Origin of the sequence: Vibrio gangliei, from assembly GCF_026001925.1 — a bacterium.
Classification (GTDB): domain Bacteria; phylum Pseudomonadota; class Gammaproteobacteria; order Enterobacterales; family Vibrionaceae; genus Vibrio; species Vibrio gangliei.
In genome coordinates this window covers 173,015-230,685 of sequence record NZ_AP021869.1, presented here as the reverse complement: position 1 = coordinate 230,685, position 57,671 = coordinate 173,015, and the positions used below count along the sequence as shown (strand labels likewise).

53 protein-coding genes and 1 pseudogene (2 of these 54 running past the window's edge) are annotated in these 57,671 nt (G+C 45.1%); 23 read left to right on the top strand and 31 right to left on the bottom strand.

The window, feature by feature from the left end:
* Nucleotides 1-645, top strand: partial view of a lipid IV(A) 3-deoxy-D-manno-octulosonic acid transferase gene (waaA, locus tag Vgang_RS01070; RefSeq protein WP_105902623.1) — the 3' portion only. The gene continues 627 nt to the left of window position 1, outside the view; the window shows 645 of its 1,272 coding nt (coding positions 628-1,272); its start codon lies beyond the left edge, outside the window; the stop codon is at nucleotides 643-645.
* A gap of 11 nt (nucleotides 646-656) precedes the next feature.
* Here the strand turns inward: waaA and Vgang_RS01065 are convergent, their stop codons facing one another.
* Entirely contained in the window at nucleotides 657-1,385 is a 729-nt protein-coding gene (locus Vgang_RS01065; RefSeq protein ID WP_105902624.1) for a 3-deoxy-D-manno-octulosonic acid kinase, read from the bottom strand.
* 197 nt (nucleotides 1,386-1,582) lie between these two features.
* On the opposite strand from Vgang_RS01065, the gene Vgang_RS01060 reads away from it, so the two are divergent.
* Both Vgang_RS01060 and Vgang_RS01055 read left to right on the top strand, forming a co-directional pair.
* A complete protein-coding gene (locus Vgang_RS01060; protein ID WP_105902625.1) occupies nucleotides 1,583-2,635 on the top strand; it encodes a glycosyltransferase family 9 protein in 1,053 nt (350 codons plus the stop codon).
* Nucleotides 2,636-2,641: 6 nt separating this feature from the next.
* The gene (locus Vgang_RS01055; protein WP_105902626.1) at nucleotides 2,642-3,415 is read left to right on the top strand and encodes a glycosyltransferase family 2 protein; all 774 of its coding nucleotides are present in this window, start codon (nucleotides 2,642-2,644) and stop codon (nucleotides 3,413-3,415) included.
* A gap of 65 nt (nucleotides 3,416-3,480) precedes the next feature.
* Here the strand turns inward: Vgang_RS01055 and Vgang_RS01050 are convergent, their stop codons facing one another.
* Nucleotides 3,481-4,485: an NAD-dependent epimerase gene (locus tag Vgang_RS01050; protein ID WP_105902627.1), complete on the bottom strand. Its 1,005-nt coding sequence runs from the start codon at nucleotides 4,483-4,485 to the stop codon at nucleotides 3,481-3,483.
* Between the two features lie 165 nt (nucleotides 4,486-4,650).
* On the opposite strand from Vgang_RS01050, the gene Vgang_RS01045 reads away from it, so the two are divergent.
* Both Vgang_RS01045 and coaD read left to right on the top strand, forming a co-directional pair.
* Complete coding sequence (locus tag Vgang_RS01045; protein WP_105902628.1) at nucleotides 4,651-5,691, top strand: glycosyltransferase family 4 protein; 1,041 nt, start codon at nucleotides 4,651-4,653, stop codon at nucleotides 5,689-5,691.
* Complete coding sequence (coaD, locus tag Vgang_RS01040) at nucleotides 5,688-6,200, top strand: pantetheine-phosphate adenylyltransferase (RefSeq protein ID WP_105902629.1); 513 nt, start codon at nucleotides 5,688-5,690, stop codon at nucleotides 6,198-6,200. The genes Vgang_RS01045 and coaD overlap by 4 nt, the downstream gene beginning before the upstream one ends.
* Nucleotides 6,201-6,468: 268 nt before the next feature.
* Here coaD and mutM read toward each other — a convergent pair whose 3' ends face one another.
* From mutM to radC, 5 genes are all read right to left on the bottom strand, one after another.
* The gene (gene mutM / locus Vgang_RS01035) at nucleotides 6,469-7,278 is read right to left on the bottom strand and encodes a bifunctional DNA-formamidopyrimidine glycosylase/DNA-(apurinic or apyrimidinic site) lyase (RefSeq protein WP_105902630.1); all 810 of its coding nucleotides are present in this window, start codon (nucleotides 7,276-7,278) and stop codon (nucleotides 6,469-6,471) included.
* A 404-nt stretch (nucleotides 7,279-7,682) separates the two neighbouring features.
* On the bottom strand, nucleotides 7,683-7,850 hold the full coding sequence (gene rpmG, locus Vgang_RS01030; RefSeq protein WP_002535344.1) for a 50S ribosomal protein L33: 168 nt from the start codon (nucleotides 7,848-7,850) through the stop codon (nucleotides 7,683-7,685).
* A 14-nt stretch (nucleotides 7,851-7,864) separates the two neighbouring features.
* Nucleotides 7,865-8,101 carry a 50S ribosomal protein L28 gene (rpmB, locus tag Vgang_RS01025; RefSeq protein WP_004728407.1) on the bottom strand — a complete coding sequence of 79 codons (237 nt, stop codon included), beginning with the start codon at nucleotides 8,099-8,101 and terminating at the stop codon, nucleotides 7,865-7,867.
* Nucleotides 8,102-8,478: 377 nt separating this feature from the next.
* Nucleotides 8,479-8,832: a four helix bundle protein gene (locus tag Vgang_RS01020; protein WP_105902632.1), complete on the bottom strand. Its 354-nt coding sequence runs from the start codon at nucleotides 8,830-8,832 to the stop codon at nucleotides 8,479-8,481.
* Nucleotides 8,833-8,935: 103 nt separating this feature from the next.
* Complete coding sequence (gene radC, locus Vgang_RS01015) at nucleotides 8,936-9,610, bottom strand: RadC family protein (RefSeq protein ID WP_105902633.1); 675 nt, start codon at nucleotides 9,608-9,610, stop codon at nucleotides 8,936-8,938.
* 283 nt (nucleotides 9,611-9,893) lie between these two features.
* Between radC and coaBC the strand changes: the two genes are divergently transcribed.
* From coaBC to Vgang_RS00985, 6 genes are all read left to right on the top strand, one after another.
* The gene (coaBC, locus tag Vgang_RS01010) at nucleotides 9,894-11,111 is read left to right on the top strand and encodes a bifunctional phosphopantothenoylcysteine decarboxylase/phosphopantothenate--cysteine ligase CoaBC (RefSeq protein WP_245879945.1); all 1,218 of its coding nucleotides are present in this window, start codon (nucleotides 9,894-9,896) and stop codon (nucleotides 11,109-11,111) included.
* A gap of 89 nt (nucleotides 11,112-11,200) precedes the next feature.
* Nucleotides 11,201-11,659, top strand: a complete 459-nt coding sequence (gene dut, locus Vgang_RS01005) for a dUTP diphosphatase (RefSeq protein ID WP_105902635.1) — start codon at nucleotides 11,201-11,203, stop codon at nucleotides 11,657-11,659.
* A gap of 153 nt (nucleotides 11,660-11,812) precedes the next feature.
* Nucleotides 11,813-12,403: a nucleoid occlusion factor SlmA gene (gene slmA, locus Vgang_RS01000; RefSeq protein WP_105902636.1), complete on the top strand. Its 591-nt coding sequence runs from the start codon at nucleotides 11,813-11,815 to the stop codon at nucleotides 12,401-12,403.
* A gap of 160 nt (nucleotides 12,404-12,563) precedes the next feature.
* Nucleotides 12,564-13,538, top strand: a complete 975-nt coding sequence (gene lpxL / locus Vgang_RS00995) for an LpxL/LpxP family Kdo(2)-lipid IV(A) lauroyl/palmitoleoyl acyltransferase (RefSeq protein WP_105902637.1) — start codon at nucleotides 12,564-12,566, stop codon at nucleotides 13,536-13,538.
* Nucleotides 13,539-14,000: 462 nt separating this feature from the next.
* Entirely contained in the window at nucleotides 14,001-16,082 is a 2,082-nt protein-coding gene (gene recG, locus Vgang_RS00990) for an ATP-dependent DNA helicase RecG (protein WP_105902639.1), read from the top strand.
* Nucleotides 16,083-16,480: 398 nt separating this feature from the next.
* The gene (locus tag Vgang_RS00985) at nucleotides 16,481-17,845 is read left to right on the top strand and encodes a uracil-xanthine permease family protein (protein ID WP_105902640.1); all 1,365 of its coding nucleotides are present in this window, start codon (nucleotides 16,481-16,483) and stop codon (nucleotides 17,843-17,845) included.
* A gap of 412 nt (nucleotides 17,846-18,257) precedes the next feature.
* Here the strand turns inward: Vgang_RS00985 and envZ are convergent, their stop codons facing one another.
* From envZ to greB, 3 genes are all read right to left on the bottom strand, one after another.
* Nucleotides 18,258-19,586: a two-component system sensor histidine kinase EnvZ gene (gene envZ, locus Vgang_RS00980; protein ID WP_105902641.1), complete on the bottom strand. Its 1,329-nt coding sequence runs from the start codon at nucleotides 19,584-19,586 to the stop codon at nucleotides 18,258-18,260.
* A 164-nt stretch (nucleotides 19,587-19,750) separates the two neighbouring features.
* Nucleotides 19,751-20,473, bottom strand: a complete 723-nt coding sequence (ompR, locus tag Vgang_RS00975; protein WP_105902642.1) for an osmolarity response regulator transcription factor OmpR — start codon at nucleotides 20,471-20,473, stop codon at nucleotides 19,751-19,753.
* 175 nt (nucleotides 20,474-20,648) lie between these two features.
* Nucleotides 20,649-21,128 carry a transcription elongation factor GreB gene (gene greB / locus Vgang_RS00970; RefSeq protein WP_105902643.1) on the bottom strand — a complete coding sequence of 160 codons (480 nt, stop codon included), beginning with the start codon at nucleotides 21,126-21,128 and terminating at the stop codon, nucleotides 20,649-20,651.
* Nucleotides 21,129-21,326: 198 nt separating this feature from the next.
* Here greB and Vgang_RS00965 point away from each other — a divergent pair, with 198 nt between their 5' ends.
* Nucleotides 21,327-23,648 (top strand): Tex family protein, encoded by a 2,322-nt coding sequence (locus tag Vgang_RS00965; RefSeq protein ID WP_105902644.1) that lies wholly within the window; start codon nucleotides 21,327-21,329, stop codon nucleotides 23,646-23,648.
* 354 nt (nucleotides 23,649-24,002) lie between these two features.
* Complete coding sequence (locus tag Vgang_RS00960; RefSeq protein WP_105902645.1) at nucleotides 24,003-24,947, top strand: DUF4382 domain-containing protein; 945 nt, start codon at nucleotides 24,003-24,005, stop codon at nucleotides 24,945-24,947.
* A gap of 658 nt (nucleotides 24,948-25,605) precedes the next feature.
* Here Vgang_RS00960 and glpK read toward each other — a convergent pair.
* Nucleotides 25,606-27,105, bottom strand: coding sequence for a glycerol kinase GlpK (glpK, locus tag Vgang_RS00955; RefSeq protein WP_105902646.1), 1,500 nt, complete (start codon nucleotides 27,103-27,105; stop codon nucleotides 25,606-25,608).
* A 29-nt stretch (nucleotides 27,106-27,134) separates the two neighbouring features.
* Nucleotides 27,135-27,986: an MIP/aquaporin family protein gene (locus tag Vgang_RS00950; RefSeq protein ID WP_157946031.1), complete on the bottom strand. Its 852-nt coding sequence runs from the start codon at nucleotides 27,984-27,986 to the stop codon at nucleotides 27,135-27,137.
* 276 nt (nucleotides 27,987-28,262) lie between these two features.
* Here Vgang_RS00950 and glpD point away from each other — a divergent pair, with 276 nt between their 5' ends.
* The gene (glpD, locus tag Vgang_RS00945; protein WP_105902647.1) at nucleotides 28,263-29,825 is read left to right on the top strand and encodes a glycerol-3-phosphate dehydrogenase; all 1,563 of its coding nucleotides are present in this window, start codon (nucleotides 28,263-28,265) and stop codon (nucleotides 29,823-29,825) included.
* A 108-nt stretch (nucleotides 29,826-29,933) separates the two neighbouring features.
* Nucleotides 29,934-30,695 (top strand): DeoR/GlpR family transcriptional regulator, encoded by a 762-nt coding sequence (locus Vgang_RS00940; RefSeq protein WP_105902648.1) that lies wholly within the window; start codon nucleotides 29,934-29,936, stop codon nucleotides 30,693-30,695.
* A gap of 184 nt (nucleotides 30,696-30,879) precedes the next feature.
* On the opposite strand, the gene bioH is transcribed toward Vgang_RS00940, so the two are convergent.
* Nucleotides 30,880-31,674, bottom strand: a complete 795-nt coding sequence (bioH, locus tag Vgang_RS00935; protein ID WP_245879946.1) for a pimeloyl-ACP methyl ester esterase BioH — start codon at nucleotides 31,672-31,674, stop codon at nucleotides 30,880-30,882.
* Nucleotides 31,675-31,757: 83 nt separating this feature from the next.
* Between bioH and Vgang_RS00930 the strand changes: the two genes are divergently transcribed.
* Together Vgang_RS00930 and nfuA are read left to right on the top strand one after the other, a co-directional pair.
* Nucleotides 31,758-32,468 carry a ComF family protein gene (locus Vgang_RS00930; protein ID WP_105902650.1) on the top strand — a complete coding sequence of 237 codons (711 nt, stop codon included), beginning with the start codon at nucleotides 31,758-31,760 and terminating at the stop codon, nucleotides 32,466-32,468.
* An 85-nt stretch (nucleotides 32,469-32,553) separates the two neighbouring features.
* Nucleotides 32,554-33,141, top strand: a complete 588-nt coding sequence (gene nfuA, locus Vgang_RS00925) for a Fe-S biogenesis protein NfuA (protein ID WP_105902651.1) — start codon at nucleotides 32,554-32,556, stop codon at nucleotides 33,139-33,141.
* Between the two features lie 147 nt (nucleotides 33,142-33,288).
* On the opposite strand, the gene cysQ is transcribed toward nfuA, so the two are convergent.
* The 14 genes from cysQ to gspC form a co-directional block, all read right to left on the bottom strand.
* Nucleotides 33,289-34,116, bottom strand: coding sequence for a 3'(2'),5'-bisphosphate nucleotidase CysQ (gene cysQ, locus Vgang_RS00920; RefSeq protein ID WP_105902652.1), 828 nt, complete (start codon nucleotides 34,114-34,116; stop codon nucleotides 33,289-33,291).
* Between the two features lie 3 nt (nucleotides 34,117-34,119).
* Entirely contained in the window at nucleotides 34,120-34,689 is a 570-nt protein-coding gene (gene nudE / locus Vgang_RS00915) for an ADP compounds hydrolase NudE (RefSeq protein ID WP_105902653.1), read from the bottom strand.
* A 69-nt stretch (nucleotides 34,690-34,758) separates the two neighbouring features.
* Entirely contained in the window at nucleotides 34,759-35,517 is a 759-nt protein-coding gene (locus Vgang_RS00910; RefSeq protein ID WP_157946032.1) for a type II secretion system protein N, read from the bottom strand.
* 11 nt (nucleotides 35,518-35,528) lie between these two features.
* Nucleotides 35,529-36,038 carry a type II secretion system protein M gene (locus Vgang_RS00905; RefSeq protein ID WP_105902654.1) on the bottom strand — a complete coding sequence of 170 codons (510 nt, stop codon included), beginning with the start codon at nucleotides 36,036-36,038 and terminating at the stop codon, nucleotides 35,529-35,531.
* Nucleotides 36,039-36,040: 2 nt separating this feature from the next.
* Nucleotides 36,041-37,480 carry a type II secretion system protein GspL gene (gene gspL, locus Vgang_RS00900; RefSeq protein ID WP_105902655.1) on the bottom strand — a complete coding sequence of 480 codons (1,440 nt, stop codon included), beginning with the start codon at nucleotides 37,478-37,480 and terminating at the stop codon, nucleotides 36,041-36,043.
* Complete coding sequence (gene gspK, locus Vgang_RS00895; protein ID WP_105902656.1) at nucleotides 37,446-38,582, bottom strand: type II secretion system minor pseudopilin GspK; 1,137 nt, start codon at nucleotides 38,580-38,582, stop codon at nucleotides 37,446-37,448. Before gspK ends, gspL begins: the two co-directional genes overlap by 35 nt.
* Nucleotides 38,579-39,307 carry a type II secretion system minor pseudopilin GspJ gene (gspJ, locus tag Vgang_RS00890; protein WP_105902657.1) on the bottom strand — a complete coding sequence of 243 codons (729 nt, stop codon included), beginning with the start codon at nucleotides 39,305-39,307 and terminating at the stop codon, nucleotides 38,579-38,581. The genes gspK and gspJ overlap by 4 nt, the downstream gene beginning before the upstream one ends.
* On the bottom strand, nucleotides 39,294-39,659 hold the full coding sequence (gene gspI / locus Vgang_RS00885) for a type II secretion system minor pseudopilin GspI (protein ID WP_105902658.1): 366 nt from the start codon (nucleotides 39,657-39,659) through the stop codon (nucleotides 39,294-39,296). Before gspI ends, gspJ begins: the two co-directional genes overlap by 14 nt.
* Nucleotides 39,646-40,224, bottom strand: coding sequence for a type II secretion system minor pseudopilin GspH (gene gspH / locus Vgang_RS00880; protein ID WP_105902659.1), 579 nt, complete (start codon nucleotides 40,222-40,224; stop codon nucleotides 39,646-39,648). Before gspH ends, gspI begins: the two co-directional genes overlap by 14 nt.
* Before the next feature lie 199 nt (nucleotides 40,225-40,423).
* Complete coding sequence (gene gspG, locus Vgang_RS00875) at nucleotides 40,424-40,885, bottom strand: type II secretion system major pseudopilin GspG (RefSeq protein ID WP_105902660.1); 462 nt, start codon at nucleotides 40,883-40,885, stop codon at nucleotides 40,424-40,426.
* Between the two features lie 220 nt (nucleotides 40,886-41,105).
* The gene (gene gspF, locus Vgang_RS00870; RefSeq protein ID WP_105902661.1) at nucleotides 41,106-42,326 is read right to left on the bottom strand and encodes a type II secretion system inner membrane protein GspF; all 1,221 of its coding nucleotides are present in this window, start codon (nucleotides 42,324-42,326) and stop codon (nucleotides 41,106-41,108) included.
* 3 nt (nucleotides 42,327-42,329) lie between these two features.
* Nucleotides 42,330-43,844 (bottom strand): type II secretion system ATPase GspE, encoded by a 1,515-nt coding sequence (gspE, locus tag Vgang_RS00865; protein ID WP_105902679.1) that lies wholly within the window; start codon nucleotides 43,842-43,844, stop codon nucleotides 42,330-42,332.
* Complete coding sequence (gene gspD / locus Vgang_RS00860) at nucleotides 43,844-45,841, bottom strand: type II secretion system secretin GspD (RefSeq protein ID WP_406708298.1); 1,998 nt, start codon at nucleotides 45,839-45,841, stop codon at nucleotides 43,844-43,846. Before gspD ends, gspE begins: the two co-directional genes overlap by 1 nt.
* Nucleotides 45,842-45,949: 108 nt before the next feature.
* Entirely contained in the window at nucleotides 45,950-46,864 is a 915-nt protein-coding gene (gene gspC, locus Vgang_RS00855; protein WP_105902663.1) for a type II secretion system protein GspC, read from the bottom strand.
* A 379-nt stretch (nucleotides 46,865-47,243) separates the two neighbouring features.
* Between gspC and hslR the strand changes: the two genes are divergently transcribed.
* The 6 genes and pseudogenes from hslR (at nucleotide 47,244) to Vgang_RS00825 (ending at nucleotide 54,099) form a co-directional block, all read left to right on the top strand.
* On the top strand, nucleotides 47,244-47,633 hold the full coding sequence (gene hslR / locus Vgang_RS00850) for a ribosome-associated heat shock protein Hsp15 (protein WP_105902664.1): 390 nt from the start codon (nucleotides 47,244-47,246) through the stop codon (nucleotides 47,631-47,633).
* 21 nt (nucleotides 47,634-47,654) lie between these two features.
* Nucleotides 47,655-48,521 carry an Hsp33 family molecular chaperone HslO gene (gene hslO, locus Vgang_RS00845; protein ID WP_105902665.1) on the top strand — a complete coding sequence of 289 codons (867 nt, stop codon included), beginning with the start codon at nucleotides 47,655-47,657 and terminating at the stop codon, nucleotides 48,519-48,521.
* Between the two features lie 95 nt (nucleotides 48,522-48,616).
* On the top strand, nucleotides 48,617-49,126 hold the full coding sequence (locus Vgang_RS00840) for a helix-turn-helix domain-containing protein (protein WP_105903797.1): 510 nt from the start codon (nucleotides 48,617-48,619) through the stop codon (nucleotides 49,124-49,126).
* Nucleotides 49,114-49,965: pseudogene (locus Vgang_RS00835) on the top strand (IS3 family transposase); the annotation flags it as partial. The gene Vgang_RS00840 and the pseudogene Vgang_RS00835, both read left to right, overlap by 13 nt.
* 268 nt (nucleotides 49,966-50,233) lie before the next feature.
* Nucleotides 50,234-51,868: a phosphoenolpyruvate carboxykinase (ATP) gene (gene pckA, locus Vgang_RS00830; RefSeq protein WP_105903644.1), complete on the top strand. Its 1,635-nt coding sequence runs from the start codon at nucleotides 50,234-50,236 to the stop codon at nucleotides 51,866-51,868.
* Nucleotides 51,869-52,080: 212 nt separating this feature from the next.
* The gene (locus Vgang_RS00825; RefSeq protein ID WP_105903645.1) at nucleotides 52,081-54,099 is read left to right on the top strand and encodes an AsmA family protein; all 2,019 of its coding nucleotides are present in this window, start codon (nucleotides 52,081-52,083) and stop codon (nucleotides 54,097-54,099) included.
* A gap of 121 nt (nucleotides 54,100-54,220) precedes the next feature.
* Here the strand turns inward: Vgang_RS00825 and Vgang_RS00820 are convergent, their stop codons facing one another.
* The 4 genes from Vgang_RS00820 to typA form a co-directional block, all read right to left on the bottom strand.
* Complete coding sequence (locus Vgang_RS00820) at nucleotides 54,221-55,144, bottom strand: bifunctional GNAT family N-acetyltransferase/hotdog fold thioesterase (RefSeq protein WP_105903646.1); 924 nt, start codon at nucleotides 55,142-55,144, stop codon at nucleotides 54,221-54,223.
* A 24-nt stretch (nucleotides 55,145-55,168) separates the two neighbouring features.
* Complete coding sequence (dtd, locus tag Vgang_RS00815) at nucleotides 55,169-55,606, bottom strand: D-aminoacyl-tRNA deacylase (RefSeq protein ID WP_105903647.1); 438 nt, start codon at nucleotides 55,604-55,606, stop codon at nucleotides 55,169-55,171.
* On the bottom strand, nucleotides 55,603-56,478 hold the full coding sequence (locus tag Vgang_RS00810; protein WP_406708297.1) for a virulence factor BrkB family protein: 876 nt from the start codon (nucleotides 56,476-56,478) through the stop codon (nucleotides 55,603-55,605). Before Vgang_RS00810 ends, dtd begins: the two co-directional genes overlap by 4 nt.
* Before the next feature lie 195 nt (nucleotides 56,479-56,673).
* On the bottom strand, nucleotides 56,674-57,671 hold the 3' portion of the coding sequence (typA, locus tag Vgang_RS00805) for a translational GTPase TypA (protein ID WP_105903649.1). It continues 832 nt past the right edge of the window; 998 of the gene's 1,830 nt are visible here — the last part of the coding sequence; the start codon falls outside the window, past its right edge; its stop codon occupies nucleotides 56,674-56,676.

Here is a 57,671-nt window from a genome sequence, read left to right as displayed (position 1 = left end):
TTTGATATATCTGTCTCTGAAGAATCACTAAAATCTGGTGAACAATTACGCTCACAATTAGGTAAAAAACGTCCTGTATGGATTGCAGCAAGCACTCATCAAGGCGAAGATGAACAAGTACTTAATGCACATAAATTACTATTAGAAAAATATCCCGATGCCTTGCTGCTCTTAGTTCCTCGCCACCCAGAACGATTCGATGATGTATACCTACTTTGCGAACAGCAAGGCTTTAATGCTCATCGTCGAACATCCACCATTCAGACACTGTCTATTTTAACTCAAGTTTATCTTGCTGATACCATGGGAGAAATGATGTTACTCCTAGCGGCTAGTGATGTGTGTTTCATGGGAGGAAGCTTACTTGGAGATAAAGTTGGGGGACATAATCTATTAGAACCAGCAGCGGTTGGGCTGCCTTGCTTAATCGGCCCCTCTTATTACAATTTTACTGATATAACGAATCAGTTAACCAACGCTAAGGCCGCTTTTATTTGCAAAAATACAGATGAGATGACAGCGCACTTAACATCACTTTTTTCCTCTGAAGAACAGCGACTTACTTGCAAAAAAAATGCATTCACCGTTATTCAGCGTAATCAAGGGGCAGTACAAAAAACAGTATCAAATATCCAGCTATTATGATGCTCAAACAATTAAGCGCTTTGTTGATAGCCAGACAGCAATGCTTCCCAATCCATCTCTTCCCAATGAACTTGCCTTTTCATTAATTCTTTTTTAAAAGAGCGTAATAAACGGTCTAAGTTCGATTTTTGCCAAACACTTAAATTGGTTTCCCCTAAACCGGGCTCAATTAGGCACTTATCAAAGTCAATGATCCACACTTTATTATCACTATCTAACAATATGTTATGAATATTGAGATCGGTATGATTTACATTGGCCTGATGGAGTTTTCGGATCTGCTCACCAATCGACTGGTAGATTTCTGGCGCTAAGGTACGCTGTTGTAAAATGGCGACTAGATCCTGCGCACCTTCAATTTTTTGCGTCAAAATATCAGCTTGATAACACACTGTACGTTTCACCGCTCGCGCTGCAATCGGTCGAGGAACATTTACCCCTTCATTTACCAAATGTTGTAGCAATTGAAACTCTTCACAGCTTCGGGTTTTATGCCACTGACTAAACCAATAATGATCTTTAATAATTTTTCCAAACAATCCACCACGGCGGTAATGCCGCAAAGCGGCTGGCAATTGCTCAGTTTGTACAAACCAGGTCGTGCCTCGCCCTTGAGCGGATCCTAGAATTTTATTTTGCGCATGCCAATAGTCAGGGTCAAATGCCTGCTCAGCGAGAGATTCACTGATTAAGGTATCATCAAACCAGATAACTTGTTTATGTGATGTGAGTGTTTTCATAGCGATAGGATACCGTGTCTCGTGGTTTTATGCACTCATATTACAAGTAAACGAATCGAGTAACGAGCAGCGTAGCGCCCGAGATTCGACGCTCACAAATGAATAAGTAAAACTTATGTGGCTGTTCATCGTATGCCTTTTCTCTACCTCCGCATTCCCCTATAATCATAACAACTTTTATTGCCAATAGTGACACTATGCCATTATTTACTTCAGCTCCTAACTCTCTGTGTTTTTTACGTTTATCAGCCATTGGCGATGTTTGTCATGCAGTAGCAGCGGTTCAAGCTGTACAACGTCATTGGCCTGAGACGAAAATCACTTGGATTATAGGTAAAGTAGAAGCTCAACTTCTTGATGGTTTAGAAGGTATTGAGTTTATTATTTTTGATAAAAAAGCTGGTTATGCAGGGATGAAAACAGTATGGCAACAACTTAATGGCCGCCACTTTGATGCTCTCATTCATATGCAATTAGCCTTACGAGCCAGTGTTCTCACGTTAGGTATAAAAGCGAAGTATAAAGTCGGTTTTAACAAACAACGCGCCAAAGAAGCCCAATGGTTATTTACCAATAAAAAAATTGATGATGTCACTTCAGAGCATGTCTTAGATAGTTTCTTATCATTTGTTGAATACTTAGGCGTACCAAAACAATCCCCTCAATGGAATATGCCAATTACTTCGAGTGAAATCGATTGGGTTAATCAAAATATACCTACAGAGCAAAAAGTATTGGTCATTAGCCCTGCGGCAAGTAAAGATGAGCGTAATTGGCTAACCGATAGATATGCTCAACTTGCTGATCATGCCATTGAGCAAGGCTTTCAAGTGGTATTGTGCGGCTCCCCCAGTGAACGAGAAATCCAGCTAGGTGAAAATATACGTCAGTTAATGACTCATACGGCCACTAACCTTATTGGGCAAACTTCTCTGAAACAATTACTCGCGGTTTTGAATCGTGCAGATGTAGTGCTCGCACCGGATTCAGGCCCAGCCCATATGGCTACAACTCAAGGCACACCTGTGATTGGTTTATACGCCCATAGTAACCCCAAACGAACTGGGCCGTATCTAAGCTTAGAGTCAACGGTTAGTGTTTATGAAGAATGTCTATCAGAGCAATATGGCAAACCAAGTACAGAATTACCTTGGGGGGCCCGAGTAAAGGGCTCTGATTTAATGCAAAAAATCACTTTAGAATCGGTGATTGAAAAATTTCAATCGCTGACTCAAATGCAAAAAGATTGAGGCTTTATGAATTCTCCAACACTCGCGGTAGCATTGATCGTCAAAAATGAAGAAAAGCATTTAGCCTCTTGCTTAGAGACGGTAAAAGGCTGGGTAGATGAGATTGTTATACTCGATTCGGGTAGTACCGATAAAACAGAAGAAATCGCACGTCAATATACCGATAAATTTTTCGTCAACCTTGAATGGCCTGGATTCGGTCCACAGCGTCGCTTAGCACAAAGCTACATTACTAGTGATTATGTATTATGGCTAGATGCTGATGAACAAGTTACCCCTGAATTAAAACAGCAAATTCAACAGGTTGTTCAAGAAAATAAAGAACACCGTGTTTATAAAATTGATCGCCTAAGTACCGCATTTGGCAAACAGATTAAACATTCTGGTTGGTCTCCCGATTGGGTGACTCGATTATATAAAACCCAAGATACACAATATAATCACGCTCTTGTGCATGAAAGTGTTGAAGTACCAAACTCTCACACAGTGATCGCGCTTAAAGGAAAGCTACTACATAACACATTTGACGAATTAAGCCAATATACCCGAAAGACATCTCTATATATGAAATCATGGGCAGATCAAAGAGAAGGCAAAAAGAAAAGCTCGCTGTTATCAGCTATTGCCCACGCCTTTTTCCGTTTTGTCAAAATGTATTTCATTAAATTAGGCTTTTTAGATGGCAGACATGGGTTGTTACTGGCTATATTAAGTGCCAATACGACCTTTACACGTTACGCTGACTTATGGCTACGTGATTATCAAAAAAACAAGAAATAAGCTTATTCCATAACAAAGGGCCAATAATGGCCCTTACTTATATTTCTACTTTACTTTTCGTCAAGTTACACTTGATAAAATCCCCGATACCACCCCACAAAATTCGCCACACCTTGCTTCACTGACATCGATGGCTTATAGCCAGTCACATCAAACAAATCTTTGGTATCGGCATAGGTCGCATAAACATCACCAGGCTGCATTGGCATGAAGTTTTTGTTCGCCTCTACGCCAAGTGAATCCTCCAATGCTTCAATAAATTCCATCAACTTAACTGGATTACCATTACCAATATTGTAAACACGGTATGGCGCAGAGCTGGTTGCTGGTGAGCCGGTTTCGACGGTCCAATCGGTATTTTTTTGTGGGATCACATCTTGAATACGGAGCACGCCTTCAACGATGTCGTCGATGTAGGTAAAATCACGCTGCATATTGCCGTTGTTATAAACATCAATTTGCTTACCTTCCACAATCGCTTTGGTGAACTTAAATAGTGCCATATCTGGGCGTCCCCACGGACCATACACGGTAAAGAAACGCAGACCGGTCGTTGGTACTCCATACAAATGAGAATAAGTGTGTGCCATCAGCTCATTCGATTTTTTAGTGGCAGCATACAGAGAAATTGGGTGATCAACACTGTCCGCTGTATCAAATGGCATTTTCTGGTTCAAGCCATAGACTGAGCTTGAAGATGCATACACTAAGTGCTCAATCTTATGATGGCGACAACCTTCTAAAATGGTTAAATGGCCAACTAAATTACTGTCCGCGTACGCCATTGGGTTATCAATAGAATAACGAACCCCAGCTTGCGCCGCTAAATGGATCACACGTTGAAAGCCTTGCTCAGCAAACAACGCCGCGACACCTTCACGGTCGGCTAAATCGAGCTCAATAAAAGTGAAGTTATCATGTTTAGCACGGTTTAATCGAGCATGCTTTAGCTCAACTGGGTAATAGTCATTTAAATTATCAATCCCGATCACTTGGTGGCCAGATTGACACAAACGTTCAACCACAGCAGAGCCAATAAAGCCCGCAGCACCTGTCACTAAATATTTCATTTCAAATCTACCTATTCACTTTGATCGGCTAATTTTATGCCACTCAAGCAACAATGACTACCTACAAAGACTCTTAACAATAAATCCATTAATACCGATAGATTTACTGTGTATGTTTTGGAATACTAACAGACTATTTCTAACCCAATTTTGTACTCATAATCGATGAATATTTGCCATGTAAACCTTGCCTCTGGATTCAGTGGTGGTGAAAGACAAACTTTACAACTACTCAAACAGCAAGTAAGAGAAGGCTACCAACTTACCGTTGTCATGAATCCTAAAAGTCAACTCGTTCAAGAGGTACGCAAACTTGGTTGTAAAGTGGTACTAACAAAACATTTCACCAAAACTCATAGTAAAAAGATCACTCAAGATTGTTCTTTGATTCATGTTCATGAAGGAAGAGCTATTTATTGGGCTCTCATTCAACATATACTTCATGGCACTCCATACATTGTGACTCGACGTATTGATAACCCATTAAAAAACAAATGGCTATCCAATCTTGCGTATCGAAAAGCCAGTGCATTAGTTGGTTTAAGTCGTGAAATCGTAAAACAGATAGAAATGCTACACAGCGCTAAAAAAATCGTCAAAATTCCAAGCTCTCCCGTGAGTTACCCCATCGACCAAAATAAGGTGGATCAATTATGGAATGAGTTTCGAGGTAAGTTTATCGTCCTTCATGCCGCTAACATGCTCAAACACAAAGGTTTTGATACCACTGTGAAAGCAGCAAAATTACTTGGGGTCAAAAATCCACGAGTCCAATTTCTATTACTTGGTGATGGGCCAGAACGAAAAGAGTTAGAACAACAATGTCGTGGCTTAACCAATATTCGCTTTATGGGTAAACAAAATGACATGGGGTCCATGTTTGCTGCAGCAGATTTGTTGGTTCACCCTTCTTACACCGAAGGTCTCGGCTCTGTCATTCTTGAAGCGATGGCGGCAGGTTTACCCGTTATAGGCTCCAACGCAGGCGGCATTCCGGACATTATCGACCACGGAATTTCAGGGCTCTTATGTGAAGCGGGCAACGCAAAACAGTTGGCCGATCAAATTGATCAATTAGAAAATGACAAGGCACTGCGTCATAAATTGAAAACTGGCGCTAAAGAAAAACTCAAACAATTTGATATTGCGTATACTTCCAAACTATACCGAGACATTTATACCCAAGTAGCGAGTCAACCGATATGAGCAACGCTATCCAGCACAAAAAATTAACCACACCAGCCATTTATCCAGGCACCTTTGACCCGATTACCAATGGTCATTTTGATTTGATTAAACGCAGCGCACGTCTATTTGATAGCGTTGTGGTTGCCGTGGCGGAAAGTCCAAGCAAAAAGACCATGTTTACTCTGCAAGAGCGCGTCGACATGGTGAAAGAAGTGACGAAAGACTTACCGAACGTGACTGCCGTTGGCTTTTCAGGCTTATTGGTGGACTTTGCCAAGCAACAGCAAACCACAATTTTAATCCGTGGCTTACGTACTACCGTCGATTACGAATACGAGTTCGGCCTCACCAGCATGTATCGTAAACTGATGCCAGAGCTCGAAAGTGTGTTCCTAACCTCTACCGAAGAATTCGCTTTCTTATCTTCCACCATTGTGCGTGAAGTGGCTATTCATGGTGGTGAGGTTGACCAGTTTTTGCATCCGTATGTGGTGGAGAAGGTTAAAGAGAAAGTTCCTAGTTGCTAGTTCCTAGTCCCTAGAAAAAGCAAACAGCGATCGCTTTGCTTTTACACGCAACACGTTACTTTTTGATGCGAGTAGCGAGAACGCTTCGCTCCGAGTTGCGGGGAAAAGCAAGAACAAAAGCATTCCGAGAATCGAGTGCATTTCGTATCACAAATAACTAATTTGGGGTCGATTTTGCTCTTTCTCGCGACACGAAACACGCTACTCGCCACATCTTTTTTCTTTTCGGCTCTCGAACGAAGTGTCCTAGCAACTCGTATCTAGAAACTTAAGCCTGACACTCCCCACAATAAAAACTGTTTCGTTGCCCAATTTTGGCTTCTAAAATGGCTTCACCACATAAAGGGCAAGGCTTGCCTGCTTTACCATACACTTGTAATTCTTGAGCAAAATAGCCTGGCTTACCGTCTGCCTGGTTAAAGTCTTTCAGAGTCGTGCCACCTTGCGTAATCGCTTTGGCCAGCACTTTTTTAATTTCATCCACCAGCAAAGTGGTTTGCTGTAACGTTAATTGATTGGCTGGCTTTTGCGGATGAATTCGAGCTGAAAACAAAGATTCACTGGCGTAGATATTCCCCACTCCAACCACAATTTTGTTATCCATAATGAATTGTTTCGTCACCACTTTTTTATTGCGTGACTTTTCAAACAGATACTCAGCATTAAATTCATCAGTCAAAGGCTCTGGGCCAAGGTGCGACATCACATCATGCTCGGTACCAGTCTCACACCACAACCAAGCACCAAAGCGACGAGGATCGTGGTAACGCAATACTTTGCCGTTAGCCAAAACTAGATCCACATGATCGTGTTTATTCGGCTCGATCCATTGATCCAATACCCGCAAATTGCCCGACATGCCGAGATGAATAATGGCCGTACCCTTCTCAGTTTCTAGCAGTAAATATTTAGCACGACGACGAATAGAGTGAATCACTTGTCCTTGCAATGATTGAATTTCACTTGGCACCAACCAACGTAACTGTGGCTGACGTACTTCAATCTTGGCAATGGTTTGGTCAAGTAAATGTGGGGAAATCCCCATTCGGCTCACTTCAACTTCAGGTAGTTCAGGCATAAGTCGTCCTTGATTTTATCGATCTGGGGGAGATTATACGGGATAGATAACAGCGTGTCTCGAGGCTCGGGCTACGCTACTCGTTTCTTGAAAAAGCTAAAAGAATTGTCTCGGGAGCCGAGAGCGCTTCGCTTCGAGTCGCGAGCAGTGCAACGACCGAAAATCGAGTCCCGTAACCACTTTTCAGCTCTCGAGCGTAGCGTCCCCGTAACTCGGATCTTTTGCTCTTATCTCTTCCGAGCCACGAGCAGTGAAACGCCCGAAAACCGAGTTCCGCAACCGCTTTTAGCTCCTCGAGTGAGGCATCCGCGTAATGTGATCCACCTTTGTAGTCTTCGAGAAGCGAAAAAAAACCCAGCCTACCGAGGTAGTCTGGGTTTTCAATTTCTAAAGAGGAAAACCAATTACTTGATTTTAGCTTCTTTATACATAACATGCTGGCGAACTACTGGATCAAATTTCTTGATCTCAAATTTGCCTGGCATATTACGCTTGTTTTTGTCAGTTGTGTAGAAGTGACCAGTTCCAGCAGAAGATACTAGACGGATTTTCTCACGAATGCCTTTAGCCATTGTTCAAATTCCTCTTATACGTTCTCGCCACGAGCACGGATATCAACAAGAACAGCATCGATGCCTTTCTTATCAATGATACGCATACCCTTAGCAGTTAGACGTAGTTTAACAAAGCGTTTTTCGCTCTCTACCCAAAAACGGTGAGTTTGTAGGTTCGGCAGAAAACGACGCTTGGTAGCATTTCGTGCGTGTGAACGGTTGTTACCCGTTACAGGACGCTTACCAGTTACTTGGCATACTCGGGACATGAATGTCTTCTCCAAATCGTTTCAGCTCGATATCACCTTGGGGCAAAAACCGCTATGGAAAAACCATACCAAGGCTATCAAAGGTCGCGCATTATACTAACTTGATATGCATTGCTCAAGACCTGTACTGATCCTTTTTAGGAAAAACGCGATCTTTTTTTGAACAGAGCAGTTTTTTAAACGCTTTTTTGTATAAAAACTAAAGAGCTGAATTAGGTTTCTATAAAAATTAGTGCGCGGATTGTAGCAGATTTTCGGCAAAAGCTAAGTAATTTTTTCAATAAAAACGTATTCGTGACTCGGAAGCTAGTTTCTCGTTTCTCGAAAAAGAAAAAAAGCCAAAACAAACAGACTGATACCTAAAACACTTCGCATTTTTACTCGTTTATCTTTTTCGTTCTAGAAGTGATAAGTCCAGCTAACATTTTAGAAATATCACGTACTAACAATTCGTACTTATACGATACATTTTCTTCGATATAACCAAATTCACGAGCCAACATAAGTTGAGTTAACACTTCCCCAGCCGAGCCTTTGGCAATATAAAGAAATCGAATAGACTCTTTTAATGTTTGTCTCTCCTCCCCTTCAGCGATATTAGAGACAATAGAAACTGACGCTCGCCGGATCTGATCTTTTAAAGCATAATCTTTCCATTGTTCTGATTGCCTATAAATTTGCTTAGTCAATTCAAAACTAAATTTCCATACTCTTAATTTTTCATACTGCATGAGCAATCCATAAACATATTCATTATCCAATCATCGGTGTCGAGCTCTTTTTCGAAAAACGAGCAGCGAAGCGTCCGAAACACGAGAAGCCTGCGATCGCTATTTACATCCACCCCCTTTCAGCAAACGACACCACTTCGCCATCACCGATAACGAAATGATCAAGAATACGAATATCGACGAGATTTAATGCCTCAACTAAACGGCGGGTGATACGGCGGTCGGCGTCGCTAGGTTCTGCTACGCCGGATGGGTGATTATGCGCCAAAATAAGCGCTGCAGCATTGAAGTGCATCGCGCGTTTCACCACTTCTCTTGGGTAAACGGAAGCGGCATCAATGGTGCCTTCAAATAAGATCTCATCACTGATCACGCGATTTTGATTATCTAAAAACAACACATAAAAAGCTTCACGGTGACGGTCTCGTAATACGCTGCTTAAATATTGTTTGGTATGTTGCGGGCTGGTCAGTGCATCGCCTCGTTTAATGGTTTCGGCCAAGTAACGCTTCGTCATTTCCACAACCGCTTGCAACTGGGCATATTTGGCACTACCTAAGCCTTTATGCAAGCAAAATTCATCTTGCGAAGCACTGAGTAAAGCACGTAATGAACCAAATTCTTGCAGTAAATATGCAGCAAGTTCGATGGCGTTCATTCCTTGCAAGCCAGTGCGTAAAAATATAGCTAGGAGCTCGGCATCCGATAACGCTTGCGGGCCACGTGATAACAGCTTCTCTCTAGGGCGAGACTCTTGTGGGAGGCTTTTTAAAGACATGGTGTACTCGATGAATAAAAACGTGATAACACCAAGCTTTCTGTTTGAGTACAAAGCAACAAATAAAAAGTCCGCTCAATATCTTAACAATGATCAGAACAAAACAAGTTTACAATAGAAGCGTTATTTCAATCGAAAAGTCGGACTTGAGAAGAATATCGATTTTGTGTCATCACCAATCCGTGAAGTTGTGATAAATTATGGCATCATGAGCAGCACTTAAAGTGCTCAGCAAACATTTCGAGATCATATCTCAAACCATTTAAATTTCAGGTAAATGATTGTGATAGAACAAAATTTGGCAGGTAAAAAAATTCTTTTAGGGATCAGCGGAGGCATCGCCGCCTACAAGTGTGCTGACCTAACTCGCCGATTAATTGAACGTGGTGCAAAAGTGCAAGTGGTCATGACCACAGCGGCCAAAGAATTCATCACGCCTCTCACAATGCAAGCGGTATCAGGCCAACCGGTATCAGATAGCTTATTAGATCCTTCTGCTGAAGCCTCCATGGGTCATATTGAATTGGCCAAATGGGCAGATTTGATTTTACTTGCCCCTGCCACAGCCGATCTCATTGCTCGCACACGCGCCGGTATGGGAAATGATTTACTGACCACTTTGATTTTAGCCTCTGACGCCCCGGTTGCGGTCGCTCCAGCCATGAATCAACAAATGTATGCCAATAGCGCAACTCAAGAAAATATCGCGGCACTAGCAGAGCGCGGCATGATGATTTGGGGGCCAGCCGCAGGGCAACAAGCCTGTGGTGATGTCGGTTATGGCCGCATGTTAGAGCCAATGGAGTTAGTGGCACTTTGTGAGCAATTCTTCGGGCCTAAATTACTGCAAGATCTAAAGATCGCCATCACAGCGGGCCCAACCCGTGAAGCGATTGATCCGGTTCGTTATATCTCCAATCATAGCTCTGGCAAAATGGGTTTTGCGATTGCCGAAGCCGCCGCTCAAATGGGCGCTCAAGTGACGTTAATCAGTGGCCCGGTTGCGCTAGCTACGCCCGCCAACGTTCAACGTATTGATGTAGAAAGTGCCGAGCAAATGCATCAAGTGGTCATGCAGTACGCCACTCAGCAAGATATTTTCATTGGTTGTGCCGCGGTTGCCGATTACCGCCCTGAAACGGTAGCGGAGCAAAAAATCAAAAAGACCGCTGATAACGATCACATGCAAATCAACATGGTGAAAAATCCAGATATTGTTGCTTCCGTCGCGGCACTGAAAGAAAATCGCCCTTATACCGTCGGCTTTGCGGCAGAAACGCAAGATGTAGAGCAATATGCCCGCAGCAAACTCACTCGAAAAAATCTCGATTTAATTTGCGCCAACGATGTCTCTGTCGCAGGTTTAGGATTTAATAGCAACGACAACGCCTTGCATTTATACTGGCAAAACGGTGAGCAAGCACTTACCACGGCGAGTAAGCAACAATTGGCAAAACAGTTGCTTTCCGTCGTTGCACAGCAATTTGCTACGACAAAATGATCCGTTAAAGCGATCCGTTAAAAAGCTCAGTTGCTACAAAGCGATATAAAAGACAATCATTCTAAATAGACAAAATAGAAGACCATTTCATGACTAAGAAAATTGATTTAAAAATTCTCGATAGCCGCATTGGTGAGCAATTTCCGCTTCCAGCTTATGCAACAGAAGGCTCTGCTGGTTTAGATCTTCGAGCTTGTCTTGATGAAGCACTCACGGTAGAGCCAGGTCAAACGCATCTTGTTCCGACGGGTCTTGCTATTCACATTGCCGATCCTAGCCTTGCTGCCACTATTTTGCCTCGCTCTGGCCTAGGTCATAAACACGGTATCGTACTTGGTAACTTAGTTGGTCTTATCGATTCTGATTATCAAGGCCAATTAATGGTTTCGGTTTGGAACCGCGGCCAAGACACGTTTACGATTGAGCCGGGCGATCGCATCGCGCAATTAGTGTTTGTGCCTGTGGTACAAGCTGAATTTAATCTTGTGGAAGATTTTGATGCGACAGAACGCGGCGAAGGTGGATTTGGGCATTCGGGTAAAAAATAGTTTTCGACTTTCGTGACTAGGACGCTTCGCTACTCGTATCTCGATAAAACTCGCGTCCTATTCAACACCATCATCCTCAAAGTGACATTATTTCGAGCAACGAGTCACGCGAAGCAAAGCGCTCGAGAATCGTATTAACGTTAAGGAAAAACCATGGCTGGGCCAAGAAAAAATAATCGTCGTGAAGAAATCCTCCAAGCGTTGGCGCAAATGTTAGAGTCAACCGAAGGGGCATCGCGTATTACTACAGCGAAACTGGCTAAACAAGTCGGGGTCTCTGAAGCGGCGCTGTACCGTCATTTCCCAAGCAAAGCCCGCATGTTTGAAGGCTTAATTGAATTTATCGAAGATGCACTTCTATCCCGCATTAACCGCATCTTGTCTGAAGAAAAAGACACATTGAATCGCATTCGATTGGTACTACAACTATTATTAGCTTTTGCTGAGCGTAACCCCGGGCTATCTCGCATTATGTCTGGCCACGCGTTAATGTTTGAAAACGAGCGTCTGCGCAGCCGTATTAACCAGTTGTTTGACCGCATTGAAACCCAACTACGCCAGATTTTACGTGAGCGTCAAATTCGTGAAGGTAAAAGTTTCCCCGTTGATGAATCTGTATTAGCGGCGCAATTACTCGGCCAAGTCGAAGGCAGCTTAAATCGATTCGTACGCTCAGATTTTAAATATCATCCCACGGCGAATTTTGATCAATATTGGGCGTTGTTGAAAGCGCAGATGGATTAATAACGAAACTCGTTATGCGGGCGCTTCGCTACTCGTTTATAGGAATACAACACCCGCTGCAAGTATAGAAATCATTTCGAGCAACGAGTTACGAGAAACGCAGTGTCCGAGATTCGTAATCTTTTAATCATCATTACGTATAAAATGTAGAGATAAATAAATGACCGATAAGAAATCATCCCAACAAGAAGAATCTCTCGTCAGTTTTGTTCCACCCAAATTCTCAATTGGTTTACTGCATCCGAAATACTGGGGAGTTTGGCTTGGTTTTGGTTTTATTGCTTTATTAGTCAATATTTTGCCTTATCAAGTTCAATACTGGATGGGTCGCAGCCTTGGCTTTTTATCCATGTTTGTGGTGAAAAAGCGCGTTAAAGTGGCGCAACGCAATTTAGAACTGTGCTTTCCGGACATCAGTAAAACTCGCCGTGATTACATTGTGCGTGAAAACTTTAAAAATACCGGATTTGCTCTGTTTGAAAGTGCGATCGCCTGGTTTTGGCCAGACTGGCGCTTAAGAAAGCGAGTTGGCTTTTACCATGTTGATCGTTTAACCAAATTTGAAAAAGAAGGACGTGGCACTCTTATTTGTGGTGTACATGCATTAAACCTTGAATTAACGGCTCGCTGTTGTGCTCTGTTCTCACCGGGTTATGGCGTGTATCGTCCGCACAACAACCCTGCTTATAACTTTATTCAACATTGGGGCCGCACTCGCAGTGGTAACATCATGGTGGATAGAAAAGACGTGAAAGGCATGCTTAAAGTGCTACGCAAAGGGAAGAAGTTATTCTACTTGCCAGATCACGATTACGGCCCGAAAAATGCGGTGTTTGTGCCTTTCTTCGCCGTACCCGATGCGTGTACTACAACGGGTACCAGTGTGTTGGTCGATGCCAGCAAATGCGCGGTTTTGCCGGTTTCCTGTTTCCGCGTTGGCTTCCGTTACGATTTCCGTATTGAGCAAGACATCAGCGAAGGTTTCCCACGTCGCGATCCAGAAGGTGCCGCCATTCACATGAATAAAACGGTCGAGAAACTGATCCTACGTGGTGGCGATCAATGGATGTGGCTGCACAAGCGCTTTAAAACCATGCCAGATGGGCAGAATAAAGGGATTAGGTATAGGGACTAAAAGAGAAAGGATTGTTGCGTGATGCGTGAACGCTGCGCTCCGTGTTGCGAAAAGAGCAAGAGCGTATATCGTATTTCGTATTTCGGGCGCTACGCTGCTCGTTTCTCGAAAGAGCGAAAAGCAAAAAATTGTCACGAGAGCCGAGAGCGCTTCGCTGCTCGTATCTCGAAAGAGCAAAAAGAGATACGAGAGCCGAGTGCGCTTAGCTCCGTGATGCGAGAAAAAGCTTTTCCACGCTTCTCGCATCACGCTATACGAAACGGCTCTTTTGCTTTTCGGCTCCCGAGCGTAGCGTCCTCACTAATAAGCGTCATTCCAGCCGAGCCTAAGCGAGAGCAGGAATCTACTAACAACGGTGCTGGACATAGATCCCTGATAGCTCCTCCGTCGCTTCAGGGATGACGGGAATTTAGGTTAAGGTCTCGATTTTCTAGTCTCCATAAACTAACAACGAGAAACGACATGCAACCAAAAATCCTTTCATCTATCCCTTTAACTTCGCTGTCGGGCGTAGGGGCTAAGGTGGCTGAAAAGCTAGCGAAGATTGGTTTGCATTCGGTTCAAGATCTACTGTTTCATTTGCCGCTGCGCTACGAAGATAGGACCCGCATTTTTCCCATAGCCAAATTACACGCAGGCTTATTTGTTGCCATTCAAGGCCGAGTGATGAGTTGCGATACTCACTTTGGTCGCAAAAAAATGCTCACAGTCAAAGTCAGCGACGGCAATGGCACGCTCACTCTGCGCTTTTTCAATTTCAATGCAGGGATGAAAAACAGCTTTGCTGAAGGTCGCCCTCTCTATGCTTACGGTGAAATCAAACGTGGCAACATGGGGCTGGAAATTGTCCATCCCGATTATCACTTTTTATCGGGGAGTGAGGCACCGCAATTAGAACAAAGCCTGACACCGATTTACCCAACCACCGAAGGGCTGCGTCAAAACACACTCAAAAATCTCACGGACCAAGCACTGGAATTATTAGACAGCGCCGCCGTCAGTGAACTCTTACCCAGCGGTTTGTACGATCATCAAATCACGCTCAATCAAGCGCTGCATATTATTCATCGCCCTTCACCAGATATCGACTTACAGCAATTTGAGCTTGGCAAACATCCAGCCCAACGTCGCTTAATCATCGAAGAATTATTGGCGCAAAACCTGTCGATGCTCGATGTACGCAGTCAAGGCCAGCAAGATGCGGCACTGCCACTCAACTGCCAAGGTGAACTAAAACAGACATTGCTCTCAACGTTACCGTTTTCTCCAACCCGTGCTCAAGCGCGCGTGGTGCAAGAAATAGAACAGGACCTACGCCAACCTCATCCTATGATGCGTTTAGTGCAAGGCGATGTGGGCTCCGGCAAAACCTTAGTTGCAGTACTGGCCGCCACACATGCACTTGAACAAGGCTATCAAGTAGCATTAATGGCCCCTACCGAATTACTTGCCGAACAGCACGCGCTCAACTTTGCTCAATGGTTAGAACCGCTCGGCATTCCGGTTGGTTGGCTCGCTGGTAAACTCACCGGTAAAGCCAAACAAACTCAACTTGACCGAATTTCCTCAGGTGAAGCCAAAATGGTGGTCGGCACGCACGCGCTGTTTCAAGAGCATGTCGAATTTGATCATTTGGCCTTAGTGATCATTGATGAACAACACCGATTTGGTGTCCACCAGCGTTTAGAGTTACGCGAAAAAGGCAAGAAGCAAGGCACCTATCCGCATCAATTGATCATGACCGCAACACCGATCCCGCGCACCTTAGCCATGACCGCTTATGCCGATTTAGAAACCTCGATCATCGATGAACTTCCGCCGGGACGCACGCCGATCCAAACCGTGGCAATTGCCGATACCCGCCGCAACGACATCATTGAGCGAGTACGAGTTGCCTGTGCACAAGAAGGAAAACAAGCGTATTGGGTTTGTACTTTAATTGATGAATCAGAAGTGTTGGAAGCGCAAGCCGCGGCCGATACCGCCGAAGAACTGCAGCGTCAATTATCCGAACTCAACATTGGCTTAGTGCATGGCCGTATGAAACCGGCTGAAAAGCAACAAGTGATGCAACAATTTAAACAAGGCGACTTGCATTTACTGGTCGCCACTACGGTGATTGAAGTTGGGGTGGATGTGCCCAACGCCAGCTTGATGATCATCGAAAACCCAGAGCGCCTAGGCTTGGCGCAACTTCATCAATTGCGTGGCCGTGTTGGTCGAGGCTCCGTCGCCAGCCATTGTGTATTGCTCTATCACGCTCCGCTGTCTAAAACGGCGCAAAAACGCCTTGGGGTACTACGTGAAAGTAACGATGGCTTTGTCATTGCGCAAAAAGATCTCGAGATCCGCGGCCCCGGTGAAGTGCTTGGCACCAAACAAACCGGTCTTGCCGACTTTAAGATCGCCGACCTATTGCGTGATCAATATTTGATCCCTGAAGTGCAGCGAATTGCACGTCACCTACATCAGCAATATCCACAACATGCCAAAGCGATCATTGAGCGATGGTTGGGAGATAGAAGTGGGTATGTGAAGGCGTAGGATCGGGTATCGGTGCTCGGACGCTGCGCTGCTCGGAAAAGCGAAAAGATTGATACGAGAGCCGAGTACGCTTCGCTCCGTGTTGCGAGCAAAAGCTTTTCCACGTTTCTCGTTTCTCGTATCACGCTACACGAAACGGCTCTTTCGCTTTTCGGCTCTCGAACGCAGCGTCCCCGCAACTCGGATCTTCTGCTCTTAGCTCTTCCTAGCCACGAGAAGTGAAACGCCCGAAAACCGAGTACCGAACCCGCTTTTCGACTCTCGAACGCAGCGTCCTCGCCCCTCAGCTCTTGCTTTTGCTTTTGCACGCAAACGATTGCTTTTTGTTGTCAAATTCCTATAATAGCCACCACCAATTACTGACTTATTGGTCAATTATTAAACCTCCAAGGAAGCTCATGACTACGCCGCAAACACCTCGCCCCACTGAATTGGTTTATCAACTCAACGACCGTCCACCACTGCCACAGACGATCTTTGCTGCGCTGCAACACTTGCTCGCTATGTTTGTAGCCGTTATTACTCCCTCTTTAATTATTTGCCAGTCGTTGGGTGTACCGGCCGATCAAACCAATACCATCATCAGCATGTCACTATTTGCATCAGGCATTTGTTCATTTATTCAAATTCGTACCATTGGCCCGATTGGCTCAGGTTTACTTTCGATTCAAGGCACCAGCTTCAACTTCTTAGGTCCAATTATTGGTGCGGGCTTATCTTTAAAAGCAGGCGGCGCGTCGATTGAAACTATGATGGCAGCAATTTTTGGCACCATTCTAGTAGCTTCCAGTGCCGAGATTTTGCTATCACGCATTTTGCAATACGCACAAAAAATCATTACTCCACTTGTTTCAGGCATTGTGGTTACTCTGATTGGTTTAACCCTGATCCAAATCGGCTTGGTCTCGATTGGTGGCGGCTATGGCGCGATGGAAAACAGCACCTTTGGCAGTTTAGATAACCTAGCTCTAGCCGGTATTGTGCTGGCGCTGATTGTGGTGTTAAACCGCGCTAAAAACCCGTATTTACGTGTCGCTTCGATTGTGATTGCCATGTTTGTTGGCTGCATTGTGGCTTACTTCATGGGCATGCTAAACCTCAATGACAGCGCTCAACATGACCTCATCGCGCTTCCTATTCCAATGCAATATGGCCTTGGTTTTGATTGGTCATTGTTCATTCCATTAGTCTTGATTTTCTTAATCACGGCACTTGAAGCGATTGGTGATATTACGGCTACTTCGGAAGTTTCTGGCGAGCCAGTTGATGGCCCAGTGTACTTAAAACGCATTAAAGGCGGCGTGCTTGCTGATGGTTTGAACTCAGCGATTGCGGCGGTATTTAACAGCTTCCCGAATTCCACGTTCAGCCAAAACAACGGCATCATTATGCTAACCGGTGTGGCTAGCCGCTATGTCGGTTACTTCATCTCTGCCATGTTGATTTTATTAGGGTTATTCCCAGGCGTCGCTAGCTTTGTACAACTTATTCCTGAGCCAGTATTGGGCGGCGCAACCATTGTGATGTTCGGTACCATTGCCGCAGCGGGCGTGCGTATTATCTCGCGTGTGGATTTAGACCGTCGCGCCATTTTAATCATGGCACTGTCGTTTTCGATGGGATTAGGCATTGCGCAAAAACCAGAGATTCTTCAGTTTATGCCTGAATTTATTAAGAGCATTTTCTCATCAGGCGTAGCGGCAGGCGGGATCACAGCGATTGTGTTGAGTATGGTGCTGCCAGCGACGAAGGAAGAAAAATAGTTATTCGGGGCTCGGGATTCGGGAGCTGCGCTGCTCGTTTCTCGGAAAAGAAAACCGAATCTCGTTACTCGGTCGCTGCGCTGCTCGTTTCTCGAAAAAGAAAAAGCCGACGACATCATTCCAGCCTATAAACTCTAAATAAATCGTCATCCCTGAGGAGCCGCAAGGCGACATCAGGGATCTACGAAATTCATACCGTTGCTAGATCCCTGATAACTCGTCCCTCGTTTCCGGGATGACAATTTTTTACTCGCAACAGCCCCTCCTACCAAGCTCTTTCGAGTAACAAGAAGTGAAACGCCCGAAAACCGAGTACCGAACCCGCTTTTCGGCTCCCGAGCGCAGCGTCCCCGTCACTCGGCTCTCTGCTTTTCCTAGAAACTAGAGACTAGGAACTGAACTCGCTCCCGCTTTACCCCTTTTTCTTCTTCGCGGTTGGAAAACTAATCTGCACTTTCAAGCCGCCTTCGCTGCGGTTAGTCACCAAAATTGCACCTTGATGCTGGCTAACGATACGCTTCACTATCGCTAAACCTAAGCCTGCGCCTTCACTGCTGCCGCGAGCTGCATCACCTCGAGTAAAGGGTTCAAACAATGAATCTAATTTGGCTTTATCAATACCTGGGCCGTTATCTTCTACCGTGACCCAAACCAGTTTACTATCGGCGGTCATACCGGTTGAAACGCGAATCCAACCATCACCATAGCGAATGGCATTAACAATCAAATTGGACACCACTCGTTTCATTGCCACGGCTTCACCGAGCGCATGACGAATATTATTGGCGACTTGCAGTTCAAATTCGGTGCTGTGCTTATCTTGTTCCGCCATCACCACATCGGACACAATCTGATTCAAATCGATCGGTTTATGATCATGCACTTGAGCCGGTTTTAAATAATCCATAAATTGGCTGATGATCTCGTTACACTCCTCGGTGTCTTTAATCATGCTTTCTGCCAAATAATCATCTTCTGGCGACATCATTTCAGTGGCTAAGCGAATACGAGTTAACGGCGTGCGTAAGTCATGGCTGATGCCAGACATCAATAGCGCGCGGTCTTCTTCTAACGCCTGAATGCCTTTCGACATTTGGTTAAACGCTTTGGTTACCGCCAAAATTTCAGTTGAACCTTTTTCTGGCACCGGCTCTGGAATTTCACCTTTACCGACCTTTTTCGCCGCGGCTTCCAATGCCACCAGCGGGCGATTTTGCAAACGCATAAAGAACCACATACCGGCAATCAACACCAAAGCAATCAATAAGCTATTTCTAAATAAAGGTGCGAAGTCTTTTTCAGTCAATTCGGTTAGTGGAATACGAATTAAACGGTTAGGCAAATCATCAATTTTCAGCCACAGCACATAACTTTCTTTGCCAAGAATAAGTCGGACTTCGGTCGGTGAGCCCACTTGTTCCCCCATTTCTTCACTCAGAAAATCAATCACCGAGGCATGATAAAACTCTTGCGCTTCTGGGCTGGAATCAGGATAAATCGACACCCCAAGTTCGGCTAAAAGTTCCCGTCGAAATGGTCGCTCATTAATATCGCTATTTTTGAGCATGTCTTCTTCATCCAGCATCACCCGCACTTCATGAGACAAAATACGGTTGAACTGTTTTAGACTCGGCAACAATGCGTAGTTAAACACGATCAAGTATGACAACACTTGGCTGGCAATCAGCAATAGCACTAAGAAAAAAACGGTTTGAGTTCGAGAACTGCGAAAACGAAGCATGGGGAGATCCGAGTTATAGATAAAAATTTAAGTCATGAAGCCGTGTTGATATTCGGTTTACGAGTTTAGGCGCTTTGCTTCTCGTGTCTAGAAAAAGATAAAAGCGCATTGCGGTTAGGCTCTGCGCTTTTTCGAGTGACGAGCAACGAGATTCTAGCCTCGCATTACACTTTTTTACCATCCGGCACAAACACATAACCCAATCCCCACACCGTTTGAATATAACGTGGGTGGCTTGGGTCTTCTTCTAACATGCGGCGCAAGCGTGAAATTTGAACGTCGATAGAACGCTCCATCGCTGAATATTCACGGCCACGAGCCATGTTCATTAGCTTATCACGCGACATTGGCGTGCGAGCGTGGGTCACGAGGATCTTCAATACCGCAAACTCACCGGAAGTCAGTGGCATTGACTCTTCACCGCGGAACATTTCACGCGTACCTAGGTTTAAGGTGAACTCACCAAATTCAACGATTTCTTCATCTGAACTTGGCGCACCTGGGGCTTCTACCGATTGACGACGCAATACTGCACGCAAACGAGCCAGTAATTCACGAGGATTAAATGGTTTTGGCAAGTAATCATCCGCACCGACTTCCAGGCCAACGATGCGATCAATCTCATCGCCTTTCGCGGTCAGCATGACGATAGGCAGCTGGTTATTGTCTTTACGCAAACGGCGGCAAATCGATAAACCATCTTCACCGGGTAGCATCAAATCCAACACCATCAAGTGGAAGTTTTCGCGCGTTAACAGACGATCCATTTGTTCAGCATTCGCCACGCTACGAACTTGAAAGCCTTGCTCTGCTAAATAACGCTCTAGCAATGAACGCAGACGAGCATCGTCATCAACCACTAGAATTTTATAATTTTCTTGTTGCATCCATTTATTCCTATTCAGTCTTTGCGGGCAAATACCACCCAACTACAAATTACCTTCAGAATACTGAAAAACTAAGGGGATTGTCTTTAACTAACTTCATATTTGTAACAAATACATACCCTTTTTCTGGTCTTTTCTTATCAATTTGCCTTTAGGTATGCTGATTATCAATCCATTATGCTTTTTCATAATAGATTTGATTGATAAACCACTCTTTATCACCGTCGGGGGTTTTCACCACCACATCATCATCCACTTCTTTTTTCAGCAAAGCGCGCGCCATGGGTGAGTCAATTGAGATGTAATCTTTGGCATCACCATAAATTTCTTCAGGGCCGACAATGCGAAACTTCTTGATATCACCCGCTTCATTTTCAATTTCTACCCAAGCGCCGAAAAACACTTTGCCTTCTTGCTGCGGCGAGTAATCCACCACGGTCACTTCGGGTAAGAATTTACGTAAAAAGCGCACACGGCGATCAATTTGACGTAATAAACGTTTATTGTACTGATAGTCAGCATTCTCAGAGCGATCTCCAAGACTGGCCGCCCAAGTAACTATTTTAGTGATTTCTGGGCGTTTTTCATGCCACAGATGGTCATGTTCCGCTTTGAGCTTGTTGTACCCTTCTCGGGTGATCAGCTTGGTTTTCAAAACAATTTCCTGATAAAAAATTCATTACACAGTTAACGTCATTCTACTGATATTTCAAAGATGTTTATCACTCAAGATGAGATGAATTGTGTTAATTTCACGACAACTCAGGATTAAAGGCTTGCTCCACCTAAAATTACCTTGCAGAATTCCACACAATTATATACCTAGGTATAAAACACCATAAAGAGAGACGTTATGAGCCAACAGAACACCATCTGTCAGATTATTGCTCAAGAATTGAATGTTCGTGTTGAACAAGTTCTTGCCACCGTTACCCTTATTGACGATGGCAACACCGTGCCTTTTATTGCGCGTTATCGTAAAGAAGTCACTGGCGGGTTAGATGATACCCAACTGCGCAGTTTAGACAGCCGTTTATCTTACTTACGTGAGCTTGAAGATCGTCGTCAAACCATTCTCAAATCGATCAAAGATCAAGACAAACTCACGCCAGAGCTTGAAAAAGAAATCCTCGCTACCGACAGCAAAACGCGCTTAGAAGACCTTTACCTTCCTTACAAGCCGAAACGCCGCACTAAAGGTCAAATCGCGATTGAAGCTGGCCTTGAACCACTAGCTGATGATTTATGGCAAAACCCTCAACTCGATCCGGAAGTGGAAGCAGCCAAATACATCAAAGACTCGATTGCGGACACTAAAACCGCACTCGATGGTGCACGCGCGATTTTGATGGAACGTATGGCCGAAGATGCCGACTTGCTGGAAAAAGTGCGTACTTACTTGCAAAAAAATGCCGAATTGCAATCTCGTGTCGTCAGCGGTAAAGAGCAAGAAGGCGAGAAGTTTAAAGATTACTTTGAGCACAATGAGTTGATCAGCCGTGTGCCTTCTCACCGCGCATTAGCCATGCTACGTGGCCGTAATGAAGGCTTTTTGCAACTGTCGCTCAATGCTGATCCTGCTCAGGAAGACAGCGTGCGTGGCTCATACTGTGAAACCATTATTGCCGATCATTACCGTATTCACTTCAATAACCATCCAGCCGACAATTGGCGCAAACAAGTGATCAGCTGGGCATGGCGCATTAAGATTTCGATGCACCTTGAAACCGAGCTGATGGGCGCAATGAAAGAACGTGCTGAAATCGAAGCCATTGAAGTGTTTGCTACCAACTTAAAAGACTTGCTAATGGCCGCGCCTGCGGGTCCTCGCGCCACATTAGGTTTGGATCCGGGTTTACGTACCGGCTCTAAAATTGCCGTGGTCGATGCCACCGGTAAAGTACTGGCAACCGAGACGATTTACCCTCATCAGCCACATAACAAAGTCGAAGCCTCAGCCAATACTATTTTGAAGTTGGTGAAAGCACATAATGTGGATTTGATTGCGATTGGTAATGGTACCGCTTCTCGTGAAACCGACACTTTTGTGGCAGACATCATCAAGCGTAACAACTTGAAAGTGCAGAAAATCATGGTCAGTGAAGCGGGCGCTTCCGTGTATTCCGCTTCAGAACTGGCAGCCAAAGAGTTTCCTGATATGGATGTGTCTTTGCGTGGCGCCGTATCGATTGCTCGTCGCCTGCAAGATCCATTGGCAGAGCTGGTAAAGATTGATCCAAAATCCATCGGGGTTGGCCAATACCAACACGATGTCAGCCAAAGCATGCTGGCTAAACGTCTGGATGCGGTCGTAGAAGACTGTGTAAACGCCGTCGGTGTGGATGTGAATATGGCGTCAGCGGCACTGCTTACTCGCGTGGCAGGTTTATCAACAACAATGGCACAAAACATCGTCGATTACCGTGATGAGCAAGGTCGTTTTGAATCACGCAGCGCCCTCAAAAAAGTGCCTCGTTTGGGGCCAAAAGCCTTTGAACAATGTGCTGGCTTCTTACGTATTATGGATGGCAAAAACCCTCTCGATGCCTCTTCTGTACACCCTGAAGCCTACCCTGTAGTGAAGAAGATTGCTGAGAAAACCGGTAAAGCCACCAAGGCACTGATTGGTGACAGTGAGTTTTTACGCAATCTACGCGCCGCCGATTACACCGACGAGACCTTTGGTCTGCCAACGGTGACTGACATCATCAAAGAGCTCGACAAACCGGGCCGTGACCCTCGCCCAGAGTTTAAAACGGCGACCTTTGCTGAAGGCGTAAACGAAGTCAAAGATCTCGAACCTGGCATGATCTTAGAAGGGGTTGTATCGAACGTAGCCAACTTTGGTGCTTTCGTTGATATTGGTGTACATCAAGACGGCTTAGTGCACATCTCCGCGCTGACCGACCGCTATGTGTCGGACCCACGCGAAGTGGTTAAAGCCGGTGACATCGTCAAAGTCAAAGTGATGGAAGTCGACATTCAACGTAAACGCATCGGCCTATCAATGCGCTTAACCGATGAGCCGGGTGAGCAAAACGCACAGCGCAGTGCAAAACCAAGCGGTGATCGTCGCGCACCTCGTCAACAGCCACGTCAAAGCAAGCCAGAACCAATTGGTGGTGGCGCAATGGGTGGCGCATTCGCGGCCGCGTTTGCTAAAGCGAAGAAGTAGGTAGACGTTACTCGAGTGACGGGCGCTCCGCTGCTCGTTACTCGAAAAAGCGCTCGCCCCAAAAGTCGTCATTCCTGCCGAGCTTTAGAGAGAGCGGGAATCTTATTACAGCGTGCTGTATATAGATCCTCGATGTCGCCTAGGCTCCTCAAGGATGACGCCTTTTTACACCACCTCCGCCGCTTTTTCTCTTTCAAGTAACGAGCAGTGAAACGACCGAGAATCGAGTATCGAAACCACTCTTCCCGTCAATCCTCCGTCAATAAATGTTAAATAACCGCAAGTGCTATTAACATTTTTATCACATTACCTAAAATTAGATTCTCTACATTCTAAAAAATACATGAGGGAATCATGAAATATTTAACAGCAGTGATAGCAACGTCAGCTTTAATTCTTAGTGGTTGTGGTGGTTCCGACTCAGACGATAGCGACCCACAAAAAACCGCGAATGTTTCTTTTGCCGTCTCCGATGCACCAGTAGATGAAGCGCAAAATGTTTATATTGGCATTACACAAATTGAACTTGTTCCCCAAAGTGGCGACTCGATTACCTTAGATGTCGAACCGGATTCCGCCGGAGTGGATTACCACCAAATTGATCTGCTTGCCTATCAGGGAAAAGATTCAAAACTCATTATTACCGATGAACCTGTTCCTGTCGGTGAATACAAGAACCTTATTTTGCATGTCACTAAAGAAAGCGGCATCAATAAAGTGATTGATAATGCGGGAGAGCAGCCACTCAAACAACCGAGCAATAAGTTAAGACTGGGTAGCTTCACTGTGACGGAAGATGCCACTCAAGCCTTTACTATTGAGTTTGATTTACGTAAATCTCTGGTATTACGAGGGAACGCTAATAACAACAATGGATACATCCTCAAACCGCATGGCGTTTCAATTATTGATAATGAAAGCGCGGCTACTCTAAATGGTGCTATCACGACCATTACAGATACCTGCCTCGCGACAGAAGATAATTTTGTCTACCTTTATCAAGGTTCAAATTTAGACAGCACTAAACTCGGTGATTTATACGACGAGAATGACGAAGAATTTAGCTCAACGTCAACGCTACCAGAAGGAACAATTGAACCTTATGCTACTGCTAAGCTCGATGAAGCAGGCACGTATGAATTCGGCTTCTTACCCAGTGGCACTTACACTGTCGCATTATATTGTGGTGGCGAAGCGGATGATTCTATCCAGTTTGATGGTTTGACGATCCCTCAACCCGATGGTCAAGTGAAAGAAACAACGTTGACTGAAGGTGAAACGACTACCGTTAATTTTTAAAAGGTAATTCGTCGCTCGGAAAGCGAAAGGCCAGAGCGAGGAAGAGCAAAAGATTGTCGCGTGATGCGTGAAAGCTTCGCTTCGGGTTACGAGAAAAAGCATGAACGTGACTCGGTTTTCGGGCGCGTTGCTGATTCTAGCTCGAAAGATCTTAGGATGGATGATGTCATCTAGAAAGACGTCATCCTGAATAGCGACGAAGGAGCGTAGTTCAGGATCTCCTACAGTAATTGATGTATCAACACGCTGTAGGAGATTCCGTATCTTCTTCGCCTAGGCTCATGTACGGAATGACGTTATTTATTCTCTATTTCAATACATAAACAACGCATCTGCTTTTATCTTTTCCAAGTAACGAGCAGTGAAACGACCGAAAACCGAATACCATAACCCGTAACCGCTTTTCGGCTCCCGAGCGAAGCGTCCCCGAATCTCGGATCTTCTGATTCTTGCTTTTCCAAGCTACACGAAACACGCAACTAGAAACCACTCTTATCTTTACCGAGCCACGAGCAGCGTAGCGCCCGAAAACCGAGTACCGTACACGCTTTTCGGCTCCCGAGCGCAGCGTCCCCGAATCTCGGCTCTCCTGCTCTTGCTTTTCCAAGCCACGAGCAGCAACGCGTCCGAGAAGCGCAGCGCCCGAGACTCGTTATTTTTACTCCTCAATCCAGCCTTTCGCGCACTCTACTGCTCGCTTCCAGCCGTTATGACGACGTTCACGTTTGCCATCATCGGCGCAAGGTTTAAAAGCTCGGTCTAGCTCTGACTTATGTTTCAGCTCATCAATGCTACCCCAAAAACCCACGGCAAGGCCGGCAAGGTATGCAGCGCCTAACGCGGTGACTTCAGTGACAACTGGGCGTTGAACTTCGGTGTTTAACACGTCCGATTGGAACTGCATTAAGAAGTTATTGGCTACCGCGCCGCCATCGACTTTCAAGAAATCAAGCTTGATTCCTGAATCGGCCTGCATGGCTGAAATCACATCCAATGACTGATAAGCAATACTTTCCAAAGTGGCACGGATAATGTGGTTACGGTTGACACCACGCGTTAAGCCAACAATCGCACCACGAGCATACGGGTCCCAATGTGGAGCACCTAATCCAGTGAAAGCCGGCACGACATAAGCACCGTTTGAGGTATCTACTTTGGTCGCGAAATATTCGGTATCAGCAGCATCACTAATCAATTGCAATTCATCACGTAACCATTGAATCGATGCGCCACCCATAAATACTGCACCTTCGAGGGCATAGCTCACTTCGCCTTTAGGTCCACAAGCAAGGGTGGTTAATAAGCCATTTTTCGAGGTCACTTTTTTATCGCCGGTGTTCATCAATAAGAAGCAACCTGTGCCATAAGTGTTTTTCGCTTGTCCGGCTTCCACACACATCTGCCCAAACAACGCCGCTTGTTGGTCACCCGCAATACCGGCAATGGGAATACGGGTTCCGCCTTTACCACCAATGTTGGTTTGCGCATACACTTCAGACGATGACTTCACTTCCGGCATCATAGACTTAGGAATGCCAAGCTCATCAAGCAATTTGTCGTCCCACTCAAGGGTGTTGATATTAAACAACATAGTACGGCTGGCATTGGTTGGATCCGTCACATGAGTGCGGCCTTGAGTCATATTCCAGATCAGCCATGAATCGACGGTACCAAATGCCAATTCGCCTTTTTCAGCTTGCTCTCGTGCGCCTTCCACGTTATCAAGAATCCACTTTACTTTGGTACCCGAGAAATACGGGTCGACCACTAAGCCGGTGTTTTCTAAAATATACTCTTCAAGACCGGCTTTTTTCAGTTCTTCACAAATACTCGCAGTACGGCGACACTGCCACACAATGGCATTATAAACCGGCTTACCCGTAGTTCGGTTCCACACCACGGTGGTTTCACGCTGGTTAGTAATACCAATACCGGCAATCTCATCCGAATGTAGGCCGCCTTTCGCCAGTGCTTCAACCAGAGTCGAGCTTTGCGATGCCCAGATTTCCAATGGATCATGCTCAACCCACCCGGCTTGCGGATAAATTTGAGTAAATTCACGCTGCGCACTGCAAACAATATTGGCATCACGATCGAGTACCACTGCGCGAGAACTGGTTGTGCCTTGATCCAAAGCGACGATGTATTTCTTTTCCATGTTATTTTCCTATTTATATCGTGATGTTGTTATGCGTTATTAGTTGAAACTTGTGGTGCATTCTCTGCCGGATCATTTGGCTGTTGATCCACTTCTGCTAGATAGGCACCAATGACTTTTGGATATAACCAACCACCGAAACAGGCGCCGAGAATAGGAGCAGCAATCGGCACAATAAAGTACGGAATATCTTTGCCACCAGTTAACGCCATATCGCCCCAGCCAGCCAGGTAAGCAAAAAACTTCGGTCCAAAATCACGCGCAGGGTTCATCGCAAAGCCAGTCAATGGACCAAGAGAACCACCGATTACTGCAATTAATAGCCCAACTAATAAAGGTGTGACGGCTCCGTTTGGTGCGCCATTTCTATCATCACCCAGCGCTAAAATCACAAACATCAATACTGCCGTAATGACAAATTCCACCGCAAAAGCACCGCCAAAACTTAAAGCGGGATTTGGGTAGGTTGAGAAAATACCAGCTAATGCCAGGCTATCCTGTGATCCACGCACCATAGAGTGAAGCGTTTCATATTGAGTAAAGAGATTGCTGTATAAAGCGTACACTAAAGCAGCAGAACTGAACGCACCGAGCAATTGCGCACCAATATAAGGAATGACTTTTCTTTTATCAAAGCCATGAAATAAGGTGAGAGCAATGGTTACCGCAGGGTTCAAATGTGCGCCGGACACCCCACCCGCGCAATAAATAGCCACAGCAACCCCTATCCCCCAGATGATACTGATTTCCCATTGTCCAAAGCTGGCTCCAGTTAGCACTAGAGCAGCAACACACCCTACCCCGAAAAAGATCAGTAACCCTGTACCGATAAATTCCGACAAACACTCTCCGAGTAATTGATTTTTATTTGTTGTAGACATTTGACGACCTATTTTTAGTTATTGGCAGATCTACTTCTAAAAAGATCCTAGTTATTGGAATAATTCGAACTGAAAGCTACAACATGTAACAAATATGTAAACAAACAATAATCACAAATGTGCGTACGCTCAAATTTTTAACTATTCGAGCAATAAAAATAAACATAAAAACAAAAAAGAACATAAATATGATCTAGACAGTTTATTTATTTTCGGTAAATTATAACAAAAATGCTCGAACGAACATTTTATTGATAAATTCGAACCGAGGTTAAGATGACAAAGAAAGAAAATGTAAATGAGGTGTTAGATCTCATCGTCGTGGGTGGCGGGATCAATGGTGCCGGTATCGCAGCGGATGCTTCTGGCCGAGGATTAAACGTAGCCCTCTATGAAGCGAACGATTTTGCTTCCGCTACCTCATCAGCAAGCTCAAAGCTTATCCACGGTGGTCTGCGTTATCTTGAGCATTATGAGTTTCGCTTAGTGTCAGAATCACTGGCTGAGCGTGAAGTGTTACTCAAAAAAGCACCGCATATCGCGAAACCAATGCGTTTTCGTCTGCCTCATCGCCCATTTTTACGCCCAGCATGGATGATCCGTGCCGGTTTATTCCTTTACGATCATCTCGGTAAACGCGGCTTATTTGCAAAAAATGAAACTTTGAAAGGAAGCCATGGCGTCGATTTCCGCCAAACCAATGTCTTAAAAGAAGAAATGGTTAAAGGCTTTGAATATTCAGACTGCTGGGTGGATGACGCCCGGTTGGTCTTGCTCAATATTCAGCAAGCAGAGCAGCAAGGTGCCGAAATCAAGAACTATTGTGTGGTTGAAAAAGCGGAACGCATTGGTGATATCTGGCAGGTATCCCTATTGGATAAGCGCACTAACACGCGCTTTGAACGTCAATGCCACGCTTTAGTCAATGCCACCGGTCCTTGGGTGCGCAGTTTTATTACCGATAACATGAACGCTCAATCACCTTATGGGATCCGCTTGATCAAAGGTTCACATATTATTGTGCCGAAGATCCACCAGGAAGAGCAGGCGTATATTCTGCAAAACGACGATCAACGCATTGTGTTTGTGATACCCTACCTGGAAGACTACTCGCTGATTGGTACCACCGATGTTGAATACCAAGGCGATCCAAGAAAAGTCGCCATTGATGATGCCGAGATTGACTACTTGATTAAGGTTGTGAACCAGCATTTCATTCACCAGATCGCACGCCAAGATATCGTCTCGACTTACAGTGGCGTTCGTCCATTGTGTGATGATGAATCCGACTCTCCACAAGCCATCACGCGTGATTACACCTTATCGCTTGAACAGGAAGGGGAAGAAGCGCCATTACTGTCCATTTTTGGTGGTAAGTTAACGACCTATCGTAAGCTCGCGGAATCGGCCATGAAACAACTTGCGCCTTTCTTCCCACAAATGGGTAATGCTTGGACCGCGGGTTCTATCTTGCCGGGTGGCGAAGGCTATGATGAAAATTTATTAGCGATGAAATTACGCCAGCAATGCCCTTGGCTTACTGATAAAACCATTCGTCGTTACTGTCATCAATATGGGGTGAATACACAACGCATGCTGCAAGGTATTGAGGACGAAAGAGATATGGGACAACGCTTTGCTCAAGGTGTCTATCAATGTGAGATCGATTACTTAATCCAACATGAATACGCCTACACCAGTGACGATATTTTATGGCGTCGCACCAAGCTAGGTATTGTGCTTAGCCAAGTGGAACAGGCGCTAGTGAATGATTATATCGAATCAAAGTCGCAAAACGCTCAAAACAAAACGTTCGATAACACTCAAAAGGTGGGATAAATATAACGATTTGAGCATTTATTGTGGGCTAATTCGTGGATACATTGCCTTTCATTATGCAAATCACGTACACTCTTTCTGGTTGTTAGCGAAAAAAGGGAAAGTAACGTGAGAGCAAGTGAAAGGCATGCGAAAATTATTGAGATAGTCAAAGCACAAGGCTATGTCAGTACCGATGATTTGGTTGAGATGTTTGACGTCAGCCCACAAACCATTCGTCGTGATCTTAATGAGCTTGCCGATGCCAACAAAATCCGCCGTAATCATGGTGGCGCCACGCTGGCAACCAGCGCTGAAAACTCGCCTTATAGCGACCGTAAAGTCATGAACCAAAACGAGAAGAATAAGATTGCTCGTGCTTTGGTGAAGCATATTCCTGACGGTTCAACCTTATTTATTGATATTGGCACGACTCCTGAAACCGTGGCAAAAGCGTTATTAGAAAGCCACCAGCAACTTCGAATCGTCACCAACAACATTAATGCTGCCATCATTTTAATGAGTAAGCCGGAATTTAAAGTGATTTTGGCGGGCGGTGAAGTACGCAATAAAGATGGCGGCGTGACCGGTGAAGCCACGCTCGATTTCATCTCTCAATTTCGTTTAGATTTCGGCATTTTAGGCATCAGTGGCGTCGATTTTGATGGTTCACTACTCGACTTCGATTACCACGAAGTGCGAGTCAAACGTGCCATTATTGAAAACAGCCGCGCAGTGTTTCTTCCCATTGATCATTCGAAGTTTGGCCGCAATGCGATGGTAAACTTAGGCAAAATTGATGATGTCGATTTGATTGTCACCAACCAAGCACCACCAAAAGAAATGGCGAGCTTGATTAAGCAGCAAGGGATAAAGATCGAGGTGGTTTAAAAGCCGATTACGGTACTCGGGTTTCGGGCGCTACGCTGCTCGTTACTTGGAAAAGATAGGAGCGCTTGCGTGTTAAGTGGAAAGCCTTTTCTCGCAACACGAAGCGAAGCGTTCTCGCACCTCGCAACAGTCTTTTCGCTTTTTCGAGCCACGAAAAGTGAAACGACCGAGCTTTCGAGTAACGTTAACCACTCTTAACCGTTCCACCCACAAACTCCTCAACCATCCGACAAAACGCCTCATGCTCGGTCATAAATGGCGCATGAGACGAGCTTTCGAATACATGGCATTGACTGTTCGGGGCAAGGTGCGACACATCTTGCTCGACTTTCTTTGGCACTAACCCATCTAAGCGGCCGTATAAACGCAAAAACGGCACTTGTATATCCGCCAACACTGGGCGTAAATCGACCTGGGCTAGAATATCCAATCCAAGCGCAAGTGCTTCGGGATTGGGCATAGGGCGGGAAAAAACTTGCTGCTTAATCGCTTTGACATCTTGCCTTGCCGATGGGCTGCCCATGGCTTGCAGCGTCATAAAGCCTTCAATGGTTTTCTGGAAATTATTGGTCAACTGTGAGGTGAAATCACTGAGTACTTGAGGCTGAATGCCACGCCAACCTTTCTCTGCGGCAAATTTTGGTGAGCTAGCCACGGTAATCAAGCGCTCCACTCGCGCAGGGTGTGTCACTGCAATATTGGTCGCCACCAGACCGCCTAACGACCAACCGACATACACCGCCTTATCTGGCGCTTGAGCTAATACTTGCTGACACATATCCTCTAAATCACTGGCGCTCGCCTGATGACTTAACCCATAGCCGGGCAAATCAACACTGTGCACACAAAACGACTGAGCCAGTGAATCCATCGTCTGCTGCCACACTGCGCCATTCATTCCCCAGCCATGAATCAATACTAAATCTTGCCCTTCTCCTTGGGTTTGCCAGTGCAGCTTGTTTGTTTGCAGCGATGTCATACCTTTTCCTACTAATTTCATACTTAAAGCGTGACTTTTGAATGAATCATGAGTCACTGCTTTATTTTATTAAACGATAAGAAATGAAATTACTACAATCCCTATTGGCTTGGCTACCTCGGCAATGCCATTTATGTCGCTTAACCCTCTCCGAGATACCGCGACATTCGTTATGGTGCGACACTTGTGTTGAGCGACTCACGTCATCCGCACCTCGTTGCCAAGATTGTGGCCTGACGACACTACATACGGTTGCACAATGCGGCCAATGCCTCTCAGAGCCACCACCTTGGGATCGTTTGTATTGCATCAACGATTATAAAGCGCCACTGAAAGAATATATTCAGCAGTTAAAATACCAGCGTCAATTTTGGCTAGCCGCGGATCTTGCGCCTTTGTTAGCGGATAAGATTGAAAATCCAGCGCCAGAATTGATTCCAGTGCCTTTGCATTGGCGCAGAATGTGGAGACGTGGTTTTAATCAAAGTAGTGAGTTGGCAGAGCAATTGGCTCGAACTTGGCGCAAACAAAACAAATCCTATTGTGTAAACCATGAAATATTGCGACGAGTGATCGCCACCCCACAACAAAAAGGGCTCGATAAAAAACAGCGGTTACGCAATACCCGTCATGCCTTCCAACTCGTTCAACCACCCAAACATGACCATGTGGCTTTGGTGGACGATGTCGTCACGACCGGTGCCACCATAAAGCCAATTTGCCAAGCCTTGCGTAAAGCCGGAGTGAAACACATTGATGTGTACTGTTTATCGCGCACCCCATCACCTAAATAAGCAGGATTCCGTAAATTGGTTTGGATCTGAGCAATAACAGGAGTAAAATAGCTTAAAAGCCCACTAAAATAGTCAGGTATTAGTCGTGTCAGATACAATTACTATTACAGAAAGTGCTCAAGCACACTTTGCAAAATTGCTTGAACAACAATCTAATGAAACACATATTCGCGTGTTTGTGGTTAATCCTGGTACACCTAACGCAGAGTGTGGCGTGTCTTACTGCCCACCGGAATCAGTGGAAGCCTCAGATACCGTTTTCGAATTTAAGGGCTTTAACGCTTATGTTGATGAATTAAGCCTGCCTTTCCTAGAAGACGCTGAGATTGATTTCGTTACCGATAAAATGGGCTCACAACTGACGCTAAAAGCACCCAACGCCAAAATGCGTAAATTGGATGATGATGCGCCATTAATGGCCCGTGTTGAATACGCGATCCAAACTCAAGTGAACCCACAGCTAGCCAGTCATGGTGGCCATGTTAGCCTAATCAGTATTTCTGATGACGGTGTGGCTCTAGTTCAATTCGGCGGCGGCTGTAACGGCTGTTCAATGGTGGATGTCACGCTAAAAGAAGGCATCGAAAAGCAATTGATTGATCAGTTCCCAGGTGAGCTAACCGCCGTACGCGATTCAACTGAACACCAAGCCGGTGAGCATTCTTATATGTAATCACGATGCTTGGAGCTCGGATGCTTCGCACTCGTAGCTCGACTTTCATGTTCAATAAAAAGCCAGATCGATAATATTATCGCTCTGGCTTTTTTCGAATCACGAGTAGCGAAGCGCCCGAAATACGAGCTCTCGCTTCGACTTCACTTACATCGCTTGCGTCAGTATCTTCTCCCAACCTATCCCTTCATCGCCAAGCACAATAAAGTTTGGATTTTGTAACGTATCTCGCTCGTTATAAGAAAGTGGTTCAAGTTGAGTGCTGAGAATACGGCCTCCGGCTTCCTCGACAATACACTGTGTCGCGGCGGTGTCCCATTCTCCGGTTGGGCCCAAACGGATATAACAATCCACTGCACCTTCCGCCACTAAACAAGCTTTGAGCGCCGCTGAGCCAAGTGGAACCAGCTCATAGTTACGTGCTGGTGACAGCTTTTCGGTGATCTTATTGATGTTTTGACGACGGCTGATGGCAATCGCAATCGACTGATCGTCACTATCATGTTTTAAGGTGTGAATACGAATGCTGTCATCCATTTCCGGAATTTTCCACGCCCCCTTACCTTTATAAGCAAAATACGTGACGCCCGAAACGGGGGCATAGACCACGCCCATCACAGGATGATTATTCTCAATCAGCGCAATCACAGTGGCAAAATCCCCACTGCGTGCAATAAACTCTTGCGTGCCATCAAGCGGATCCACCAGCCAGTAACGATTCCACTGAGACCGTTTCTTTAGGCTAATATCGGCATCTTCTTCAGACAGAATGGGGATATTCGGCGTGAGCTCTGCTAGGCTTTGCATGATAATTTTATGCGCGGCCAAATCAGCAGTGGTCACCGGAGTATCATCGTCTTTAACGAACTCTTGATAATCTTTATTGTGATAGATTTCCAAGATGCGCTGACCGGCTTCGCGGGCGATGCTAATGACTTGCGGAATAAGATGAGAAAGATCGCTTGAAATTGCCATAAATCACGCTTCCTTTAATAAGCCTTGTGCTTTTAATTCTCGTAATGCCAACATTAACGCACTGATACTGCGTGCTTCGCAAAAGTCCATGTGAGTCAGTAACTCTTCTGCTTGCTGCAAAGGCCAACGAATCACTTCTAGTTCTTCTGGCTCATCGCCCTGTAAACGTTCGGGATACAAACCTGTGGCTAAAAATAATGTCATTCGGCTAGAAAAATAAGACGGCGCGAGCACGACTTGCTTTAAGGCAACAAAATGTTCTGCCCCCATGCCAATCTCTTCTTTCAACTCACGGTTCGCCGCTTGTTCTGGGGTTTCACCCGGATCAATTAAGCCTTTAGGAAAACCCAGTTCATAACGCTCAGTACCCGCAGAGTATTCTCGAATCAGGAGCAAATCACCATCGGCAGTCACTGGCACACTCATGACACTGCCACGATTGCTCGGTTTCATACGCTCATAAGTACGTTCTTCACCATTAGAGAAACGAAGCTCTAGCGATTCAATTGCAAACAGGCGCGACTTTGCCACCACGGAGGTTGACAATATTTCAGGGTGTTGATGTTTTGCCATATCGTTTCTCCTAACTCGAGCCTAGGGTCTTGAGCCCGGTAACATTCAATTCAGTTACATCGAATCCAGTTACAGCTTACCCGCAAAACTGAATTGATAACGACCTTGAGAATTAGGATTACCTAACCACTTAAGCTGTTCTGCCATCGATTGCGGGAAATTCGCGCCTGGCTTAAACCACGCCATCGATTGATAACGAGCTTGTTGATTCAAACTGGCGGTAAACTCACTGCTGACTTGATCGTTATTTTGCTTACCTTTCACTTCAATATTTTGAGCTTGGCAGGTTAGGTCGGCAATCACAGGCCCCGGCGTTAATTGCCCGACGGGTGAAAGGATTTCACTGCCACTCCACGCTAAGCTACCACTGGCTTGCTCACACCAAGGTGCCGCATATTGAAGAGAGGTTAACGATAACTCAAGTTGACCTTTTAACTCAATCGGCGCTCGCATTGGTATATAGCGTAGCACCTGCTCAACGGGTACAGAAGCCAACACATCTTTCGCATACAAACCTGAAAGTCCGACGCCAACGATCCCTTTCCCGGCTAAGCGCACGCTACTGCCTTGACCAAAACGCACTTGATATTGCAGTTTCGCACTCAATAACGAACTCGGTTGCCAGCGCCAAGAGACACCGCCATAACTTTGTCTATTCACCGACAATTGCTGCAATTGCCCATTCCAAATCGTGCCTGAGATTCCCGTGACGTCAATACCACGAGTTTTAGGTAGTTGCTGATACACCCAAGCGGCAGGGATATGAGCCACCAAACTTGCCAACAACACCAAGATAAAAAGACTCAGATACCATTTCAAACCTTTCAACTTCACGCTCCTTAACCTCGCGTAAATTGCAGTCGATTGACATCCACCATACCGGATTGATCGGCACGGTTAATATCGAGATACAACACCTGCAAGCCATATTGGTCACGCAATTGCGCCAGCCAATTAATCAAGGTATTGAATGGTAAGGGTTGCACCCAAACTTGCAGCATATCATCACGCGGTTGCATGCGGATCAACTCGACCTTGTAGCGTGAAGCGGTCGAGGAAATCACTTGATTCATGGGCTGATTACGTTGTACGCCTTGCGATCCCGTTTGAGCGCGTAAAGTCACGATGTTATCAGCCGAATGAGTAACCCAACTCAATAGTTGCTTTTCACTATTCAGGCGCATTTGTGCCTGCTCGGTACGAGCGTTGAGTGGTTGCCAAATTCCCCAGTACACAAAACCAAGCGCAAACAGGCCAAGACACACCAAGACAAGGCGTTGCTCTCGGCTTGAAATACTTTGCCACCATGCAGTAATAGGGGCTAATGCGGTCGTGATTTTTTCATTCATCTTTAATTCCCCGCCCCTTTTTCTTTGATCACATAACTGCCTTGGACCACAGTGCCATTCTTATTTAATTGGCCTTGTTCCACCGAAAAAGTTTTCGCGAGCTCAGTACGTAATATTTCAAATGATTGGAAATCATTACTTTGCGCATTAAGGCGAATTTCTTGACGCGAACCATCAAATTGAAGGCTTTGAATCGAGACCGATTTCACCTTTTGCAGTGCTGGCGGTAATTGGGCAACCCAACCTAATAATGATGGACCGCCCGCGCTATTGCCTCCCGATAACGCGCTTTCCTCTTCTTGCATCAAACGCTTCAAATAACTGACGGTAGGAATACGCTGTCTATCTGGGAAAACACTACGGAAAATACGTTCGCTTTCAGTGCGGTAAGCTTGGGTTTGCGCTTCTAGTTGCTGAACTTGCACGCTTTGCTGCACCAACAATAATGCAATAAAAATAACACCGGCTACCGCCACTTTACGCCACATTTTCCAGTGTTTAAACCAAGAAGACTGCGCTTTAAAAGGCCCAGTAAGTAAATTCACCGAAGCAGAAATGGCCCCTTGCGATAAAGTCTGCATCAACATTTCTTTTGGCGCTTCCAGCCACTTGCCGGGCAATTGCGTATGTTGTTGCGGCTTATCGCTGTAGCAATAAATGGTCAATGACTCTGAAGCTTCATCCGACTGTCCTAATGCTTCCACACTGGACTGTGCTGCTTCGATGACTTCCGACATCACCTCAAGCTCATTATTTTCAGCGCCGCTAATATTTGCAGAGCTAAAGTTTTCAGAGCTAGGGTTTTCAAAATCAAGGCTTTCAACGCTCGCTTCATCAGTAGATGACTCTTGCAGCAACTCATCGAAATGCAAAGCATCACCATCGGGCTGTAACCAACCTGAATTTAAAAAGAGCTCCAGCCATTCTTCATCAACCGCCGCACCCTTCACATCACTTTTACGCAATAGCCACTGATTATCCACCTGCATGGCACTAATGCAGCCATCTTTTAAGGGTAAAGCAAGGCAGTCTGGCAAAACTTTTTTCAGCGTTATGCCATGAGATTTAAAACGTTCAACCCAATCAGCAAGGGTCTGATGCAATACCGTGGCGACAATGGCTTCATCACCCTGCTTCTTAATGATGCTAAAGTGCATTTTGTCGATGTCTTGCGTCAGTTCATCTTCCATTAAAAATGGCAACATATTGGCTAATTGACGCCCAGCACCAGCTGGAATTTGAATCGGAGTGATCAACACCTCACTGCTCGGCAATAAGGCGATCACACTACGCTGAGCGCTGTAATCGACTAACTCTGCTAAATGCTCTCGATTAGCTAATTCACCCGATGCAATCACATCATTTAAGCTATTCGACCAAACTAACCAAGGTATTGGATCGGTTGGGTTACTGCTCAGCTTGATTGTCAGAAACTCGTTCACTGATCCCTCCGAAACGACGACGGATTACTTGCGTCGTTTTTTTATCTGCACTGTAGATTAAACTTCGTAATCTCACTCGTGAATCTTCCACTTTAATTTGTGTATGCAATTCAAAATATTGGCTGGTCACGGCTAAAAAAGGGCTCGCTTCACTTTTAATATTAGCGGCCACTTTGCCTAATTCAGCTTCATTTAAAAAACTATCGACGTCTTTCCAACCATCGCGAGGCCTTGAATCAATTAACTGTAAAGCATCGCTCAAACTTAAAGACGGTTGGAACATGCCAGCTAAAATCGCCGCTTGTTCAGGCTTTAACGTATTCACATTGATGTACAAGTCGGTCGTGGGCAGCGCACAGGTCAATTGCTGTAAAATGGTCATGGCTTGCGGAGTCACTTGATAAACCGCACGCAATTCATTGTTATCGGCAAGCAAACCATCGGGGGCTTCATAGCTAGGCTGCATCCCTTCATAATTGCTGCTTTCTACCCCGCTTGGGGTACTGACTTGTGCATCACTATCGACAAACTCTTTGATGGAGTCCGCTATCACTTCTGCCTGATAGCTGTCGATTGATGCGCCACTATTCTCCTGCTGCTGGCTTTGCTCTTGCAGCATATAGGCTAAGGCTTTTAATAAATAAGGCCGCTGTGACGAATTGGTCTCAGGCAAACTGGCTAAGGCGTTTACATTAAAACACGCCTGCTTATCAATAATGCTGCCAATCGCCTCACCATTTTCTAGCGGGTATTGCGTCCCCTCTATTGCCCACGCTTGGCTCAGATTGATGTTATCCGCGTTATCTTTGTAAGTTTCTTCTATCGCCGCTTGCGCAAGTGCTTCAACGCCCACGCTGTACCAATACGCTTGTTGATGATGCAATAAATTACTGGCGCGATAAAACTGGGTCGACATACGCTCAGTCATGGTAGCCGCGATTGCCACTAGCACAGCCACTAACAGCAACACAAAAATCAATGCCACACCGCGCTGCTTTTGTAAGCTGGTTTTTCTCAGGCCGTTTTTTTGCAGACCGCTTTTTCCCTGAGTGCTTTTTTCCAAAACAACGCCTTTATTTTGCAACTTCAAGGGCGACGTCATTGCGTCACCTCATTGGCGCTATCATTATCTGAATTCTCATTAAGCGCCGAACTCGAAGCACCAGGTGCAATCAAAAAGACTCGACGTATTTTGCCATAATCTTGCAGCGTCATATTCACCTCGACCGCTGATGGCAACTGGTTTTCGCTTTCCCAGGTTGGCTGCCATTGATCATCCGCATAAAAACGAAAACTGATGCCTTCGACTTTATCGAGTACATCCCTTGTTAATGGCTCTTGTCCTTCTGCACTGTCTGGATAGCGCCACCACACTCGCTCAAGTTTGTGCTCAACTAACCGATAACCCACTTTTAATACTTCACCACGAGGAAAGGCTTGCTGAGGATTTTGCCAACCTAAACGGGTAAATAAAATTCCGTTAGAGTCAGAATCTAAAACATACTCTCCGACATACAACATTCGAGTCGTGGTCGCATTGGCGCGTCCTTTAAACGTACGAGCTGCCATTTGGCGAAAATCGCTTTCCAATACGATCATCGCGCGTTGAATTTGTTGTAAGCGCACCGTTTTTTCTGCCGATTGCTCATTGCTACGCTGCACCTGATTAACCACTTGATAGGCGGCAATGCTTAAGCTAGCGAACACCATAATGGCAACCATCACTTCAATGAGAGTGAAACCAGCCACCGCTTTACGAATACGGCTTAACCCAAGCTTACGGTTTAACCCTGTCTTACTGCTTAACCCTGTCTTACTGCTTAACATAGGTTCTCACCGTCATGAGGTTACTCTTGCGATCTTCATGTAATGATACGCTCACATCGACGGCTTGAATCAGCCCTAATCCTGTTTTTACCGGAGTGGCTGTCCAATACCACTTTTGCCCTGCAAACTCCTCGACTCCTTTTTTAGAGGCGGTAAACGATGTGGCTAAATGCACCATCGCTAATTGATTATCCACCACCATACTGGCAAAGGTTTTTTCCTCTAAATAGGTTAAGGTGTTGATGTGTTGAGTCACGGCCCGAATCACACTGATCGCAGCAGTGGCAAAAATGGCTAATGCGATCAACACTTCAAGCAGTGTCATGCCTCGAGTGCGATTAAGGCGTTTCATCTAACACCTCACCCGGCGCTAATAAATGCACTTCGCCCACTTCTGATACATTGACACGCCAGGTTTGCTCTAAGGCTTGATTGGGCTCTGAAGCAAAACTCATCTCAAATGGGGTCATATCTCCACTCGACAGCACATACACTTGCGGTGGCTTAGGTTTGGCATTTTCATCGTCAAAACGGTCTTCGTAGAAATCCTCTTGCTCAAACAAGGAATCACGGTTATTCCATGCATCGCTGCCAAGCTCAATAGTCACGCTCAGATCTTGCGGTAAATCCGTCGAAGCAAATTGCGGGCTATCTTCCATTTTTTGCCAACCTTTATCCCCCAGCTGCATATAGTGATAGTGCGACTTTTTGGCATCGATGAATAGGCCATAATCTTGACCACTTAAGATCGCATCATCACTTAATAATTGCAGCCGTTGGTAGAAACGTGACGCTTCCTCTTTCGCTTGGTCGTCTTTGTTTTGTGGCAACGTCTGCACCACCGTGAGCGCACTCAGTGACATTAGCACCACCACTAAAAGCACTTCCAACAAAGTAAAACCACGCTGACGCTGCATTCTTTTCCTTAGTATGTTACGAGTTTTTAGCCGTCATTCCGTACATGAGCCTAAGCGAAGAAGATACGGAATCTCCCACAACTCATTGATACATCAAAAGTGGTAGGAGAGCCTGAACTACGCTCCTTCGTCGCTATTCAGGATGACGCTATTCGAGCTACGAGAAGTGAAACGACCGTAATCCGAGCCACGTTTTCTATTATTGGAAATCCTGAATATTCCAGTTGCCAATATCTTGCTGTGAACCTTCGTCACCGCCTTCTTGGCCATCAGAACCTAAAGTGAACACATCGACCGTACCGTGATCGCCAGGGCTTAGGTATTGATAATCACCGCCCCAAGGGTCTTTTGGTAGGCGCTTGATGTAGCCACCATCACGGTAATTACGAGGCTCTGGGCTGCCAGTTGGTTTTGAAACCAATGCATCTAAACCTTGATCTGTGGTTGGGTAAACGCTGTTATCTAACTTGTACATATCGAGTGCATTTTCCAGTGCCACAATATCGGTCACCGCTTTTTGTTGGTCGGCTTTTTCTTTGTTACCTAAAAGGTTAGGTACAACAAAGCTAGCCAAAATACCCAAAATCACCACCACAACCATAACTTCAAGCAAGGTGAAGCCCTGTTGTTTATTCGTTGATAAATTCAATTTTCTACTCATTGTGACTCCTACAAAAATATAAGTTACGTATCTCTTTGGACGTATCTCGAGTTTCGGGCGCTACGCTGCTCGTGGCTCGAAAAAGACAAAAGCATTCCTATAGTACTAGCAGCGAAGCGACCTAGCAGCGAAGCGACCTAGCAGCGAAGCGACCTAGCAGCGAAGCGACCTAGCAGCGAAGCGACCTAGCAGCGAAGCGACCTAGCAACGCTTTTCATCCTTACTGCGTTACCAAATTATTCAATTCCAATATCGGCATTAACGTTGCTGTGACAATAAACAACACGATGCCAGCCATAAACACAATCAATAATGGTTCAAAAATGCCTAATGCCATATTGACCAGGGATTCAAAATCTCGGTCTTGGTTATCGGCGGCGCGGATCAGCATAGGTTCAAGCTCACCACTTTGTTCACCACTGGCGATCATGTGTAGCATCATCGGCGGAAACAGCTTGGTGTGCTCTAGTGATTTACGCAAGCTGGTGCCTTCACGCACTTTATCTGCCGCCTCTAAAATCTGCGCTTTAAAATATTGATTACTCATCACATCGGCAGCCACTCGCATCCCATCTAACAGTGGAATCGCACTGGAAGAACAAATCGCGAGCGTTCTGGCAAAGCGTGAGGTGTTTAACCCTTTTGCCACCTTACCAATCACAGGCAAGGATAAAATTTTCCGGTCCCATTTCATGCGAAAACTTGGCTTTTTTAAGGCCCACTTTAAGCCAACAATCAGTGCCACTATCAGGCCTAAAACCAATAGCCCCCAATGCTGAACAAAGTTACTCGCTAGCAGCAAGAACTGGGTCGAAGCAGGCAAACCTTGCCCCATTTGTACAAACTGATCGACAATTTTAGGCACCACCGCCGCGAGTAAAAACGCCACCACACTGATCGCAATTAAGGTCAACATGGTTGGGTAAATCAGGGCTTGTTGCAGTTTAGAACGCATTTTTTGGCGATTTTCAGCGTAATCAGCAAGGCGATCCAAAATCGCATCCAGATGGCCCGATTTTTCACCCGCTGCGACCATGGCACAAAACAAATCATCAAACACAGCTGGGTATTCCGCCATGCTGTCCGATAAGGTGTAGCCTTCGACCACTCGCGAGCGAATACTGACCAACATATTTCGAATGTGCGGCTTTTCAGTTTGATCCGCCACAGCACGAATGCATTCTTCTAGCGGCATGCCGGCTTGAACCAAAGTCGACAGTTGACGTGTCACCAGAGCTAATTCGTTGGTACTGATCCCGCGTTGAAAACTAAAACCACTGGATTTGGCTTTTTGCGCTTTGGCTTTAGTTTCCACCACTTCGGTTGGCATTAAGCCTTTTTCTTTGAGGCGTTGGCGTACTTGGCGAGCATTATCCCCCTCTAATACACCTTTCTTTTGCTTACCTCTTGCATCCAGTGCTTTGTATTCAAATGCCGCCATGACTTACACTTCCTTGGTCACGCGTAACACTTCTTCTAAAGTCGTGATACCTTGACGCACTTTCGCTAAACCATCATCACGAATACTCGGAGTATGTGAGCGAATTTGTTTCTCAATACTTTGCTCACCCGCTTCTGAATGAATCAACTCTTGAGTATCTTCATCAATCAATAACAGTTCATGAATACCAGTTCGACCACGGTATCCTTTATGATTACAGTGCTCACAACCAGTAGGGCGATACAATTCTAGCTCGTCACTTTTCTTTAAACCGAACAGTTTTTTCTGTTGCTTATCAGCTTGATACGGCTCTTTACAACTCGGGCACAAGGTTCGCACTAATCGCTGAGCTAATACGCCGAGTAAAGACGAAGAAATTAAGAAAGGTTCGATGCCCATATCTCGCAGACGAGTAATGGCACCAATTGCGGTGTTAGTATGCAGTGTCGACATCACCAAGTGACCAGTGAGTGAGGCCTGAACCGCAATTTGCGCCGTTTCCAAGTCTCGAATTTCCCCCACCATCACCACGTCTGGATCTTGACGCAAAATAGCACGTAAGCCACGTGCAAAGGTCATGTCCACTTTCGGGTTAACTTGGGTTTGGCCTATGCCATCAATATCAAATTCAATCGGATCTTCGACTGTAAGAATATTTCGTTCGGTGCTGTTGAGCTCTTGCAAACCCGCATACAAGGTGGTGGATTTACCGGAACCCGTCGGGCCTGTCACCAAAATGATGCCGTGTGGGCGCGCAATCAGATGACGAAATGCTTCGTGATTTTTCTTGGTCATACCAAGGCTATGTAAATCCAAGCGAGTGGCATTTTTGTCTAACAAACGCATCACCACACGCTCACCGTGTGAAGATGGCATGGTAGAAACACGCACGTCTACCGCCCTGCCACCAATGCGTAGCGAAATACGACCATCTTGCGGCACACGCTTTTCCGCAATATCGAGTTTTGACATCACTTTAACGCGTGACACCAAAATCGGCGCGAGTTTACGGCTCGGAGATAACACTTCACGCAAGACACCATCCACACGGAATCGAATCGAGAGCACTTTCTCAAAGGTTTCGATATGAATATCCGACGCCCCTTCTTTAATCGCCTCACCGAGCATGGCGTTGATCAATTTAATGATCGGCGCATCGTCTTCAGATTCCAACAAATCTTCATTTTCAGGTAGCTCTTCTGCTAATGAAAAAAAGTCATCATCGGCGCCAATGTCTTCCATTAACTGACGCGCTTCAGAGGAATCACGTTGGTAGGCTTGCGTTAATCTACTTTCAAATTCATTCGCATCTAACGGTTGCGGCTTAAAACTTTGCCCACAGGCACGACGAATTTCTAACAGCACTTGTGGCGTCAACTCTCCAGCGTAATACAGCACAGGTTGCGCCTCGCCATATTCCAGCACCACTTTATGACGCTTGGCGTAAGCAAAAGGCAAGCGCAGCGCCGAACGAGTTTCGACTTCTGCGCTTACTGCTTGAGTGTCATCATCCAACATCATTGCACGCTACCTTGAGACTCATCTTGATTTAACTGATCAAGGAACGCTTGAATTTCAGCCGGTTGACGCGTGTCTTGGCCAAATTTTGGAATCACTGGCGTTTCCGTGTTTGGCATTAACTTCAAGCCTTTTTGTGCGCGGTATAATTGCTCAGCTCGAATGTAATTGTACTTGCGACGTGATAAGCCATCGACCGCCATGCCATCACGAATAATGGTTGGCTTGATGAATACCATCAGGTTCTTTTTCTCTTTACTGGTGGTGGTGTAAGAGAACAGCGCACCTAGGTATGGAATATCGCCCAATAGTGGCACTTTAGAGACACTTTCTTGTGCGCGATCATCAATCAAACCGCCTAATACAATCATTTGTCCATCTTGTACCATCACTGAAGTATTAATCTGACGCTTAGCAAAGCGCACATCGACCGCGCCATTTGGCCCAAGAACATTTGACACTTCTTGTTCGATCTTCATTTGAATCGAGTCGCCTTCGTTGATTTGTGGCGTGACTTTCAATTTGATACCCACTTCTTTACGATCCACCGTTTGGAATGGGTTTGAGTTATCAGAACTGGCTGTCGAACCAGTCACCACTGGCACTTCTTCACCGACAATGAAAGACGCTTCACTGTTATCCAGTACCGTAATACTCGGAGACGATAGAATGTTGGAGTTGGTATTGGTCGCCACGGCACTGATCAAAGCCGTCCAGTCACCTTTTACAATACTCAATGCGGCACCATTCACGCCACTTAATGCGGCGGCTAGGGTTGAGTAATCGCCATCTTCTGTCGTAGTTTCATTACGTAAGAAGTTACCATTGTCATCATAAACAGCCGTCGTTGAAGTGTTGTCTTTGGCTTCTTCAATACCGACAGCAACCTGACCAATTTGGGCATTAGCATTGGAATATTGCACCATAGAACCGGTTTCAAGGTTGCCATATTGCACCCCAAGATCGATGCCATCGCCTTCGGATAGTTCCACGATTAACGCTTCAATCAAAACTTGCGCACGGCGAATATCCAACTGGCTGATCACATCTTGCAGCGCTTTCATAATATCGGGCGGCGCAGTAAGAACAAGAGCGTTAGTACCAGGGTCGGCCGCGATCATCACTTTGCCGCCATTGCTGCTGGTTGTGGTGCCAGATTTGGCTTCTTTTTCCGCTTGGAGGTTTTCAGACACGCCCGTGAGCACATCGACTAAATCTTCGGCTTTAGCATAACGCAAATACACCACGCGGTTATTGCCTTTGGTTGCCATTTCTACATCAAGCTGACTGATGAGCTTTTTCAAACGCTCACGCACTTTCGGATCGCCAGAAATCAAAATGGAGTTAGTACGCTCATCCGCTACCAATTTCGGTTGCAATAATTCTGGGGTATTTTTGGCATCGGCGCTTTTGTTTAATGAATCGACAATGCGCACCATTTCAGAGGCGGAAGCGTTCTTTAGCTCCACCACTTCGACTTCTTTGTCACCGGCTTGATCGACGCGTTTAATGATATCCGCCAGACGATTGACCACCGATGCGCGGCCAGTCAATAGAATGATATTAGAAGGGTCATAATGCACTACGTTACCGGCACCGGCATTATCATTAAGCTGACGTAAAATTGGCGATAATTCACGTACAGAAACGTTTTTCACTGGCACAACGCGAGTGATCACGGCATCGCCGCTGACATTCTCACCATTACCGACAACCGGTACACCCGATGTTTTGGCATCCTTGTCTTTAATGACTTTCAAGATACCATCATCCATTTCCACCACGGCGTAGCCATACACTTCCAACACATTCAGGAAGAACTTGTAATACTGCTCTTCATTCAATACATCGTAGCTACGCACATCAATTTTACCGCGTACCGTTGGGTCAACGATGATGGTTTTATGTAAATTACGTCCAACAATATTGATGAACTCTTGAATATCCGTGCCTTTAAAACTTGCGCTAAAATCCTCCGCAACGGCCGATACTGACATCAAACTTGTTAATGCAATCAGTGAGACTTTGCTCAACCACTTTTTCAAACTATGCTCCTGCTCACCAAAGGTGATTTTACTGTCCTGAAACGGCTGCTATGAGGCCGTTTAAAACTGAATATAAATATCATGCGGCTGGCCATCTCGTTCAACAGTGAGATTCCACTCCATTGAATCTAATGCGGTCTTCCACAGCTCCGTCATTTGAGAGGCATCGGTAAGATCTTGCCCATTTAAGGAAGTCGCAATGTCACCGTCTTTCAAGCCAACTTGATCAAAAAGTGCACGATCATTACCAGGCCGTACGCGATAACCTTTTAATTGCCCTTCTTCCATCACTTGAGAAAGGCGAATGTATTGAAATATCTTCTGCGGATCCGACGAGATCTCTTCACGGATCGTATCTAAATCTGCCGCGCCATCGCCTGTCTGAGCTGGTTCGACGGCTTGACGTGCCACCGGTTGCGGCGAGGCACTATAATCTATGCCTTGTAACATCAAGGTTTCATCTCGGCCTTGATTACGAATGATGACGCGATCGACATACACGGCTTGTAATGTCACCCGTGTATTATCAATGGTTTCACCAATACCATAAGTCGATTGTTTACCTTGGTTAGCAATAATAGCCAAACTGAGTTTATCGTTACTGCTGGACACTGCACCGACTAACGTTAAATTTAAACGCGTTTGTGGGGCATCTTTGGTCACGGGTTGAGACGATTCGGTTGGGGTTTGCGTGTATAAACCAAACAAATTCGCGCTGAGCAAAGAAGACACGGAATCGGTCGATTGTGGACGAGCAGAAGCGCTACTGCCTGAAACTTGAGGCGCAGTCCAACGAGAAACGGTTGGTTGAGTACTGAATAAAGACCAAATAAGGATTCCCACCAACCAAGCGATCATGGCCACCAGCACTAAAGTACACAAAAAGCTCACTTGAGCCTGATTTTGTACCCAACGGCTTGATAGTTGTGCCCATTGTTGCTGCCAGTTGTCTTTCGACACCAAGTTTGATGACATCTTATTCCGAGTCCATTCGCGTTAAATTATCGAGGAGTGTAAACCTTAACGGTTTAAAGGGATTAAACCAAATAAAATCATACGTTCTTATGCTAAGAGTCAAGGTTTTCTGAGTTTCTCGTCTCTTTGTTTCTCATCCAGTGTTACAGGCTGTCCATTCTATCTACTTTAGCCTGACCAGGCCTATTGGCAGACCACGAAAAAAGTGAAAATATCCCAAGATACTGTCTTTTTCCTAATATAACTTGAAAAATACTGATCGAGGCTCCATTTCCTTTGCAACAGGTTAAGTCTAATAACAACTTTTTATGTCATTTATATGTAAGTCGGCATCATAGATAACCGCCTTACTGTTCATCTTTTAGGGGCATATCTCAGAATGAGCTCACAAACATCATCGGTACGTTTAGACAAATGGCTTTGGGCAGCACGTTTTTACAAAACTCGTTCGATAGCCAGAAGCATGGTTGATGGTGGTAAAGTCCACTATAATGACCAACGTACCAAGCCGAGTAAAATCGTCGAATTGGGCGCTGAGATCCGTTTACGTCAAGGTAATGAAGAAAAAACCGTGATAGTAGAGAAAATCTCCGATCAACGTCGCGGTGCGCCTGAAGCGCAAACCTTGTATACTGAAACGCAAACCAGCATCCAAAAGCGTGAAGATAATGCGCAAAAACATAAACTCAACGCGTTATACAGCCCTAGCCCCGAGCGTCGCCCTGATAAGAAACAGCGTCGCAACTTAATTAAATTTAAACATCAATAAACACGCCGAGGTCTCAAACTCATGGCAAATAACCTTTTGCACCGCTATTTATTCGAAGATTTGTCTGTACGTGGCGAGCTAGTTCAACTCGATACGGCTTATCAACAAATTCTTGCTAATAAGGATTACCCGCAGCCAATTCAAACGATTCTTGGCGAATTGTTAGTGGCCACCAGCTTATTAACCGCCACTCTAAAATTTGAAGGTTCTATTACTTTGCAACTGCAAGGTGACGGCCCAGTCTCTTTAGTGGTGATTAATGGCGATCACGACCAAAAATTACGTGGTGTGGCTCGCTACAAAGGCCAAATCGATCCGGAAGCCAGCTTGCACGATTTAATTGGCAAAGGTCACTTAGTGATCACTATTTCACCGAATAAAGGCGAACGCTACCAAGGTGTGGTTGGTCTTGAAGGCGATAGCTTAGCGGAAATTTTAGAAGGCTATTTTGAGCGTTCTGAACAGCTAAAAACGCGCCTATGGATCCGTACGGGTGAGCATCAAGGTCAAGCTCATGCTGCTGGTATGATGCTGCAGATCATGCCAGATGGCACAGGTTCTGCCGATGATTTCGACCACCTAGAAAAGCTGACCGAAACAATTAAAAACGAAGAGCTATTTTCACTGGAAGCCAACGAAGTGTTGTATCGTTTATACAACCAAGAAAAAGTGCAGTTATTCACACCACATCCAGTTGAGTTCTTCTGCGGTTGTTCTCGTGAACGTAGCGCAGGTGCGATCGCTACCGTGGCCAAAGAAGAGTTAGATGACATTCTCGCCACCGATGGTGAAGTGGCCTTACATTGCGATTATTGTGGCACCACTTACTCTTTTGATGCGGCTCAAGTGGATGAAATCGTCACGGCTGCGAAGAAAAACCTACATTAATTCATTGTATACAATAAGTGACATATAATTGATAAAAAAGCCATGTAAATGAAGTGACCCCCAATAGTTGGACACCAATTATTGGGGGTCTTTTTATGTCCAAGTACAGTCGAGCATTGAAATGCTCTATTGCTAAACAATATCTACAAGGCGAGAGTTCATCTGAAGAGCTTTCTCGTCTTCATTCCATACCATCACGTCAAATACGTTACTGGGCACAAGTGTTTGATATTCATGGTTATCAGTCATTTAAACCTCATGGATTTGCGAAGACCGCACAGACCAAACTGCAAGCTTTAAAACACATGTGGACGAATGGTTGGTCTGTCAGTCACACTAGTGCGATATTGAATTTTTCGTCTCCTGGCACTCTCTCTGTTTGGCTCAAACAATATCAAAGAGATGGTATTCAGGGACTTGAGCGCAACAAAGGACGACCAACAATGAGTAAACACCCTTTTATTCAAGATAAGCACGATGATGAGAAAACACTTGAAGAGCTCAAAGAGGAGTTAGCGTACTTGCGAGCAGAGAACGCTGTCCTAAAAAAGTTAGAGGAGCTGGAACAGGAGAAACGTCGTCGAACAAAGAAAAAACGAAAGTAGTTCTAGCTCTTAGAAATCAATATTTACAACAACATCTCTTATATACCCTTAAGTTAGCGAGAAGTAGCTTCTACTATCATACGCAATCAAGCAACGCCGCAGATAGTTATCAAGATGAGAAGCAGTTGTTCGAGAAAATATACCATGACCATAAAGGGAGGTATGGCTATCGTCGCATTCACCTAGAGTTAAGGAAGCAGGACGTGATGTTAAACCATAAGACAGTTCAACGTCTGATGAGGTTACTTGGCTTGAAATCAACGGTTAGGCCCAAGCGGTACAGCTCATATAAGGGAGGAGCAGGAACAACCGCTCCGAATGTACTAGAGCGTGACTTCACTGCAACAAAGCCAGATGAGAAATGGGTAACAGATGTCACTGAGTTTAAAGTTAAGCAGCAGAAGGTGTACTTATCACCAATCGTCGATCTATTTACACAGGAAGTCGTCGCTTATAAGGTTGCTAAAAACGCGTGCTTACCTCTCGTCACTGACATGCTAACAGAGGCAGTTTCGACCTTAGATAAGAACGCGAAGCCAATCGTTCATAGCGATCAAGGGTGGCAATATAGGCATAGAAAATATCAGAAAGCTCTCGCTGACCGAGGGTTAACTCAAAGTATGTCGCGAAAAGGAAACTGTTTAGATAATGCAGTAGCAGAGAACTTCTTTGCCTTGCTGAAAACAGAAATGTACCATAACCAGCACTTTGAAAATGCGGATGACTTAATCACACAGATTGAAGAATACATCGAGTACTACAATACGAAACGCATCAAGGTGAAATTAAAAGGCCTGACTCCGATAGAATATCGAAATCAGGCCTTACAAGCCGCTTAACAGAACTGTCCAACTTTATGGGGTCACTTCAAAAAGCGGCTTTTTTGTTTTCTTAATCCCCTCCTCAGCCTATCTAGCCTGTTTTAGATCACAACTTATTTCGTTTCAGATATTAATCAGACTGCTCTTGATCACAACTTTTTCTATTTCTTTCTTTGCTACTCTAAAGTTGTATACACGATCATAAAACCGCACGAAGAAAGTGGTTATAGTGTATTTCAACTAAAATAATATAAATATCCTACAAATTTCCTATTAAGGAGCATCTATGACTGTTATGGATCAGGCTACTCTTGCACCTACAACTACGTTAGATCTATCTGCTTACGGTATCAGCAACGTGACTGATATTGTTCGCAACCCAAGCTACGAACAACTCTTTGCCGAAGAAACCAAAGCCGAATTAACTGGCTATGAAAAAGGTATCGTGACGGAATTAGGCGCGGTTTCTGTCGACACTGGCATCTTTACTGGCCGCTCACCTAAAGACAAATACATCGTCAAAGATGAGGTCACCAAAGATACGCTGTGGTGGTCTGATCAAGGTAAAAACGATAATAAACCCATCACTCCTGAGGTTTGGAAAGAGCTGAAATCATTGGTCACCAAGCAATTATCAAATAAACGTTTATTTGTGGGTGATTGCTTCTGTGGCGCTAACCCAGAATCTCGCTTAAAAGTCCGGGTTATTACCGAGGTCGCTTGGCAAGCACACTTCGTAAAAAACATGTTTATCCGCCCAAGTGAAGCGGAATTAGAAGATTTCACTCCGGACTTTGTGGTCATGAATGGTGCGAAAACCACCAATCCAAACTGGAAAGAACAAGGTCTCAATTCAGAAAACTTTGTGGCATTTAACCTCACCGAACGCATTCAAATCATCGGTGGTACTTGGTACGGCGGTGAGATGAAAAAAGGCATGTTCGCGATGATGAACTACCTGTTACCACTGAAAGGCATGGCGTCAATGCACTGTTCTGCCAATGTTGGTGAAAAAGGCGATGTCGCGATTTTCTTTGGCCTTTCTGGCACAGGTAAAACCACCCTTTCGACCGATCCAAAACGCCAATTAATCGGTGATGATGAGCACGGTTGGGATGACGATGGCGTATTCAACTTTGAAGGCGGCTGTTACGCCAAAACCATCAAGCTATCGAAAGAAGCCGAGCCAGATATTTACCATGCGATTCGTCGTGACGCATTGCTAGAAAATGTGTCAGTCACGCCAGAGGGTAAAATCGATTTCGATGATGGGTCAAAAACCGAAAACACCCGCGTGTCTTACCCGATTTATCATATCGATAATATCGTTAAGCCGGTATCCAAAGCCGGTCACGCACAAAAAGTGATTTTCTTAACCGCGGATGCCTTTGGTGTGTTGCCCCCAGTGTCTAAATTGACACCAGAGCAAACCAAATACCATTTCTTATCTGGCTTTACTGCCAAGTTAGCGGGGACAGAACGTGGCATTACCGAACCAACGCCAACCTTCTCAGCCGCCTTTGGCGCCGCTTTCTTAACTTTGCACCCAACCCAATACGCGGAAGTGTTAGTCAAACGCATGGAAGCAGCGGGCGCGGAAGCCTACCTAGTTAACACTGGTTGGAACGGCAGTGGTAAACGTATTTCGATTCAAGATACTCGTGGCATTATCGATGCAATCTTAGATGGTTCAATTGATCATGCAGAAACCAAGGTGATCCCAACCTTTAACCTTGAAGTACCCACTTCGCTTCCGAACGTAGATGCCAGCATTTTGGATCCTAGGGATACCTATGAAAATGCCGAGCAATGGCAAGCCAAAGCGGATGAGCTCGCACAATTGTTCATTAAGAACTTTGCTCAATATACTGATAACGAGGAAGGTAAAGCATTAGTCAAAGCTGGCCCTCAACTGGACTAATTCTATTTAACCACGTTAACCACAACGAGAAGCCTACGGGTTTCTCGTTTTTATTCAGGCGCAGGATAATTTAAACCCCACATCAAAATTGTGCCAACAAGCAGAAGTGCTTATACTTCCCCCTCGTCATTGATGCATATGTTTATTCTCACGATTCAATGATTTTGGAATGAGTTACCCTACCCAGTGACTTGAATATAATAGGACATTACATGAGAAAACTGCTTGCCATTGTTGTCGGCTTACTGTCATTAGTGGTAATTGCGCTATCCGCGTCTTATTCTGCTCTGCACACAAAATATGCGGCACAAGTCGTTAACACTGCGCTGGAATACGTTTATGACGGTCAAGTCCAGGTGCGAGGTGTCACATACTCCTATCAAGAACCCCATCATATTCAACTTGATGGCGTGTTAATCAAACGCCAAGACAATTCATCGACCTTAATCGAACAAATGGATATTTGGCTGGGTGACCAAATCTGGGCTGAAAATAAGATTCAAATCGATAATGTGGTTATCGATGGAGTTAAATTACAAAGCGGCTGGCCCAAAATGACGTTACCTCGTTATATGCAATTGAACCAGCTCTCTATCGCCAATATTGATTTTGCCAACCAAGGCTGGGTCGCTCGAGATGTAAATATTCAAATCAAACAACCGAAGCATCGTGATGCCCCTTTATTACCGTTTTATGGCGAGATTCAATTATCTGCTGACCAACTGTATTGGCAAGGTGAAGCCTTAGATAAAGTGTATTTGGATGTCGACATCACCCCAACACATACCACTTTTTACGATATTCGCTTCCAATGGCGACAAGGCCAATTTGCGGCTCAAGCAACCAAAAAACAAACCGAAACTGAATGGCAATTACCGCGAGTGTCCATCACAGGGCTACGTTTGCAGCAAAATGATTTAGACAGCATCAGCAAAGCCAGTCTGAATTGGTTCGACCACATTCCTATGCTGATCGATGATTTAACCATCAGTGAATCGAGCATAGAAACCTCGCTATTGAGTGCCAATAACATCAAATTAAATGCCAATGACTTACGTCTGCCTTTACAGGTTTGGCAACAGCGTGATACCTCAGTCTTCGCCACTGCGGACAACATGAGCCTTTTAGGACAAGCAATTCAATCCCCAGCGATGGATATCAGCCTACAGCCCGATACGGTCAATATTCGAGATATTTCTTTAGAAATGTTGCAAGGTAATTTACACCTGCAAGGCACCCTAACCCCAACCAGCTTGAACCTCGCTCAGCTGAATATCAACAACATGAAATGGTTTCCAACCCCTGAAACGAAACAGCATGTGGCCGATTACTTGCAACAGTTGGAAAACATTGAAGCTAAGATGGTCACCATCAATAATGTACAGTTTATCGACCTGACTACCACTCCGGCCAAACAAGCCAGTGGTTTAAGCATTGAAGGTGACAACATCGAGATCAAAAAGGATAAGCACTGGGGACTATGGCGCGGCAAATTAACCGTCAGCGCTTCCAATGCCACCTACGATAACGTCACCAGCAAAAACCCGATTGTCAGTATGCACAGTAAAGAGGGGCATTTCTGGCTAGATAAACTGTTTATACCGCTCGAAAATGGCTTAGTAAAAGGCACGGCGGATATGGCTTTCAATCAAACCAGTCAACCATGGAATGTCAACCTTGAAGCCTCTGGCATTCCACTGCGCTTTTTCTCGCGTTGGTTTGATCTGCCTCTTCATCTCGATGGCATTACCGACTTTACGGTCAAAGGTGAAGGCTTATATGGCGATGAGTTGATTTTTAATCACAGCGTGACCGGTAAGTTAGACGCGAGTGTGACTCGAGCCACCAGCGAAGATGACTTCCAAACCTTATGGCTGCGTAATCAAGGAATAAAGGTTGAACCGTTAGTGCCACCACAAGACGAAACATCGTTATCAACAGAGCAAGACGCGAAAGAAAACGCCAAGGCGAAGTCTCAAGCTAACCAGAAAAAAGACGCCCAACCGGTGACCATCAGTGACATTCATTTAGTCGCCGACCGTGGCCGTTTATCGCTCAAGCCTTTTAGTATTGATGGCAAAGATTTTTCTGCTCATTTCGGTGGAGAGTACGATTTCTTATTTCCCGAGAAAGGCAATTTACAATATCGATTAGAAGGTCAATGCCAAGCGCTCATATTCAACTTACTTGGCGATAGAAATTCAGTACAAGTTGAGAACGATTGCCGCTAAATAAGACCAATCGTACCAATTACCTCATCCTCTTTGCTTGTTAAAAGGCTCGAAAAAAATGCGCGATTCATTATTCAGTGAATCGCGCATTTTTATACCCATTTTGAATTTTCATCGACCACTAACGAACGACAGGGGCTTCCCCTAAAAAGTCCGTCATCAGCATATAAGTCCCCGTAAACTCAACCGCCGCCACATCACCACTATAAACCGTCACTTTCACGATAATACGAGCGCGGCGTCCGTTCATTAAGCGATCTAAATCGCCACTAATCCCATCTAAAGAAGTAACGGCAACCGGACTTTGTGTCACGGGAGCACGAAAACGAACGCTACTGTCAGCCAAAATGATATCGGCTTCCAAACCTTTCTCACGCATCAATAGCCACGCCATGCCCCACCCAGTCAAAGTGGTTAAGGTAAAAATAGACCCAGCGAACATGGTCTCATGTGGGTTAATATTCGGGTTTAACGGCGCGGAGCATTCAAATTGATACCCAGTGTATTGGCTAATACGAATCCCCATTGCGGCACAAATTGGAATTTCTTGACGCCAACGCTTTTGCAACTCATCACACCAATCTGGTCGGCGAGAAACATTGGCACTGGCCTTTAAACGCTTGAGCATTTGCTGGTGTCTTACTGGACCAATTTCGTCACTCAATTCACCTTGGCTTTCAAAACCATTTTTGGCATAAAAACTGATCGCATCCTGACGAGAGTTACACACTAATCGCTTAGCCCCTTCTTGCAGCGCATACGACTCCAGAGCCACTAAAATCAGCGAGCCGAGACCTTTCCCCCTATGCTGAGGCAATACCGCCATATAACGAATTTGACCTTCATTATTCGGGGTTAAATACATACGCCCCACCGCCATAATGCGGCCGCGGCCATCGACAATCATGCGATGCTCACTCATTTCATCGTATTCATCACGCTCAGATCCGAGCGGAAGGTGAAATGGTTCTCGCAACATTTGCCAACGAAAATGATAATAATCCTGCAAGTCAGATTCGGTTTTTGGCGTCACTAACTTAAACATGTAAATCCCTTACTTGTTAATTATTTAGACTTGTAACCAGAACGTGACGGGGCCGTCATTCACTAATGCCACTTTCATATCTTGGGCAAAACGGCCATTTTCGGTACGCACATTCGCTTGGCGACAATAATCGGAAAAACACTCATACAAACGTTCAGCTTCCGCAGGATCTGCGCCCTTCGAAAAACTTGGACGCATGCCTTTTTTGGTGTCTGCTGGCAAAGTAAACTGAGAAACCACCAGCACATCACCACCCGCTTGCTTCACATTCAGATTCATTTTGCCCTGTTCATCTTCAAAAATGCGATAACCTAGCACGCGCTCGGTCAGCCTTTTCGCTTTGGCTTCATCGTCACCTTTTTCAACGCCAAGCAAAACAAGTAAACCTTTATCAATTTGCCCGACAATCTGACCTTCAACTTTTACGCTGGCCTCACTGACCCTTTGAATCAAAGCAATCACGAATCGTTCCCTTTTCCTTTCACTTTTTCAACAACATGCCTTAATGGATGATAAGGCTCATCATTATACCAATGCTCTCGTTCACCTAAGCTCGCGGTTACTTCAGCGCCCACTAATACAATGAACCAACACAAAAAAATCCAGACGAACAATATTGGAATCGCCGCCAAAGCACCATAAATTAACTGATAAGAAGGAAAAGTAGTGATGTATATAGCAAAGCCTTTCTTCGACAACTCAAACAACAGACCGGCCACTAAGGCACCTGCACAAGCATGATGCAGTTTCACTTTAATGTTAGGTACGAGCATGTACAAGCCGACAAACGCCGACATGGAAAGTAGCACCGGTAAAATTCGATAAATGCCACTCACCACTTCTTTGCTTAAGTACTGCTCAGAGGTGATGTATGAGCTTAATGCTAAGCTCGCCCCCATCAGAATCGGCCCCAAGGTGAGCACCATCCAATACATAGAGAAAGAATACACCAAGCGGCGTTTACGTTTGACTCGCCAGATGTAGTTCAGATTTTTATCTATGTTTGAAATCAACATCATGGCAGTGATAAAGACGAAAGCACCCCCAATGGCGGTCATGCTCGACGTATTAGAGATAAACGTGTTGAGCGCATTTTTTACGGCATCCCCCGCGGCAGGCATGAAGTTTAAGAACACGAACTCTTGAATTTGCTCGGTGATGCCTTCAAACACAGGAAATTTTGAAAGCGCAGTCACCAACACCGTCATCAACGGCACCAATGAAAGTAAAGAAATGTAGGCCATGTAACCGGCATTGACCGCTAAACGATCCAGTACGATTCTATCTTTTAAATACAGCAGATAATGAATACATACGCTGATTTTTTTATCCATCATCACGTCCCTAATGATTTTAACTAGGATGGTCTCTTTCACAAAATAAAGCGCTTCAAATAGAGTGCCAACCTCTAATCTTAAAGTAATTTAAGCACATAGCTGACTTTATGTGGCTGTCTCTAGAATAATAAAAAAGCCGATGCATTGATAGCATCGGCTTTAATTGCGTATAAACGCTTAAGCGGTTACGGCTTACTTAGCAGCACGACCTGCACGTTTACGATCGTTTTCCGTTAGGAACTTCTTACGGATACGAATACTTTCAGGTGTCACTTCTACTAGTTCGTCATCATCAATGAACTCAAGTGCTTGCTCTAGCGTGTATTTGATTGCTGGAGATAGCGTTTGAGCTTCATCTGTACCTGATGCACGGACGTTCGTTAGCTGCTTACCTTTCAAACAGTTTACGGTTAAGTCGTTTGAACGGTTGTGAATACCGATAACTTGGCCTTCATAAACTTCATCCGCGTGCTCTGCAAATAAACGACCACGGTCTTGAAGGTTAAACAGTGCGTAAGTCAACGCTTTACCGGTTGCGTTAGAAATTAACACACCATTGTTACGTTGACCGATAGTGCCACCTTTGTGTGCATCATAACGATCAAATGTATGATAAAGCAGACCAGAACCTGAAGTTAACGTTAAGAATTCAGTTTGGAAACCGATCAAGCCACGAGAAGGCATATCGAAGTCCATACGTACACGGCCTTTACCATCTGGTGCCATGTCAGTCAGTTCACCTTTACGGATACCGATGTTTTCCATGATGCCACCTTGGTGTTCTTCCAACACGTCGATAGTCACTTTCTCATACGGTTCCATTAATTGGCCGTTTTCTTCTTTGATGATTACTTCTGGACGTGATACTGCAAGCTCAAAGCCTTCACGACGCATATTTTCGATCAAGATAGAAAGGTGAAGTTCACCACGACCTGATACTTTAAACTGATCAGGGTTATCGGTTTGCTCAACACGTAATGCTACGTTGTGTACTAATTCTTTTTCTAGACGCTCAAGAATGTTACGTGAAGTCACGAACTTACCTTCTTTACCCGCGAACGGAGAAGTGTTTACTTGGAACGTCATGGTTACTGTTGGTTCGTCAACAGAAAGAGGAGTCATTGGCTCAACGTTGTTTACATCACAGATGGTGTCAGAGATTTTTAGCTCACCAAGACCCGTGATTGCAA

Excerpts from the sequence above, each read along its gene's own strand:
- Vgang_RS01065 (WP_105902624.1), bottom strand. The coding sequence starts at position 1,385 with ATGAAAACACTCACATCACATAAACAAGTTATCTGGTTTGATGATACC.
- Vgang_RS01060 (WP_105902625.1), top strand. The coding sequence starts at position 1,583 with ATGCCATTATTTACTTCAGCTCCTAACTCTCTGTGTTTTTTACGTTTA.
- Vgang_RS01055 (WP_105902626.1), top strand. The coding sequence starts at position 2,642 with ATGAATTCTCCAACACTCGCGGTAGCATTGATCGTCAAAAATGAAGAA.
- Vgang_RS01050 (WP_105902627.1), bottom strand. The coding sequence starts at position 4,485 with ATGAAATATTTAGTGACAGGTGCTGCGGGCTTTATTGGCTCTGCTGTG.
- Vgang_RS01045 (WP_105902628.1), top strand. The coding sequence starts at position 4,651 with ATGAATATTTGCCATGTAAACCTTGCCTCTGGATTCAGTGGTGGTGAA.
- coaD (WP_105902629.1), top strand. The coding sequence starts at position 5,688 with ATGAGCAACGCTATCCAGCACAAAAAATTAACCACACCAGCCATTTAT.
- mutM (WP_105902630.1), bottom strand. The coding sequence starts at position 7,278 with ATGCCTGAACTACCTGAAGTTGAAGTGAGCCGAATGGGGATTTCCCCA.
- rpmG (WP_002535344.1), bottom strand. The coding sequence starts at position 7,850 with ATGGCTAAAGGCATTCGTGAGAAAATCCGTCTAGTATCTTCTGCTGGA.
- rpmB (WP_004728407.1), bottom strand. The coding sequence starts at position 8,101 with ATGTCCCGAGTATGCCAAGTAACTGGTAAGCGTCCTGTAACGGGTAAC.
- Vgang_RS01020 (WP_105902632.1), bottom strand. The coding sequence starts at position 8,832 with ATGCAGTATGAAAAATTAAGAGTATGGAAATTTAGTTTTGAATTGACT.
- radC (WP_105902633.1), bottom strand. The coding sequence starts at position 9,610 with ATGTCTTTAAAAAGCCTCCCACAAGAGTCTCGCCCTAGAGAGAAGCTG.
- dut (WP_105902635.1), top strand. The coding sequence starts at position 11,201 with ATGACTAAGAAAATTGATTTAAAAATTCTCGATAGCCGCATTGGTGAG.
- slmA (WP_105902636.1), top strand. The coding sequence starts at position 11,813 with ATGGCTGGGCCAAGAAAAAATAATCGTCGTGAAGAAATCCTCCAAGCG.
- lpxL (WP_105902637.1), top strand. The coding sequence starts at position 12,564 with ATGACCGATAAGAAATCATCCCAACAAGAAGAATCTCTCGTCAGTTTT.
- recG (WP_105902639.1), top strand. The coding sequence starts at position 14,001 with ATGCAACCAAAAATCCTTTCATCTATCCCTTTAACTTCGCTGTCGGGC.
- Vgang_RS00985 (WP_105902640.1), top strand. The coding sequence starts at position 16,481 with ATGACTACGCCGCAAACACCTCGCCCCACTGAATTGGTTTATCAACTC.
- envZ (WP_105902641.1), bottom strand. The coding sequence starts at position 19,586 with ATGCTTCGTTTTCGCAGTTCTCGAACTCAAACCGTTTTTTTCTTAGTG.
- ompR (WP_105902642.1), bottom strand. The coding sequence starts at position 20,473 with ATGCAACAAGAAAATTATAAAATTCTAGTGGTTGATGACGATGCTCGT.
- Vgang_RS00965 (WP_105902644.1), top strand. The coding sequence starts at position 21,327 with ATGAGCCAACAGAACACCATCTGTCAGATTATTGCTCAAGAATTGAAT.
- Vgang_RS00960 (WP_105902645.1), top strand. The coding sequence starts at position 24,003 with ATGAAATATTTAACAGCAGTGATAGCAACGTCAGCTTTAATTCTTAGT.
- glpK (WP_105902646.1), bottom strand. The coding sequence starts at position 27,105 with ATGGAAAAGAAATACATCGTCGCTTTGGATCAAGGCACAACCAGTTCT.
- Vgang_RS00950 (WP_157946031.1), bottom strand. The coding sequence starts at position 27,986 with ATGTCTACAACAAATAAAAATCAATTACTCGGAGAGTGTTTGTCGGAA.
- glpD (WP_105902647.1), top strand. The coding sequence starts at position 28,263 with ATGACAAAGAAAGAAAATGTAAATGAGGTGTTAGATCTCATCGTCGTG.
- bioH (WP_245879946.1), bottom strand. The coding sequence starts at position 31,674 with ATGACATCGCTGCAAACAAACAAGCTGCACTGGCAAACCCAAGGAGAA.
- Vgang_RS00930 (WP_105902650.1), top strand. The coding sequence starts at position 31,758 with ATGAAATTACTACAATCCCTATTGGCTTGGCTACCTCGGCAATGCCAT.
- cysQ (WP_105902652.1), bottom strand. The coding sequence starts at position 34,116 with ATGGCAATTTCAAGCGATCTTTCTCATCTTATTCCGCAAGTCATTAGC.
- nudE (WP_105902653.1), bottom strand. The coding sequence starts at position 34,689 with ATGGCAAAACATCAACACCCTGAAATATTGTCAACCTCCGTGGTGGCA.
- Vgang_RS00905 (WP_105902654.1), bottom strand. The coding sequence starts at position 36,038 with ATGAATGAAAAAATCACGACCGCATTAGCCCCTATTACTGCATGGTGG.
- gspK (WP_105902656.1), bottom strand. The coding sequence starts at position 38,582 with ATGACGTCGCCCTTGAAGTTGCAAAATAAAGGCGTTGTTTTGGAAAAA.
- gspJ (WP_105902657.1), bottom strand. The coding sequence starts at position 39,307 with ATGTTAAGCAGTAAGACAGGGTTAAGCAGTAAGACAGGGTTAAACCGT.
- gspI (WP_105902658.1), bottom strand. The coding sequence starts at position 39,659 with ATGAAACGCCTTAATCGCACTCGAGGCATGACACTGCTTGAAGTGTTG.
- gspH (WP_105902659.1), bottom strand. The coding sequence starts at position 40,224 with ATGCAGCGTCAGCGTGGTTTTACTTTGTTGGAAGTGCTTTTAGTGGTG.
- gspG (WP_105902660.1), bottom strand. The coding sequence starts at position 40,885 with ATGAGTAGAAAATTGAATTTATCAACGAATAAACAACAGGGCTTCACC.
- gspF (WP_105902661.1), bottom strand. The coding sequence starts at position 42,326 with ATGGCGGCATTTGAATACAAAGCACTGGATGCAAGAGGTAAGCAAAAG.
- gspE (WP_105902679.1), bottom strand. The coding sequence starts at position 43,844 with ATGTTGGATGATGACACTCAAGCAGTAAGCGCAGAAGTCGAAACTCGT.
- gspD (WP_406708298.1), bottom strand. The coding sequence starts at position 45,841 with ATGTCAGTATCGGCCGTTGCGGAGGATTTTAGCGCAAGTTTTAAAGGC.
- gspC (WP_105902663.1), bottom strand. The coding sequence starts at position 46,864 with ATGTCATCAAACTTGGTGTCGAAAGACAACTGGCAGCAACAATGGGCA.
- hslR (WP_105902664.1), top strand. The coding sequence starts at position 47,244 with ATGAGCTCACAAACATCATCGGTACGTTTAGACAAATGGCTTTGGGCA.
- hslO (WP_105902665.1), top strand. The coding sequence starts at position 47,655 with ATGGCAAATAACCTTTTGCACCGCTATTTATTCGAAGATTTGTCTGTA.
- Vgang_RS00840 (WP_105903797.1), top strand. The coding sequence starts at position 48,617 with ATGTCCAAGTACAGTCGAGCATTGAAATGCTCTATTGCTAAACAATAT.
- pckA (WP_105903644.1), top strand. The coding sequence starts at position 50,234 with ATGACTGTTATGGATCAGGCTACTCTTGCACCTACAACTACGTTAGAT.
- Vgang_RS00825 (WP_105903645.1), top strand. The coding sequence starts at position 52,081 with ATGAGAAAACTGCTTGCCATTGTTGTCGGCTTACTGTCATTAGTGGTA.
- Vgang_RS00820 (WP_105903646.1), bottom strand. The coding sequence starts at position 55,144 with ATGTTTAAGTTAGTGACGCCAAAAACCGAATCTGACTTGCAGGATTAT.
- Vgang_RS00810 (WP_406708297.1), bottom strand. The coding sequence starts at position 56,478 with ATGGATAAAAAAATCAGCGTATGTATTCATTATCTGCTGTATTTAAAA.